This is a genomic window from Mesorhizobium sp. WSM4983, from assembly GCF_029625765.1.
GTDB lineage: Bacteria > Pseudomonadota > Alphaproteobacteria > Rhizobiales > Rhizobiaceae > Mesorhizobium.
The window spans coordinates 115,343-173,013 of the sequence record NZ_JARTVM010000011.1 but is presented as its reverse complement, the minus strand read 5'-3'; the positions used below and the strand labels follow the sequence as shown (position 1 = coordinate 173,013).

The 57,671-nt window shown below is 58.7% G+C and carries 39 protein-coding genes and 14 pseudogenes (2 of these 53 running past the window's edge); 26 read left to right on the top strand and 27 right to left on the bottom strand.

Annotation, left to right across the window (positions count from 1 at the left end):
* From P9254_RS24615 to P9254_RS24600, 4 genes are all read left to right on the top strand, one after another.
* Positions 1-758, top strand: partial view of a SctD/MshK family protein gene (locus P9254_RS24615; protein ID WP_024505382.1) — the 3' portion only. The gene continues 133 nt to the left of window position 1, outside the view; the window shows 758 of its 891 coding nt (coding positions 134-891); the start codon falls outside the window, past its left edge; its stop codon occupies positions 756-758.
* Positions 759-990: 232 nt separating this feature from the next.
* On the top strand, positions 991-3,054 hold the full coding sequence (gene sctV / locus P9254_RS24610; protein ID WP_063169272.1) for a type III secretion system export apparatus subunit SctV: 2,064 nt from the start codon (positions 991-993) through the stop codon (positions 3,052-3,054).
* Between the two features lie 53 nt (positions 3,055-3,107).
* Positions 3,108-3,650: a tetratricopeptide repeat protein gene (locus tag P9254_RS24605; RefSeq protein WP_082826568.1), complete on the top strand. Its 543-nt coding sequence runs from the start codon at positions 3,108-3,110 to the stop codon at positions 3,648-3,650.
* A gap of 894 nt (positions 3,651-4,544) precedes the next feature.
* Positions 4,545-5,015 (top strand): MucR family transcriptional regulator, encoded by a 471-nt coding sequence (locus tag P9254_RS24600; RefSeq protein ID WP_024505385.1) that lies wholly within the window; start codon positions 4,545-4,547, stop codon positions 5,013-5,015.
* Between the two features lie 228 nt (positions 5,016-5,243).
* On the opposite strand, the gene P9254_RS24595 is transcribed toward P9254_RS24600, so the two are convergent.
* Both P9254_RS24595 and P9254_RS24590 read right to left on the bottom strand, forming a co-directional pair.
* A complete protein-coding gene (locus tag P9254_RS24595) occupies positions 5,244-5,456 on the bottom strand; it encodes a cold-shock protein (RefSeq protein ID WP_008874821.1) in 213 nt (70 codons plus the stop codon).
* A gap of 1,543 nt (positions 5,457-6,999) precedes the next feature.
* Entirely contained in the window at positions 7,000-8,121 is a 1,122-nt protein-coding gene (locus P9254_RS24590; protein ID WP_063169274.1) for a DUF418 domain-containing protein, read from the bottom strand.
* Between the two features lie 751 nt (positions 8,122-8,872).
* Here P9254_RS24590 and P9254_RS24585 point away from each other — a divergent pair.
* The 7 genes and pseudogenes from P9254_RS24585 to P9254_RS24555 all read left to right on the top strand — a co-directional run bounded on the left by P9254_RS24585 (position 8,873) and on the right by P9254_RS24555 (position 19,025).
* Entirely contained in the window at positions 8,873-9,331 is a 459-nt protein-coding gene (locus P9254_RS24585) for a response regulator transcription factor (protein WP_224570033.1), read from the top strand.
* A 220-nt stretch (positions 9,332-9,551) separates the two neighbouring features.
* Positions 9,552-10,008: pseudogene (locus P9254_RS24580) on the top strand (helix-turn-helix domain-containing protein); the annotation flags it as partial.
* A gap of 619 nt (positions 10,009-10,627) precedes the next feature.
* Complete coding sequence (locus P9254_RS24575; RefSeq protein ID WP_024505389.1) at positions 10,628-11,287, top strand: response regulator transcription factor; 660 nt, start codon at positions 10,628-10,630, stop codon at positions 11,285-11,287.
* The gene (locus P9254_RS24570) at positions 11,284-12,612 is read left to right on the top strand and encodes a sensor histidine kinase (RefSeq protein WP_063169275.1); all 1,329 of its coding nucleotides are present in this window, start codon (positions 11,284-11,286) and stop codon (positions 12,610-12,612) included. The genes P9254_RS24575 and P9254_RS24570 overlap by 4 nt, the downstream gene beginning before the upstream one ends.
* Before the next feature lie 1,950 nt (positions 12,613-14,562).
* Positions 14,563-15,867 (top strand): annotated as a pseudogene (locus P9254_RS24565) (M16 family metallopeptidase); the annotation flags it as partial.
* A 9-nt stretch (positions 15,868-15,876) separates the two neighbouring features.
* The gene (locus P9254_RS24560; RefSeq protein WP_128311092.1) at positions 15,877-17,142 is read left to right on the top strand and encodes a M16 family metallopeptidase; all 1,266 of its coding nucleotides are present in this window, start codon (positions 15,877-15,879) and stop codon (positions 17,140-17,142) included.
* A gap of 433 nt (positions 17,143-17,575) precedes the next feature.
* Positions 17,576-19,025 (top strand): annotated as a pseudogene (locus P9254_RS24555) (NAD-dependent succinate-semialdehyde dehydrogenase).
* Positions 19,026-19,809: 784 nt separating this feature from the next.
* On the opposite strand, the gene P9254_RS24550 reads toward P9254_RS24555, so the two are convergent.
* Both P9254_RS24550 and P9254_RS29160 read right to left on the bottom strand, forming a co-directional pair.
* Positions 19,810-20,325: a DUF2285 domain-containing protein gene (locus P9254_RS24550; RefSeq protein WP_224570032.1), complete on the bottom strand. Its 516-nt coding sequence runs from the start codon at positions 20,323-20,325 to the stop codon at positions 19,810-19,812.
* A 115-nt stretch (positions 20,326-20,440) separates the two neighbouring features.
* A pseudogene (locus P9254_RS29160) lies at positions 20,441-20,611 on the bottom strand (transcriptional regulator domain-containing protein); the annotation flags it as partial.
* 591 nt (positions 20,612-21,202) lie between these two features.
* On the opposite strand from P9254_RS29160, the pseudogene P9254_RS24545 reads away from it, so the two are divergent.
* The 3 genes and pseudogenes from P9254_RS24545 to P9254_RS24540 form a co-directional block, all read left to right on the top strand.
* Positions 21,203-21,574 (top strand): annotated as a pseudogene (locus P9254_RS24545) (transposase); the annotation flags it as partial.
* A 760-nt stretch (positions 21,575-22,334) separates the two neighbouring features.
* Positions 22,335-22,451: pseudogene (locus P9254_RS29155) on the top strand (hypothetical protein); the annotation flags it as partial.
* Positions 22,452-22,454: 3 nt separating this feature from the next.
* A complete protein-coding gene (locus P9254_RS24540; RefSeq protein ID WP_135907184.1) occupies positions 22,455-22,583 on the top strand; it encodes a hypothetical protein in 129 nt (42 codons plus the stop codon).
* Here the strand turns inward: P9254_RS24540 and P9254_RS24535 are convergent.
* From P9254_RS24535 to P9254_RS24525, 3 genes and pseudogenes are all read right to left on the bottom strand, one after another.
* Positions 22,549-23,178 carry a hypothetical protein gene (locus P9254_RS24535; RefSeq protein WP_127371024.1) on the bottom strand — a complete coding sequence of 210 codons (630 nt, stop codon included), beginning with the start codon at positions 23,176-23,178 and terminating at the stop codon, positions 22,549-22,551. The two genes, P9254_RS24540 and P9254_RS24535, sit on opposite strands and share 35 nt — an antisense overlap.
* Positions 23,179-23,370: 192 nt before the next feature.
* Positions 23,371-23,684, bottom strand: a pseudogene (locus P9254_RS24530) (ATP-binding protein); the annotation flags it as partial.
* Positions 23,617-24,228, bottom strand: a pseudogene (locus tag P9254_RS24525) (Mu transposase domain-containing protein); the annotation flags it as partial. The pseudogenes P9254_RS24530 and P9254_RS24525, both read right to left, overlap by 68 nt.
* A 516-nt stretch (positions 24,229-24,744) precedes the next feature.
* Here P9254_RS24525 and P9254_RS24520 point away from each other — a divergent pair.
* Positions 24,745-25,104 (top strand): hypothetical protein, encoded by a 360-nt coding sequence (locus P9254_RS24520; RefSeq protein ID WP_126066776.1) that lies wholly within the window; start codon positions 24,745-24,747, stop codon positions 25,102-25,104.
* A gap of 569 nt (positions 25,105-25,673) precedes the next feature.
* Here the strand turns inward: P9254_RS24520 and P9254_RS24515 are convergent.
* Entirely contained in the window at positions 25,674-26,990 is a 1,317-nt protein-coding gene (locus tag P9254_RS24515) for a type II toxin-antitoxin system HipA family toxin (RefSeq protein WP_063169281.1), read from the bottom strand.
* On the bottom strand, positions 26,980-27,279 hold the full coding sequence (locus P9254_RS24510; RefSeq protein ID WP_210326673.1) for a helix-turn-helix transcriptional regulator: 300 nt from the start codon (positions 27,277-27,279) through the stop codon (positions 26,980-26,982). The genes P9254_RS24515 and P9254_RS24510 overlap by 11 nt, the downstream gene beginning before the upstream one ends.
* Before the next feature lie 764 nt (positions 27,280-28,043).
* Between P9254_RS24510 and P9254_RS24505 the strand changes: the two are divergent.
* Positions 28,044-28,392 (top strand): annotated as a pseudogene (locus P9254_RS24505) (aldehyde dehydrogenase family protein); the annotation flags it as partial.
* A gap of 546 nt (positions 28,393-28,938) precedes the next feature.
* On the opposite strand, the gene P9254_RS29150 reads toward P9254_RS24505, so the two are convergent.
* Both P9254_RS29150 and P9254_RS24495 read right to left on the bottom strand, forming a co-directional pair.
* Positions 28,939-29,157 carry a hypothetical protein gene (locus P9254_RS29150; RefSeq protein ID WP_063169286.1) on the bottom strand — a complete coding sequence of 73 codons (219 nt, stop codon included), beginning with the start codon at positions 29,155-29,157 and terminating at the stop codon, positions 28,939-28,941.
* A gap of 549 nt (positions 29,158-29,706) precedes the next feature.
* A complete protein-coding gene (locus tag P9254_RS24495) occupies positions 29,707-31,638 on the bottom strand; it encodes a potassium transporter Kup (RefSeq protein ID WP_063169287.1) in 1,932 nt (643 codons plus the stop codon).
* Between the two features lie 975 nt (positions 31,639-32,613).
* On the opposite strand from P9254_RS24495, the gene P9254_RS24490 reads away from it, so the two are divergent.
* The 5 genes and pseudogenes from P9254_RS24490 to P9254_RS24470 all read left to right on the top strand — a co-directional run bounded on the left by P9254_RS24490 (position 32,614) and on the right by P9254_RS24470 (position 39,037).
* Positions 32,614-32,892: a helix-turn-helix transcriptional regulator gene (locus tag P9254_RS24490; protein ID WP_063169289.1), complete on the top strand. Its 279-nt coding sequence runs from the start codon at positions 32,614-32,616 to the stop codon at positions 32,890-32,892.
* A complete protein-coding gene (locus tag P9254_RS24485; RefSeq protein WP_063169290.1) occupies positions 32,889-33,521 on the top strand; it encodes a hypothetical protein in 633 nt (210 codons plus the stop codon). The genes P9254_RS24490 and P9254_RS24485 overlap by 4 nt, the downstream gene beginning before the upstream one ends.
* Positions 33,522-34,223: 702 nt before the next feature.
* Positions 34,224-37,757 (top strand): autotransporter outer membrane beta-barrel domain-containing protein, encoded by a 3,534-nt coding sequence (locus tag P9254_RS24480; protein ID WP_082826570.1) that lies wholly within the window; start codon positions 34,224-34,226, stop codon positions 37,755-37,757.
* 243 nt (positions 37,758-38,000) lie between these two features.
* Positions 38,001-38,684, top strand: a pseudogene (locus P9254_RS24475) (integrase); the annotation flags it as partial.
* 116 nt (positions 38,685-38,800) lie between these two features.
* On the top strand, positions 38,801-39,037 hold the full coding sequence (locus P9254_RS24470) for a hypothetical protein (protein ID WP_063169293.1): 237 nt from the start codon (positions 38,801-38,803) through the stop codon (positions 39,035-39,037).
* A gap of 161 nt (positions 39,038-39,198) precedes the next feature.
* Here the strand turns inward: P9254_RS24470 and P9254_RS24465 are convergent.
* Positions 39,199-39,399 (bottom strand): annotated as a pseudogene (locus P9254_RS24465) (SMC-Scp complex subunit ScpB); the annotation flags it as partial.
* Between the two features lie 93 nt (positions 39,400-39,492).
* Entirely contained in the window at positions 39,493-39,753 is a 261-nt protein-coding gene (locus P9254_RS24460; RefSeq protein ID WP_095769041.1) for a hypothetical protein, read from the bottom strand.
* A 217-nt stretch (positions 39,754-39,970) separates the two neighbouring features.
* Here P9254_RS24460 and P9254_RS24455 point away from each other — a divergent pair, with 217 nt between their 5' ends.
* Both P9254_RS24455 and P9254_RS24450 read left to right on the top strand, forming a co-directional pair.
* Positions 39,971-42,133 (top strand): prolyl oligopeptidase family serine peptidase, encoded by a 2,163-nt coding sequence (locus tag P9254_RS24455; protein ID WP_082826571.1) that lies wholly within the window; start codon positions 39,971-39,973, stop codon positions 42,131-42,133.
* A gap of 38 nt (positions 42,134-42,171) precedes the next feature.
* Positions 42,172-42,870, top strand: coding sequence for an OmpW/AlkL family protein (locus P9254_RS24450; RefSeq protein ID WP_063169295.1), 699 nt, complete (start codon positions 42,172-42,174; stop codon positions 42,868-42,870).
* Between the two features lie 307 nt (positions 42,871-43,177).
* On the opposite strand, the gene P9254_RS24445 is transcribed toward P9254_RS24450, so the two are convergent.
* The 8 genes and pseudogenes from P9254_RS24445 to P9254_RS24410 all read right to left on the bottom strand — a co-directional run bounded on the left by P9254_RS24445 (position 43,178) and on the right by P9254_RS24410 (position 50,008).
* Positions 43,178-43,378 (bottom strand): hypothetical protein, encoded by a 201-nt coding sequence (locus tag P9254_RS24445; protein ID WP_244514237.1) that lies wholly within the window; start codon positions 43,376-43,378, stop codon positions 43,178-43,180.
* A 905-nt stretch (positions 43,379-44,283) separates the two neighbouring features.
* Positions 44,284-44,939, bottom strand: a pseudogene (locus P9254_RS24440) (IS630 family transposase); the annotation flags it as partial.
* A 68-nt stretch (positions 44,940-45,007) separates the two neighbouring features.
* Positions 45,008-45,242, bottom strand: a pseudogene (locus P9254_RS24435) (aldehyde dehydrogenase family protein); the annotation flags it as partial.
* Between the two features lie 308 nt (positions 45,243-45,550).
* Positions 45,551-45,799, bottom strand: coding sequence for an aminotransferase class III-fold pyridoxal phosphate-dependent enzyme (locus P9254_RS24430; RefSeq protein WP_063169297.1), 249 nt, complete (start codon positions 45,797-45,799; stop codon positions 45,551-45,553).
* Complete coding sequence (locus tag P9254_RS24425) at positions 45,760-45,987, bottom strand: aminotransferase class III-fold pyridoxal phosphate-dependent enzyme (protein WP_263485461.1); 228 nt, start codon at positions 45,985-45,987, stop codon at positions 45,760-45,762. The genes P9254_RS24430 and P9254_RS24425 overlap by 40 nt, the downstream gene beginning before the upstream one ends.
* A gap of 221 nt (positions 45,988-46,208) precedes the next feature.
* Positions 46,209-48,191: an argininosuccinate synthase-related protein gene (locus P9254_RS24420; RefSeq protein ID WP_063169298.1), complete on the bottom strand. Its 1,983-nt coding sequence runs from the start codon at positions 48,189-48,191 to the stop codon at positions 46,209-46,211.
* Positions 48,188-49,132, bottom strand: coding sequence for a DMT family transporter (locus P9254_RS24415; protein WP_082826572.1), 945 nt, complete (start codon positions 49,130-49,132; stop codon positions 48,188-48,190). The genes P9254_RS24420 and P9254_RS24415 overlap by 4 nt, the downstream gene beginning before the upstream one ends.
* A 657-nt stretch (positions 49,133-49,789) precedes the next feature.
* The gene (locus P9254_RS24410; RefSeq protein WP_029354714.1) at positions 49,790-50,008 is read right to left on the bottom strand and encodes a helix-turn-helix transcriptional regulator; all 219 of its coding nucleotides are present in this window, start codon (positions 50,006-50,008) and stop codon (positions 49,790-49,792) included.
* A 109-nt stretch (positions 50,009-50,117) separates the two neighbouring features.
* On the opposite strand from P9254_RS24410, the gene P9254_RS24405 reads away from it, so the two are divergent.
* Complete coding sequence (locus tag P9254_RS24405) at positions 50,118-50,384, top strand: DNA -binding domain-containing protein (RefSeq protein WP_063169299.1); 267 nt, start codon at positions 50,118-50,120, stop codon at positions 50,382-50,384.
* Between the two features lie 438 nt (positions 50,385-50,822).
* Here the strand turns inward: P9254_RS24405 and P9254_RS24400 are convergent, their stop codons facing one another.
* Entirely contained in the window at positions 50,823-51,056 is a 234-nt protein-coding gene (locus P9254_RS24400; RefSeq protein WP_082826573.1) for a helix-turn-helix domain-containing protein, read from the bottom strand.
* A gap of 115 nt (positions 51,057-51,171) precedes the next feature.
* Between P9254_RS24400 and P9254_RS24395 the strand changes: the two genes are divergently transcribed.
* A complete protein-coding gene (locus P9254_RS24395) occupies positions 51,172-51,453 on the top strand; it encodes a DNA -binding domain-containing protein (RefSeq protein ID WP_063169301.1) in 282 nt (93 codons plus the stop codon).
* A gap of 438 nt (positions 51,454-51,891) precedes the next feature.
* Complete coding sequence (locus P9254_RS24390; protein WP_063169302.1) at positions 51,892-52,848, top strand: IS481 family transposase; 957 nt, start codon at positions 51,892-51,894, stop codon at positions 52,846-52,848.
* A gap of 175 nt (positions 52,849-53,023) precedes the next feature.
* Here the strand turns inward: P9254_RS24390 and P9254_RS24385 are convergent, their stop codons facing one another.
* The 5 genes and pseudogenes from P9254_RS24385 to P9254_RS24365 form a co-directional block, all read right to left on the bottom strand.
* Positions 53,024-53,749 carry a LuxR family transcriptional regulator gene (locus P9254_RS24385; protein WP_411908607.1) on the bottom strand — a complete coding sequence of 242 codons (726 nt, stop codon included), beginning with the start codon at positions 53,747-53,749 and terminating at the stop codon, positions 53,024-53,026.
* A gap of 882 nt (positions 53,750-54,631) precedes the next feature.
* Complete coding sequence (locus P9254_RS24380; RefSeq protein ID WP_063169303.1) at positions 54,632-56,038, bottom strand: aminotransferase; 1,407 nt, start codon at positions 56,036-56,038, stop codon at positions 54,632-54,634.
* Between the two features lie 190 nt (positions 56,039-56,228).
* Positions 56,229-56,649, bottom strand: a pseudogene (locus P9254_RS24375) (IS66 family transposase); the annotation flags it as partial.
* A 483-nt stretch (positions 56,650-57,132) separates the two neighbouring features.
* Positions 57,133-57,639, bottom strand: coding sequence for a TIR domain-containing protein (locus tag P9254_RS24370; RefSeq protein WP_063169304.1), 507 nt, complete (start codon positions 57,637-57,639; stop codon positions 57,133-57,135).
* A 9-nt stretch (positions 57,640-57,648) separates the two neighbouring features.
* Positions 57,649-57,671, bottom strand: the end of a protein-coding gene (locus P9254_RS24365) for a DUF4231 domain-containing protein (protein ID WP_063169305.1). 838 nt of this gene lie beyond the right edge of the window; 23 of the gene's 861 nt are visible here — the last part of the coding sequence; the start codon falls outside the window, past its right edge — the gene reads right to left on this strand; its stop codon occupies positions 57,649-57,651.

The following is a 57,671-nucleotide window of genomic DNA, read 5'->3' as shown; positions in this document are numbered from 1 at the left end:
TGGCACCGCATCACCTTCGTGTAACTCTTCTTGGCAAGTCGATCGAACTGGAGGCGCTTGCACCCGGACTCAGTATCGAGGGCAACCGGAATATCGCCGCAGGCCAGTCCGTTGTTGTGCCCCTTCCTGTCGTCCTGCTCGTAGGCGAGATGTCCATTGCTTTGTCCGTGCAGGATGCAGAGCCGCCTGGTTCGACCGGCATACCGCGCCTACCGATCGGTGTGCTCGCCATGGTCATAATCAGCTCACTCGGGATCGGCGCGCTTTCAGGCACGATCTCCTATCTTGGCAATGCAAGTGGATCGAGCCCCAATTCACTTCGGGCTGAAGTCGCGTCCAGAACGATCAGTCACCGCGCTGACAATGAACTTACGGAGGCAGCGGCCCAAGAGCTGCAGGAGGAAGTCGATCGAGCGGGTCTTCTCGACGTCAAGATTGGGTCGGCAAAGGGTGTTGTGACCGCCGAAGGCACCGTCACGTCTGAATCGGTCATCAGTTGGCAGAAGCTTCAGCAATCGTTCGATCGTCGCACCAAGGGTACTCTAACACTGGTGAACGGAGTGCTCATCAAAGAGGAGAAGGCGCCATCCGCAATCGCGGTCGAAGCTGTGTGGCATGGGGTCCAACCATATATTGTCATCGACAGCGAGAAGTATTTTGTCGGCGCCATTTTGGCTGATGGATGGGTGGTCGAACGTATTGAGGACAGCCGTGTGCTGCTGAGCAGGAATGGCCGCATTGCTGCTCTCCAATATTGAAAGCTCGCAGGCCCCATCAAGCAGCACTCTATGGCCAGCCAAACATCCTGTCGCGCTCGGTGCTGACAAGCTGGCTGCGTTGGAAACATTTGCTGCCCAGCCATTTCGCGCCTGCTTGTGGCTCTCATGCAGGGTCACGCGCTGGCCAAGGCTGAGGCGCCTTCGGAGTTCGAAAGCCACGTTTCATGGCGTAACAGCAGAGTAAGTCTCAACCGATTGCAAAGGTGTCTCGATGGCCAACGTCCTGCGTGACTTCATCAAGCGTGCGCCGGCCAGCCCGGATTTAATGGTTGCGTTGATGCTGCTTCTGGCTGTCGCGATGATGGTCATGCCTATCCCGGTCGTGGTGGTCGACGCCCTGATAGGATTCAATATGGGGTTGGCCATACTGCTGATGATGGTTGCCCTGTATGTCAGTACTCCACTTGATTTTTCCTCTTTGCCCGGCGTTATTTTGATTTCCACTGTATTCCGTCTCGCGCTCACGGTCGCAACGACGCGACTGATCCTGGCCGAGGGGGAGGCCGGCAGCATTATTCATACTTTTGGCGATTTCGTCATTTCAGGCAATATCGTGGTGGGTTTCGTCATATTTCTGGTCGTCACCATGGTGCAATTCATGGTCCTCGCGAAGGGTGCCGAACGGGTGGCAGAAGTGGCGGCGCGTTTCACGCTGGATGCTCTGCCGGGCAAGCAAATGGCGGTCGACGCAGAGCTACGCAACGGCCACATCGATGCCAACGAATCCCGCCGGCGGCGCGCCGAATTGGAGAAGGAAAGCCAACTCTATGGCGCGATGGACGGCGCGATGAAATTTGTGAAGGGCGATTCCATCGCCGGGCTGGTGGTTATCTGCATCAACATGCTGGGTGGAATTTCGATCGGCCTGCTCTCCAAGGGCATGTCCTTCGGCGAGGTACTGCATCACTACACTCTGCTGACGATAGGCGATGCATTGATATCGCAGATTCCGGCCCTTCTGCTCTCCATTACTGCGGCGACCATCGTCACCCGTGTGACTGGGACGGCGAGGATCAACCTCGGTACAGAAATGGTCAGTCAGCTCACGGCCAGCACTCGAGCCTTGCGACTGGCGGCCGGCGTCCTGGTTGTAATGGGGTTCGTTCCTGGGTTTCCCCTCCCCGTCTTTCTGATGCTGGCCGCAGTGTTCGCTGCGGTAAGCATTGTCAAGGCTGATGTGCTGGGCGCCGGCACTGCCGATGCGAAAGGTGGAACTGCAGCGGAGCCTAAGCAAGCCGCGCCTGCGAAGGAATTCCCGATCGCATTTTTTCTAGCGCCAGATCTTATGCAGGCGGTCGATCAAGCCGAATTGCAAAAACATATTGGGCGCGTTTCGCTCCTGGTCACAGCCGATCTGGGCATTATCGTTCCTCGCATCCCTGTCTTGGTTGACGAGCAGCTGCCTGAATCGCAATTCCGAATTGATGTCGAGGGCGTGCCAGTCGAACAGGACGCCTTAGATCCAAACCAGATGGCGCTCCGAGCCGATGTAGCGCACGTCGACTCGAGCGGTGTCCCCCTTAGACGTGAGCCGAAAACGGACAGACTCCCGGTTGAACATACCCCTGCAAAGGCCCTTACGGGCGCCGGCACGGAGCATAGGGCTCCCGGCGAACTCCTCGCCTTGCGCGTCCATGCAGCGTTGACCCGCTACGCACCGCGATTGGTGGGCATCCAAGAGACCCGACATTTCCTGGGCCGAATGGAGCAGGAATATTCTGAGCTTGTGAAAGAGGTGCTACGCACGACGCCGATTCCTCGGATTGCCGATGTTCTGCGCCGCCTCCTGGAGGAAGGTATCCCAATCCGCCACACCCGTCTCGTGTTGGAGGCATTGGCCGAATGGAGCGAGCGTGAGCAGAACGTTGCCCTGCTGACGGAATATGTCCGTTCTGGTTTGAAGCGACAGATCTGCCACCGCCATGCCAACACGGAGGGCATCGTGTCCGCCCTGGTCGTCGAGCGCGAGAGCGAGGATGTGATGCGTGGCGCGGTTCGAGATTCGGATGCAGGCCCCTATCTCGCACTGGAGGATCGGCAAAGCGAAGCGATGCTATCACAGATACGTCAGGTCCTTTCGAACGCAGAACCGGGTCAAACCCGCCCTATTCTGTTGACGTCGATGGATGTCCGACGTTTCGTCCGCGGCTTTCTGACGCGAAACGGGGTTGATCTCGCCGTGCTGTCTTATCAAGACCTCGCCTCCGACTTTACAATTCGCCCCGCAGGATCCGTCACACTCCCGCACGGATCGAACAGCGGATTGTTAGAGTAGTCCCACCTTTCCTAACTGAACGCCACGCGCCTCCCCGATAACTGAGAGATAACATGAATAGTAATACAGTTTCTCCATCGCCTATGTTTCTGCGCCGGAACTCACTTCTTTTTGCCGTACTCGCCATTCTGCCTTTGGGCGGTTGCGCCAGCTGGCAAAAGCCGGCTCTTTCCGTGCAGGAGACATCTTCCCCCGAGTTGCTCAGCGCCGATCAAATCGATCCGGCTATGCGCGAACGCATTTTGCGCGAAGTTGGTCAGGATGTTCAAGAGCGGGCTTTGCGGGATGAGGTGAAGCAGCACCCGGACAATGTTGATGCGGCGATACGACTTACAAATGCCTTGGTGGGCCAGAAGCGCCCGCACGAAGCGGTTGAGGTGCTCGACAGCGTCTTGGTTGCAGCCCCAGGAAACGTACGTGCATTGAATGCGAAGGGCGTGATTTTGGACATTGAGGGGCGGCATGACGCGGCACAGGCCCTGTATCGGCGAGCTCTCGAAAACGAGCCAGGCAATCAGATGGTGCAGCATAACTTCAATCTGTCGCTTGCCTTTAACGGCAAGTCCGAACAACCAAGGTTAGCACGATCGCAATAGGTGGGCACAGTGCATGCGCAGCCTGTTCCCCGGCTCGAACACGCGCTCGGCTCCCATCATAGATGGCCCCCTGAAGAGAGCCATATCTATGCAAAACAGTTGCTCCAGATCTGGCCGGCAGAGATCGGCAGGAGAGCCGGATGACATCACGCGGCCACCCGCAAGGCCACCCGCCTCGCTTCGTTGCCAGAGCGCCCTCTCCCTCGCCGGTCACCGTCTCGCAATGCGGCGACCTGGCTTAAGGCGGTCGACCGAGCGCCCGATGCAGTAGCCATGAATACGTAACGCAGCGATGGACCCGCCGGATCGTGTCGCGCTTGTGCTGGCCGTCCCTGCCATTACAGCACGGTGATTGTAGCTGGATCATATTCTAGAGGCATCGATGGTGTGGATGCCTTCGATCCAAACAATCGATTTGTTGAATTCGTCCGCCTGAGGAAATTAGCTGCGGCGATCCGACTTCCGACGCCTGCAGGCGCAAAACCAACAGCGTGAGCGCTGCGGGTCCGGAGGCAGGCTGCAAAGTGCAATCACCAGCGCTGATAAGCGGCAAGTGAAGAATGTATCGCTCGGGCAACTCCTGTGTTGTGCACGGTTGCCCCGCGAGGTGAACTGTAGCAGCTTGGCAGCTCAGCGTTCACGAAAGGAGAAAAGATTTGGGGCCAAGCAAAGACCGGCTTTTTTGATTGTCTTGCTGTATCGCTATGGTGGGGCGGGCGCGACCGCTCCCATAATTCAATACGCTGCCTTTAGCGATGGACGATGACGGGATGCGTCGCCGAGACTTCAATGGTGGAGGAGCAGCGCACCCGTCGATCCATTTGCTTTCAGCGGCAACCGCCACTATGAAGCGACACTTCGCCCAACTGTGTTTCAAGCTGCCCGGAGAAGTTTATGACAGAAGAACCCCACAAGACCGACATCCTCATCGAGCTCACTGCCGATGTTGTATCAGCCTACGTCTCCAACAACCCCGTCCCGGCGGGGGAGCTTCCTGCCCTGATCGCCCAAGTGCACGGGGCTCTAAACGGCACGGCTGGACTCATACCGGCAGAAGAGCCTGTGCCTGTAAAAAAACCTGCTGTCCCGATCAAAAAGTCGATCGAACCGGACTACATCATTAGCCTTGAAGACGGCAAGAAATTCAAATCGCTAAAGCGCCATCTGGCGACGCACTATGGTCTGACCCCAGACGAATATCGCGCCAAATGGGGTCTGCCGTCGGATTATCCCATGGTGGCGCCGAATTACGCCGCTGCGCGCTCCGCCTTGGCCAAGACCATGGGACTCGGCCGCAAACCGAAAGAGCCGGAAGCCCCAGCCACGGCGCCGGCGAAACGGACCCGCAAGAAGGTCGCAGCCTAAATCCGTATCAACAGTCGTTCGGACGCGCAGCAGCCGTTGGCCCAATCTGCGCGGAATCAAAGGGCGGGGATGAGCCCCGCCTTTCCCGTCCAAGAGCCTCATTTCCAGAGTAATTCATGATGGCTCCAGCAATCCCTGCCGCGGCATTAACTTGCATGCTCCGGCCCGGGTTTCGAGCCGTCAATGCGTTCCGGCGATGACGAACCTTGCCAAGGCTTTCCCGGACCGTTAGCCAGCCTTGCTGAGGCTGCCTGCAGAGGACTTTCCCGTGCGGCGATCCTGTTCCACCTCGTAGTTGATCTTCTGGCCCTCATTAAGGGTCGACAGGCCCGCTCGTTCAACAGCGGAAATGTGGACAAAGACATCCTGACCGCCGTTGTCAGGCTGAATAAAACCAAAACCCTTCGTGCTGTTGAACCACTTCACCGTTCCAGTCGCCATATCCATTCCTTTGTAATAAGTCGCAACTTAGGCAGGCCATTCACGCCAGCCTGATTTGTACACGAGACTTTAGGCGCATCAAAATCGGAAAATTGCAAGGCCCACTCGATCGCCTGATCTCCAGCAGCAACTGCAACATATGCGAGGCGCGTGCCAGACGAGGCGTATGCCAGACGTTTCGTCGTGCGCTGTCGCTCGAACGTTGACAGAAACAATGACACACCTTGCAAACTCGGCACATCTTGTGGACGTGCTCGGGTCGCTTCTCGACTGCGATACCCGCTCCTGACCGGGTATCGTCGGCCAAAATGAGAGTTTTTGTCATGTGCCGCCAGACCGAAAGATCAGGCGCGCAGCGACCTGCACATTCAAACCGGAACCCGCGAACCTCGATTAGCTTCTGCCTGCTCCGAAGGGCGGTAGCCTGCTCTGAGGCGGGCCACTGTCGGGTTGAAAACCAACTGTCGGGTTCGGAACCCCAGATTGTCGGCAAGGTACGCGCCGCCCACTGGTTGGCCAAAGGGGCACTGGCTCCTGATCCTGCCGCCATGCTCGCCCGATCTCAACCCGATCAAGACAGGTCTGCTCAAAACTCAAGGCGCGGCTGCGGAAGAAGGCGGCCAAAACTTTCGACGCTCTCTGCGGAACTCTCGGCGATATCTGCCAGCTGTAGGAGCCAAATCAAAAACCATTAATTGCGACAGGTGATTTTATGACATTCATTGCGAAGAGGCCAGAATGAACAGCGGAAGAGAGTAGCAGCTCTCTGGTCGCGGCGAGGTGGATCGTCGACACGATCGGCACCTGGCCCGTGCGGGGATCGCACCGCAGCCAGCACCAGAGCCAGACCTTGACCGCTTGCCTTGCTCAGGCGCCACAACAACGAGTGGCTGGAAGCAGATCCACGTGAACTCAGCGATATCGATCAGACGATGCTTACCCTCATGAAAGCCGATCCCGACGCTGTCCAGCGCCGCGAAATCCTGACCAGCATATGGCGCATCGGATGCCACCGCCTGCACACTCACCATCGACATGCCGGAACTCGGAACCAAAGGCCGCAAGCCTCGCCGGCCTCGGCAAAATGGAGCGGCCGCGCCTTCATCCGGGGCGGCCGGGCCAATGTTCGCCAGGCCCTCTACATGCCCGGCCCTTCGCCCTGCGCTTCAACCCCGACCTCAAGGCAAAATACCAGGCGCTAAAGGCGGCAGGCAAACCCGCAAAGGTCATCATCTTGTTGCGAAAGCTCCTCATCCTAGCAAACGCTCTCCTCAAGGCGCAGCGAAAATGGCCCCTAAAACCCTTGACCGAAACGGATACCTTAGCCTTTCAGGTGAGGCGGGCCGAGATAGACCAACCGCGGGTTTAACTTCGCGAGTTTAAGCTGATTATGCCGATGCAACTCTAGCGCCTGCGCGACCGTTTTAGCTTCCATCAACAAGGCGGCAGGCTGGGAGGAAGTACCCTCCCCTGCCGCGAACAAGCTTTGGACAAAGCCCCACCTTGTCCGTAATGTGATCGGGAGGCCGGGGCGCGGCGGTGCTCAGCGGATGTGACGCGCGAGATCTGCGACCCTACCCATCAGCACTTCCATCGGTCCTCGCTGGAAGATGCGCAGCCAAAGCACCGCAAAAGTGCTGATAACCACAACGAAGCCAAAGAGCGTGGACAGGCTCTCGTCTTTGAAAATGTTTATCTTCATAAGATAGGCTATTCCCGCAATGTGCAGCACATAGGCCGTCAAAGACATCGAGCCGACTGCGATTATTGGCCAGACCAGCTTTCGCAGACGCGGGAGCGCATCCACAGCGAGCATGCAAGCCGCCAAGATGATCATTGCGCAACCGGTGCTGCCCACGATCGAAAGCGTCGTTTCGCTATGAGGTGCGGCTATCCATGACGACTTGACTATAAATGACGACTTGGAAGGCTCAAAAGCGCCGTCAACGTCAGACCACCACAAGGAGGTTTCAGTCAAAGCGCGGGAACTCAGCGCGAGCAAGGATCCCCCATGGCCCAACACGGCCAGCGCGACCCCCGCCAGACCAAGGCGCCAATGCGCTGCTAGCGTATTAAGATTAAGGCGCGCGATGGCCATGCCAGCGATGAGGAAAGGAACCCAGGTCACCGCGGGATAGTAGCCGTTGACCATGAGGTTGAAGACCGGGTCGAGGAGGTTGGGGGCAACCGACAGAAGGGAGGAACGGACTTGCGGGAGAACTAATGCCGTAGCGGCAGCGATCAAGCCCAGCTGATATGCGCTGAGCCGATGGAGCGGCAATACCAACAAGAAGCAAATTCCGTAGTATTCTAGGATGACTTCGACCTGGGTACCGAGGCAGCCCAGGATTGAGCCAAGCGCGAGCAAAACAAGGGCACGAATTGCGACTCTGGCGATGGCCTGTCTACCGGCTATCCCCGACTTCGGCGCCTTGCGACCTGTAATCAGGAGGATTGAAAAACCGGCCAATACGGCAAACAGGGCCGACGGCCGCCCATGGGTTAGTTCCATCAGAAACCCGACTAGTCCTCCTTCGCCGGGGTCGGGACCGAGATGGGCGGCATACATCCCGAAGACAGCCAGGCCCCGAGCGAGGTCGATGCCGACCAGCCGATCTACTACCGACCCATTCCTAGCGTCGGCAACCGGTGCCTTCATTACCATGGTAGATTCCCTTGTTGGGTGTGTGGATCGCGGGAGCCGCGATAGGAGAGCCGGTCGGCTGCTGCCGTCGCCTCGTGAAAGGGTTCAAAACATCGCGCCATCTGGCGCATCGAGCCGGCGACAGAGCTGTTCAGCCATTAGCCTGGGGTAAGAACAACAGATCGGCTCACAAAGCCTGTGTCACGGACCTGAAAAGTGGTGTCGCGGAACCGTCGTTTTTTGCATGATGGCTAAGCCGAGAGATCCACTGCACCGACGAGAGACTCAGCGACGTTAGATATCCGATCAGTACGCCGCGGCTCCGCCGGTGACGATCACCCCGGGTGTCAAGGCCAGGGCGTAAACCTGCCATAATCTGTGGTAGTGCGCCCGCGACCAATCCGTTCGACAAAGCTCGGCGCATGGTCGAGCCAATCATATTCTTCCATGTGGCTGTTGCCTGAAAAACCGAAGACGCCGTTCGCTGGTCCAGCTCCAGACCTCGGCCTGCGTCGGTCATTAGAACCGGCGCGCCTGTTTCCCAAATCAATTTGCTGATGCAGCCGCCGGGGGTCACATTGAGCAAAAGTGCCGAGTTCAGGACGGGTTTCATAGGGGCTCTTCGTTTGGCTTTGTTAACGACCCCTTTCTTGCAAGTTGTAGCTGACAGCAGCCTGAAAGCTCCCCAAATAATTCGCTGCCGCCGGTTCAGCCTATTGTCAGCTTCGACCAATAAGATGGGAGCCTTGCCCTCATACCGGAGCTCGGCAGCATGATGCGAATACTGCTCACTGAAGACGATAAGGACCTTGGAAGTGCTATGCACGATCATTTGGTGGCTGGTGGCCACGCGGTCGACTGGGCCAAGAACCTGTCCGAAGCGCGCGATTATGCAGCTGTGGTCGGCTACGACCTTATTTTGCTCGACGTTCACCTGCCGGACGGCAATGGGATCGACTATCTGCGGGAGCTGATCAAGGAACTTGAATCGGCACCGGTCATCATTCTGACAGCCTGCGATCGGATTTCGCATCGCATCGAGGGCTTCAACGCTGGAGCCGACGACTATTTGGTCAAGCCGTTCGATCTGGGGGAACTCTCAGCGCGTATCCATGCAGTGGCACGTCGCCATGGGCATTTTCCGGAGCCGCAATTTTCGGTTGGGACGCTTTCCATACAGGCAGCCGAGCGACGCCTCTTCCGCGACGGGCAGGAGGTCTACCTGACTTGACGCGGATGGGCGGTGCTCGACTACCGTCTGCCCCAGCCCTGCACGGTCGTTTCAAAAGGGAAGATCGTGGACGCGCTTTTCGGCAGACGGCGCTGATTCATACTCTAAAAGAAAATTCGGCTTCCAGTTGCCTTGGCCATGACTTTCCTTCCCGAGAGATGGGTGACAGTTCATTCCGGATAGATGGGTTACACTTTCGGCCCTTTGCAAGGAGAGCAAGGTGCCTTGGAAGGAGTGTAACGTCATGGAAGAGCGGCTGAAGTTCGTCGCCCGGCTGCTGGACGCGAGAAGATGGCGGTGCTTTGCCGGGAGTTCGATATCTCGCGCAAGACCGGCTACAAGATCCTCACGCGCTACAACGACAGCGGCCTGGAGGGCTGACGGACCGATCGCGGCGGCCCTATCGCCACGCCAATCAGCTTCCGTTTCAAATCGAGAAGCTGATTGTGCGCCTCAAGCAAGACAAGCCGACATGGGGTGCGCCGAAGATACGCGAGCGGCTGGCCCGGCTGTATCCGGATGTGCACCGGCCCGCGATCTCGGCCGTGCATGCCGTGCTCGACCGCCACGGCATGGTCGAGCGCCGCAAGCGCAGGCGCAACAGGGCGACGGGGACACCACTTTCAAACGGCTGTCGCCCTAACGATCTTTGGTGTGCCGACTACAAGGGCGAGTTCGGCAGAGAACACGGCCGGGACAGGGGATCACAAACACTTGACCGTTCCAGACCCTGGCAGTGGCGCATCGATTGACCGTTGGCTCTGTTCGTGGGCACCGAAAATAGGGCCTTCTTGGTCCTCGGCAGAGAATATGGCCCGGACGGGGGATAACAAACACTTGACCGTTCCAGACTCTGGCAGTGGCGCATCGATTGACCGTCGACTCTGTTCGCGAGCGCCGAAAATACGGACGACCCCTATGGTCAAAGTGCACTTCTGACCTGCTAGGCACTGTTCGATAACTGGAGGCACCCGCTACGGTGCCCTCGTATTTAAGACACCTGTCAGTTTCAAGCCTGGACATTGACGCGTGGCGCGGCTGCCATTCGTTGACCGCCACGTCGAATTGCCCGCCAACCAGTGTACAGCCGCCGGTGGTCACATTGAGCAAAAGTGCCGAGATCAGGAGGGGTTTCATAAGGCCTCTTCGTTTGGCTTTGTTAACGACCCCTTTCTTGCAATTGTAGCTGACAGCAGCCTGAAAGCCCCCAGATATTCGCTGGCGCCGGTTCAGCCTACTGTCAGCTTCGATCAATAAGGCAGGAGCCTTGCCCTCATACCGGAGCTCGGCAGCCTGATGCGAATACTGCTCATTGAAGACGACGACGACCTTAGAAGTGCTGTGCACGATCATTTGGTGGCTGGTGGCCACGCGGTCGACTGGGCCGAGGGCCTGTCCGGAGCGCGCGGTCATGCAGCTGTGGCCGGCTACGACGTTATTTTGCTCGACGTTCACCTGCCGGACGGCAATGGCATCGACTATCTGCGGGAGCTGATCAAGGGGCTTGATACAACGCCGGTCATCATTCTGACAGCCCGCGATCGGATTTCGCATCGCATCGAGGGGCTCAACGCTGGCGCCGACGACTATTTGGTCAAGCCGTTCGATCTGGGGGAACTCTCGGCACGCATCCGTGCAGTGGCACGTCGCCAAGGGCATTTTCCGGAGCCGCAATTTTCGGTTGGGACGCTTTCCATACAGGCAGCCGAGCGACGCCTCTTCCGCGACGGGCAGGAGGTCCACCTGTCTGGACGCGAATGGGCGGTGCTCGACTGCCTTCTACGCCGGCCCGGTTCGGTCGTTTCAAAGGGGAGGATCGAGCACGCGCTTTATTCATTCAATTCGGAGTTCGAGAGCAACACAGTGGAGGTTTATGTCAGCCGGCTCCGCAAGAAGATCGGCGGGGATAGAATAGCAACCGTGCGTGGCTCCGGATACAGGCTCGTGGTCACATGACGAACTCGAACAGCATGACGAGAAAGCTGATATCGTGGTTAGGCGGGGCAACGCTCCTGGTTTGGATCGCCGCCCCAACCATTGCTGCGTTCATTTTTTGCAATAATGTAAACGAAAGTTCGGATGACTTGCTCCAGGGGAGCGCAGAGTACAGAGAACCAGAGCTGATCAAGGTCTTGAATGGAAAACACGTTGATCAATACAATAACCACTTGCCAACTTATGAAAAGTACTGGACCTATCGTGAGCAGGTTATTAATAAGTACGGGGTAGTGCTTATTTCTGAACCGGAAGAGGGTCAGCAGCCCTTCCCTGATGCTCCCCTGAGTAACGGCTTTTGGCGAAACGCTGATTACCGCGTCTACACAGAGGAGATCCAAGACGGCGTGTATCATCAGTTGGCCGAACCGCTTGATGGCCGCCGTACCACAATCGCGAAGGGCGCACTTTTTGTCTTCCTTCCGACACTCGTGCTCCTGCCCTTTAGCTTAGCTGTTTGGTGGATCGTGATCCGGCGCTCGCTGCGGCCAATCGAGGTACTGCGACAGCAGATCGGATCGCGCGACGGCGGCAATCTGTCACCAATGGACTTGGGCGATTTCCCGGCAGAGTTGGCTCCAATCGCGGCATCCGTCAATCGGCTTCTCGATCGTCTGCGGGCGGCTCTCGAGGCCGAACGCGAGTTCGCCGCAAACAGTGCGCATGAACTGCGCACGCCGATCGCAGGTTCAATCGCTCAGATGCAGAGATTAGTGGCCGAGCTTCCCAATGGGTCGGCCAAAATGCGTGCGCGCGGCATCGAGCAAGCGCTGTCGAGCCTTGGCCGCCTTGTCGAAAAAGTGCTTCAGCTCGCTCAAGCCGAATCGGGGGTTGGCATGGCGGATCACGCGATCGATCTTGTCCGATCGGTTCGGCTGGAAATCGATGACCTGAGGAAAAAGCCGCAATATGCCGGACGCCTGCATCTTAACGTCGACGGCTGCCCCACTTTGATGCGCAAAGTGGATGTCGATGCGTTTGGGATCCTCCTTCGTAACCTGATCGAGAATGCGCTGATACATGGACTGCCCACTGTTCCGACAACAGTTTCCGTCCAAACTGATGGAACCATCGCTATTGCAAACGCCGGACCGGTGGTGCCCCTCCCCGACCTCGAAGGGCTTACAAAGCGATTTAGTCGTGGTGCTACTCCTGCTGCGGGCTCAGGCCTTGGTCTACATATCGCTAACATGGTTATCCAGCGGATCGGTGGCAGTCTAGAGCTTGCGTCGCCCGCCCGCGGTCGCAATGATGGTTTCGAGGCGATCATACGAATTCCTCAATGACACCGGTGAATTCGACGACAGTTGGACACAGGGCGGATTGCTGGCAAGGCTGCTGACAGGGCGAACTGTACGGCAGTATGTATACGGCGTAGAAATCGTACTTCACACAACGCATTTCGGCCGCGGCAATCAATGCCGCTATCATCGTCTGAGCAGTTCGATCGAAGCGACACGACATGATCGGCAAAATCGAAGGCTCCGCCTCACCGCTCGCTCGATTTCGCCCGGGGAGAAAAAAGGCCATCCGAGAAAGTGCAAGCCGCCGCGCAAAGGCGACGTGTCCAATTGTCTGGGTGCCCCTGTGCGCCGGCCCGATCGGGTTGGCGCAGGTCCAGTAAGGACCCGGACCAACCATTCCATTTAGACGACCGGCAGGTTTTAATCGGCGTCCGGATCGCCGTCCCAAAATGCCCCAAGTATACGGCTAGAAAGGCTGCCAACGATCGAGCTTTGGTCGGAGGCGTGCTTGTCAGCGTCTTGGGTGCTTGACCGGCCTTTGCAATGGCCATCGCCATCGCAAGTATCGTGCGTGGCCAGTGAGACCGCAATTTCATCAGCCTGGAGCCGACCGTATCGGTGCTTTTTTATGATTTAGGGATTTTTCGTTTTCCTCTTGGATCATCACGGGTTTGGAGAGGATCTGGTGTTAAGTGCCATTCGGAGCGCCGGCGAACGGCCCGAAATTAATGTGGTCGAGTGATGAAGCCTCCCGAATGCGTTAAACGAGACCCTTTATGGCGGCCCTGGCTGACAACAGTCTGAAAGCTGCAAGCGGCATGCGAAAATGGGGCGATCCTGAATGACGACAGATGCTATCAACATGAAAGAGGCTCGCCCTGAAAGCTGAGCACGCTTTATGCTCAGGCTGCTGACAAGGCCAAAGCAGCGTAAGTGCGTAGTGAAATCCAAGGTCCACATGGGTCGTCGCGCGTCCCATGCGCCTGGGAAGGCGCCGGCCCGGCCAAGCTTTCCCAGCTCGTCCGCATGATGCTTCGCTGAGCGTCAATGGACGTTGGCGCGAGACCAAGGCGTCGTGCGTTGCAATCCGGACGGTCCAGGGTATCAGGAGTTTCACGGCCTCGGCCCGCTTGGCTGGCCACAGTTGAAGCTCCAACGTACCGGCTGGCACCGGGAAATTGGGCTCTGCGCTGCCTCAACGCTGATGGCACGGTCAATGCTTGCCTACCGATGGGGCCGCCCATGCCGTGATGCTGTCGGTCGACGTTCGCAAACCAGACCCTCGCGAGACCCAGCGAAGGGGCTCGCCGGTACGACGAGGGACCTTACCTCTTTATGCGCGGCATCATTATCGAGGATGACATGTTGCCTTACACGTCGTCCCTCGCGCTCGGGTCTTTGTGGGGCGGATGAAGTCCTGATCGCGGTGGCACTGCTGCATGTTTGCGTAAGACCCATCCAGTCACGATCGCGCTGTCCTTCGATGTCGCGGTGCTGATAGGCGGGCAGATCGGTGTGCGCGGCGCCCGCCAAAGGATCGTCGTCACGCCGGAGGAGGCGAGCGTCATAGCCGGCGCGCCGGCGAAAGGCGCTTTCTGTCGGATGCCCGACAATGTCGGATATCGCAAGTATCAAGGTTGGATCAAACCTTGCGAATCGGGGCTTTCTTACTTGGCACGGGGCATGCTCAGGTATCCGCAAACACCCAATGGATAACGAGCAGACTTCCCATGGCCTCACCATGCCGAAAGTTTCCCGGACGCATCCAAAGATGAGGCTCGCGTCAGGCCCAGCAACACGCTGACGGCTCATGTGGCTCGGCGTCGCGTGCCGATCCACTTTCTCCCAATAGGCGTTCGGGAGACATAGATCCTTCAAAATGAGGAACAGATCACTTTGCCAGGAACGCAGCCCATAACCCCACTCTCCCTACCAGAACTACCAAGCAAGCCCCGCACTCATGGGCTTCGCAGGACGTCCGTTGCGTCCGAGTTGGTCGGCGCGGGGCCGGCTCCGATCCCCGTCGCATGGGAGGACGGCAAGGCGAGGGATTTCGTGCTCGACAACGGCATGGAGGTGGTCGTCATTCCCAACCACCGGGCGCCGATCGTCACCCACATGGTGTGGTACAAGATCGGCAGCGCCGACGAGCCGCCGGGCAAATCCGGCATCGCCCATTTCTTCGAGCATCTGATGTTCAAGGCGACGACCAACCATGCGGGCGGCGAATTCGACCGCGCAGTGTTCGAGATCGGCGGCTCCAACAACGCCTTCACCTCCTCCGACTACACCGCCTTCTATCAGACAGTGGCGCCGTCGGCGCTCGAGCTGATGATGAGCTTCGAGGCCGACCGAATGCGAAACCTCATCCTGACCGACGATGTCGTCAAGACCGAGCGCGATGTGGTCATCGAGGAGCGCCGCTCAAGCACCGACACCAACCCGCAGGACGTTCTCCATGAGGAGATCGACGCGACGCTGTGGCAGAACCACCCCTATCGCATCCCGATCATCGGCTGGATGCAGGAGATCGAGCAGCTGAACCGCGTCGACGCCACCGTCTTCTATGAAAAGTACTACTGGCCCAACAACTCCGTGCTGATCGTGGCCGGCGATGTCGAACCGGACACGGTGCGGGCGCTGGCCGAAAAGACCTATGGCAAGGTGGCGCGCGGACCTGACCTGCCGCCGCGCATCCGGCCGGTTGAGCCCGAGCAGAACACCAGGCGCACCGTCACGCTCTCAGACGCCCGCGTCAGCGTGCCCAGTTTTTCGACGCAGTGGGTGGTGCCGTCCTACCACACCGCCAAGCCGGGCGAGGCCGAAGCGCTCGACCTGCTGGCCGAAATTCTCGGCGGCGGTAACCGCGGCCGGCTCTACCAGGCGCTCGCTGTCCAGCAAGGTATCGCTTCCAGCGCCCGCGTCTATTTCCAGGGCACTATGCTCGACGACACCAAGTTCGCCATCTATGGCGCACCGCGCGGCGATGCCAAGCTGGCTGATCTCGAAGCGGCGGCCGCTGCCGAAGTTGCCCGCATTGCCGAGGATGGTGTCAGCAACGAGGAACTAGGCAAGGCCAAGGACCACTATTTGCTCAATATGATCTTTGCGGAAGACAACCTGGACTGGCTCGCCAGCATCTACGGCTCGACGCTGGCCACCGGCGGTACCGTGAAGGATGTCGAGGAACGGCCGAATCGCATCCGCAAGGTTACCCCCGAGCAAATCAAAGCAGTTGCCGCCCGCTATCTCGCGTTCGACCGTTCGACCACGGGCTATCTCTTGCCCAAGACGGAGAATCAAGAGATGACGCTCGGCGCTCGGCCCCATGCTGCGATGAACATCCAGGAGGTGAAGTCCGAAAAGGGCATCATCGCCTGGCTGGTGGAGGACCACACAGTGGAAATCGTCAACATCGGCTTTGCCTTCAAGGGCGGCACCAAGCAGGACCCGGTCGGGAAGGAGGGGATGGCCAAACTGATGGCCGGCCTGTTCATCGAAGGCGCTGGCCATTACGACAGCGGTGCCTTCCAGGTGAAGCTCGACCATGCCGGCGCCGAAATGAGTTTGGACGCGCAAAGCGACGACATCTACGGATCGATGTGCATGCTTTCCAAAAAGCAGGACGCGGCGTTCGGCCTGCTTCGGCTCGCGCTGAACGCGCCGCGCTTCGAGCAGGGGCCGATCGATCGCGTCCGCGCCGAGATTGTCTCCCGCATCGTCGGCAGCGAGCGAGACCCTAACGCCATCGCTCAGCGCAAATGGCTGCGCGCGATCTATGGCGCGCATCCTTGTTCAAGGCTGGGAGAAGGCACAAAAGAGAGCCTGCCCGGCATCACGCCGTCCGACCTCCGCGCCTTCCACCAGGCCATTTTCGCTCGCGACGGGCTCCATATTGCCGTGGTGGGTGACATTGACGCGAACACGTTGAGGGAAAGGCTTGACCAGCTGTTTGGTGATTTGCCTGAGCAACAAACCCTCGTCCCCGTCTACGATGTCGCGCCGAAACTCGGTCAACTGGTGGAGGAGAACTACGACCTGCCGCAGACTTCGCTGACGTTGGCCTGGCCTGGCGTGAAGCCTAGCGCGCCGGATTTCTACGCGGCCGTGCTGCTGAACGACATCCTTGGCGGCTCATACTTGACTTCCCGCCTTTACGAGGAGGTACGTCAAAAACGCGGCCTTGCCTATCACGTCAGCTCTGAACTAACCCTTGACTCGCTTCTGGTTACGACAGAGACACGCTCGGACTGCGCTGCCCAAACACTGAGCATCGTGCGAGATGTGGTAAAGCAGATGGCGCAGCAAGGACCGACCGGGGCCGAGCTCAAGGCGTCGAAGAAGCACCTGATCGGCGCCTATGCCATCGACCAACTGGGCTCGACCCGCTCGATTGCAGACCGGCTCCTGGATTTGCAGATTCACAAGGCCGACGTCGACTACAACCAGCGTCGCGCCCGCAGCATCGGTCGGGTGACGCTCAAACAGGTCAAGGCGGCGGCCAAAAAGCTGCTTTCGGCCGAGCCCGCCATTTTGGTGGTCGGCCCGCCGCTGGGCGGCAAGGATGAGTAAAGAAACTCATCTCACCTTCCTTCTTCATCGGGGCTTCTCGTGGGAAGAGCGAATGTGGAGGCCCGTGGGCCAAGCAGATCATGCAGACGCGCGGAGTCGTTTTCGCCGACCTTGCGCGGCATTGGCGGTCCGGCGGCCTCTCGCCGAAATGGCGCTCCTCAGCATGTATGCCGCCTTTTTGCAGAATTCAGTCGCATGCCACCAGCAGGCATGGTGGATGAAGCAAACATCCGACTGCTTAATCCATCAATTGATGAACCGCGGGCACTCAAACTAACGAAACTGCTGTCTTTTCATCGGGCTAGCGTGGTCTACCAGCTGCTTTGCCGAGGCCCTACGACGAACCCACTGGTGCAGAATACACACTGACGGCCTGTCGACCTGGATGTTCGCTGCGTTGAGGAGGAATCCGGTATTGCCCCTGTGCCTGCCGATGATCCGCCGTCTGAAATCCCCGCACCTGTTTGGAGCCATCGACCGCCTGCCGGCACTCGGCAGACCAGTTGGCAATAAGACGTTCGAGGTCGTCAATCCGTCGACCGGCGAAGTTTTGGCAGAGCTTCCCGATATGGGCGTGGAGGAGACACGTGCTGCGGTAGACAAGGCCTATGTTGCGCAGTCGGGATGGGCCGCGTTGACGGCCCGAGAACGTAGCGACGTTCTTTGGCGATGGCATCAGCTGATCATCGACCATGCAGGCGATCTCGCCGCGATTCTGACTGCGGAAATGGGCAAGCCGCTTGCCGAAGCCATTTCAGAGGTATCGCATGCGGCGGCGTATCTGCAATGGTATGCCGAGGAGGCCAATCGCGTCTATGGCGAGACGATCTCGGCACCCTCGACAGACCGCCGAATGCTAGTGATCAAGCAGCCCATCGGCGTTGTTGGCACGATCACGCCATGGAATTTCCCGGCCTCCATGGTGGCGCGCAAAATCTCGCCGGCCTTGGCTGCGGGCTGCACAATCGTGCTCAAGCCCGCTGAACAGACGCCGCTCGTGGCTGGCGCAATGTTCGCCCTCGCCCATCAGGCCGGCTTTCCCGATGGCGTGGTCAACCTGATCTATGCGTCCGAAGGTGATCGCGTGGGCCGTGAACTCTGCACCAATTCCAAAGATCAGCTTTACCGGTTCGAACGAGGTCGGACGGCTGCTGATGCGTCAGTGCTCTGACCAGATCAAGAAGGTCAGCCTTGAAACCGGCGGCAATGCACCTTTCATCATCTTCGATGATGCCGACATTGACGGTGCTGTTGACGGTGCGGTCCAGGCGAAGTTCCGCAATGCCGGCCAGACCTGCGTTTCCGCGAACCGCATTTACGTCCAATCGAGCGTTCACGATGAGTTCGTCAAGAAATTCGTGGAAAGAATCCGGCACTTGTCGGTTGGCGACGGATTCGATGCCGGAGTGGACATCGGACCGCTCATCGACAAGCATGCTCTGGCCAAGATCGAGTCTCACGTCGCAGATGCCATTGCGAAAGGCGGCACAATACGATGCGGGGGCCAGCGTATCGGCAAGAATGGCACGTTTTTCGAACCCACGGTCCTCACCGAGATTTCCAGCGTCATGGCAGTCGCGCAAGAGGAGACATTCGGGCCGCTCGCGCCGATCATTCGCTTCAACGATGCGGATCAGGTCGTGCGCGAGGCCAATGACACGATATACGGCCTCGCCGCATACTTCTATGCCTCAAACCTGAAGCGGGTCTGGCGTGTGGCAGAGGCTCTGGAATATGGCATGGTTGGCATCAACACGGGACGCATGTCCTCGGAGGCGGCACCGTTTGGCGGGATCAAACAATCCGGCATCGGGCGGGAGGGTTCCCGTCATGGCCTCGAGGACTATCTGGAAATGAAATATCTTTGCATGGGCGGGATTTGAAACCTGCTGCACTGTCTCTCCGCCCCACCGGGGGGCGGCCTGCGGTCAATGCCGCCACCTAATTGGAAGTTCCAAACGCCGTTGACCTGAAACACGGATGCCCGGCAGGAGACTGAGCTCGCTGTCGGGCCGGACATGCCTTGGGAGGGCATAAGTCAGCGCTCCTAGGGCCGATGGGCCACTCAGTTCGTGCGCCTTTTGCCGATTGCGTTGCATGTGCCGTGCCAAGCCAAAAAGCATTGATAAACCGCCGATGGATCAGCTTTTGCCCTGTTGCGCATTCTACATTGTGGGATATGCGACAATGCCCAAGCGGTTGAATCGTCGTGTTGCAGAACCCCAGACGGGTCATGACTGCTATTCTTAGGACAGTGCGCAGCAAGCCGCTACTCGCTGCACTCCAGGCACACCATTTCCATAATCAAGCGGTGGGTGCTATGTTGACCGAGCTGTCGACCAGGGAACGGTGTGAGGCCTCAGATCCCTCCATATTGTTGCACCCGCCGGTCCAACAGGACTGCAGGTCCGGCCTCAAAGGATCTTGGCTGCTATGGCGACATTGCGGTGCACGCCGCTTTCCGACCAATGATGTGCGTCCAGGTCGAGGCCGGCCCTAATGAACCACCGCCTTGGCACCCTCGCCCATCTCATTTCGGCATCGACAAGCTAGACCAGAGCGCACTTGCAAGGCGCCATGCAGTCCTGTCGGCGGGCGAACTGTTGGTGACGGGTACAGCTGCGAGCGAACGTTCATCCACCGACGCACAGCGCGGACTGTCGCTTTTCAAATTAGGAAATCTCTGTAGCCACCATTCATGAGCGCGCGGCCACGCGAGACGGCCCGACGGATGCGGTCGCGCAGATGATCGCGAGGATCCGCCCAGTCGGCATGGACGCGCCGTTGACCGATGAGAACTTCGGCGAGCTCGCGATGAGGTGCTCCGGCGAGCGAACCGTCGAGCGCACGAAGAACGAAGGACAAACGAACGCCGCGCTTTTCCGGCGCAAACAAGCGGGGGGGCAACTGTTGCCCTAGACTGAGAGCATTGAGGCACTCCAGTCCCCTCAGTCGATGCTTTAAAAGCACCGCGGGCCAGATGGCTTGCGTATGCAGGCAAACAGGGTGGAGGATATTCGCGCCCGAGACGGCGAGCTGCAGCGCGTGGTCCGCATTGCGAAGAAGAACATGCTGGCTCTTGTCGGGCGCCAGCAGGACGATTGCACGACAGGGCAATGCCGAGAGTTCGAACGGCGGTGTCGGCGACGAGGCAGGCAACCGTTCCGCAATGACCGGCAGCACATGGACGCACCAGAGCGGACACCAGAATACGACCGAAGCGCGGCCACAAGACTCCGCGAAACAGAACACCCCAGCGTGACAGGTCGCCGGCCGACGCGACCATATCGAGAAAGGATTGGAGAGACCAAGTCTTGCAATGCTGGCGCGCAGCGGTCAGATCGCGCTGGAACGCTGGATTGCGGCGTAAGAACTCCCAAGCCCACTCCCGCAGCGTCAGGCCAGCGGTGTAGTCGTATGATCTTTCATCCCGCCAATCGGCCTGATCCGCGCCAGTCAGGAGATTCATGACTGACATCCCCTGCCCGCGCCTGCGTGCGTCGAAACATTATGCCACTTCGCAAAGCATCGGCGAAGGCAGCAGACGTCGAAGACCCCGTTTCGTTGAAGCGTCAGCCATCGCCACTGTCGGCGACAGAAGATGTGCCCAAATTGCCACCAGACCGTCGAACTGGCACAGCGACGGCCAGCGCGACCTGGAATTGATCCCGTAACGGTCATCGGCTCCTGCGTCGCGATCCAGACGTCCCTTGAAGGCGCAGTAGCGCGGCAGTGGATCGCACGCTGCTTGTCGGCAAGTTGTCGTAGCGGCGGCGCCATAGGCACGGTCATCGGAGGGTCTCCTGCGGCAAGCTTTCGCCATTGGAGGCCAATCTCCCCGCTAGGGCAGCCTGTGCAGTTGCACAGGTGAAGCGGATCAATCAGGGGGAGCCATGGCGGAAACTGGATGATGGCGGCTTGAGGAGAGCGGCGTATCGAGGCGGGTGATGAAGCCTGCCAGTACCTCTCAAGGAGAGTGATACGCCATGAACGAGACTATCAACACATTGTTCGCCTTCGTCAGCCCGACGAAATCGATGATACCCTGACGGATGTACTTCGCAGCGGCGCGCGCAAATTGCTTGCGCATGCGATCGAGATGGAGGCCGAGGCGTATGCCAAGGCGGTCGACTGCCTGACGAAAGATCATATTGCGTCGCTGGCGCTCTACGATTTCCCCGCCCAACACTGGGATCATCTGCGAACGTCCAATCCCATCGAAAGCGTCTTTGCAACCGTTCGCTATCGCACGGTGCGTACCAAGGGCTCGCTATCCTCGAAAACCGCCCAGCTGATGGTCTTCAAGCTGTTGGCCGCGGCCAGGAAGTGGCGACGATTGAAAGGACAAAATCAGTTGCCGAAACTCATCGCAGGTGCCAGGTTCCTGGACGGAATCCAGGTCATCGAAACGAAGCCGCAGAGCGCCGCTTGATCAGCCTCGTCACCCAAATTCCAGCATAGCTCCATCGGAACTGCCAGCCTTCCTTGCCGATCAGGCGCATATCAGCGCTGACGATACCGAGGACGGCGATGGCGGTCACCTCCAGGCCGCCGAGTAACGACCCTCAAAACACCGCACTGGTCGAGGCCAGCCTGAACCGGTATCTTGTGCCTGCCCTCGGGAGTCGCTCTATCCACCATGTGATCGACACCGACATTGCTAACATCACCAAGAAGATCGTCGCCGGGGGTCACCCGCAAGCGGCTAACACGGCCTTCTGGTGTATGCGGGCATTTTTCAACTGGTGTCGCAAACCGCCGCAACGGCTCATCCGCGGTTTCCCCGCGAGGGATTGGAAAATCCGGATCCGGCCCCGATCGTCAAGCGCAAGCGAGTGGTGAACGATGCCGAACTGGCGGCTATATGAACGGGCTGTGAGCCCGAACCGGGCGATATCGGCTATTCGTTCGGCTCCATCGTCAAGCTGCTCATTCTGACCGGACAGAGGCGTACGGAAGTTGCCGCGATGCGTTGGTCCTCAACCTTGAAGCCGGAACATGGAACTATCGGGTGACCGCACGAAGAACGAAGAGCCTACGCTTATTCCGCTGTCCACACTGGCGGTGTCGGTCCCCCAGACGGTACCGAAGACCAATGACACGTTTTTTTCCCTGCGAGGGGCAACGAAAGAAGCCACTTCTCAGGCTACGCGAAGGGCAAGAAGGCTCTAGACGGCAAGGTCAATACTGACGGGGTGGCTTTGGAGAACTGGACCCTTCACGATCTGCGCAGGACGCTCGCGACAAATCTCGGCAGGCGGCAGGTATTGCCACACGTCATCGAGCACATACTGAATCACAAGGCGGCGTCCTTGACAGACATTGGCGAAATCTACAATCTCTATAGCAACGTCAAGGAGAAGCGCGAGGTGTTGCAGATGTGGTCAAATCACATCGAATGGCTGATCAAGCAGGCTGCGGATGACGCTCTGGCGGCGTAGCTGCTGGCATGGGCGGAAGATGCGGCGCAACAATCGTCAGAGCCTCATCGAATTGGAGATCATGCTTGACCAGCAAATGCGCGGCCAATGCTTCGATGGCTGACCAGTGATCGAGTACTAGCCGGGCCGTGCGATCTTCGATCCGCCTCCAACGGGGGCGGCGCGGCATCAGGAACCGCAACTCACCATAGATTCGCTTGGCATCCGCGTAGTCGCTGCTCCCCTCATTCCCATCGGACGCATTCATCGCCATATCGCGCGGGTCCAGATAGCCTTCGAATGCGGATTCTGCAAAAGGACCTGCCAGACACGCAACTATCTCCCGGATCGCATCATCGCGTTCCAAACATCGATCCATATCGTCCTCGAAAATCGGCTTTCGCTTCGAGGTGAATCCTTGCGCTGAATAAAAACCCGCGCCTTCGACAACACCACCGCACTCTCCGTCACCGACGTCGGGGTAAATACTAACACTTGAGAAAGCAGGGAGTTCACGGTCGTCGTCGAACGTCTGACGGTGCAAAACGATGGCGGCCACCGCGTGCCCGGCTTCGTGATGCGCCACAAGCGGCAGATATTGGGAGGCTACATTCATGCGGTGCGGCTCTCAGGTCTAGTTTGCTTTTGCGCATAGGACCGCAATTGTCGTGCCAACTGGGAAAATCGTTTCGGGCAATGCGATCGCTCCGATAGCGTTGCGTCTCCTGTCTGACATTGTTGGGAAGTCGACACGCGCCCGTCGCAATGCGGTCGACCTTCCGCGCGAGTTGGGTGACCCGTGAAGGCGGCCGACCAGGACGATGTTGCGCTGATCGGCGACGAAGGCGCGGCCGGGCGAGATCGCGCATCAGGGGGTGACCGGCGTGTCGGCGAAGTCGAAGTCGTCGATGTCCTTGGCCAGCGGCAACTTGGCGACAGCGAACTGGTATTTGATGGAGCGGGCCTGCTTCTCCGATATCTCGGCCTGCAAGAGATCACCGACAATCCTGGGCGGCTCGTGCCGTCGCTTGATGGCGACGCGCCCATGATCTCGTCATAGGCTCTGCGCATTCCGTAGAGCTTCAGCGCTCCCATCAGTTCCAGTACCTCGGTGCGTTCCATGGCTGTTTGTCCTCCTGAGACTGTCATAGCGGGTGCAGTCGGCGACCGCTCGTGAGCTAGCTTCAGCGCTTGGGGAATGGAAAGGATCGTGCCCGGCGCCGGATCGCGGCTGCGGGCCAGGATGTTGAGGATCACCGGCGCCGACGATGCACCGTGCTCGATGGCTTCCTGACAGGCGGCCTCGACCGCGCTCAATCCGTCGGTCAGCACCCAGGTGAGGATCAACACCATCTGCCGGTCGACGTCATCAACCGCCTTGAGCTGCGCCGCACCTTCTCCATTGCCGACCGCACGACCCAGCCAAGGAACGGCGCGCGCCGTGTGCCAGGGATCGTAGGCGACCTCGTTGCGGCCAAAGGAGCGAACGTGTTCTCCCACGACCACGCCATCCTCTGGCGGATGCGATCCGATCGACATAAGCATGGATCTCGATGGGCCGACCGACGGCACTCGACAGCACCGAGTATTTGTTGTTGTCGAAGCGCACCGTGCAGGTCTTCGACACCGACGGGGGAATGCAATGGAAGCCGTCGAAGCGACCGGCAGCCGCTCCCGCTGCGGCTTGGCCGCATTCGCCGACAGCAGCCGGTCCCGCGTCTCACGCCGAGCTCCCATGCGGGGATAGGGCTGGTGCTTGCGCTCGTAGCGGAACTGCGTCTCCTCAGAACGCAGGACCTTGCGCACCACCTTGCGCGAGATCTTCAGCTCACGGCAGATCGCTTTGATCGACTTCCCCTGGACCAGCGACAGCCGACGTATCTTTGCAATCGTCTCTAAAACCAACATCCAAAACACAAATGCCTCCGATCAAGCCGGAGGCATCTTGATGACCCCATCGTTAAGGGGTCCCGTTTGGACGAAAATCACCCTTTAAACAGGGTCCCCATTCCACGAAAAATCAATGCACTACCTTCCAAAGCTGCGAGAGATCGCCACCGACCGCTTTGAAGGGGCTTTCGGCGGTCTCGTCAGCGAGGTTGTGGCATGAAGAAACATCAATCCACAGCATTGGGCCGAAGCATGCCACGGGCTCATGCCGCGGGAGAGCGGGAAGATATTCTTGAAAGAAGAAGCGGTCTCCGACATCAATACCGACAGGATGGGCAGCTTTCTCACATCACTTGAGGTCGAGCGTGGCAGTTGCGACCCGCAATGCAAGGCTGGCGGCGATGCATGCCTTTGCGCGGTTCCTGATTTCGGAGCACCCCGAATATTAGGATACGCTGCAACTGGTGGTGACACTTCCCTTCAAGAGGGCGCGTGGGTGGCACCTGTCGAATATCTCGATGAGCCCGGAAATCAAGAGCGTCCTGGCGCGTATCGTCCGCCGCACGCCTTCTGGACAGCGGGATTACGCTCTGTTTTCGCTGATGTTCAATACGGATGCACGAGTTCAGGGATCCTGAATCTTCGATTGTGACCTTCGTCTGGTATCGCCCTGTCCCGCCGAGCAAAGCAACGACCGCCCCACACTGCTCACCCGGTTCGGTGTTCCATACTTGCTGCGCACACATGGCTGCGGGCGAAGGAACCACCATGGCGGAAAAAAGCATCCATCATCGCCCTTTGCGGGACACGACGGCCATCCACCTCGTCAAGGCGGGTGTTGACATCGCCACCATCAGTCGATGGCCAGGCCACTCGGGCTGAACTAACGATGCGCTACGCCCAGGCCGGTATCGATATGAAGCGGCAAGCGCTCGAACAAGGCTTCCCCGACGTGATGTCATCGGCAAAAGATCAGACGATCATCGCTTTGATGGCTGGATGTTTGGCTGGCTGCACCGCTTGTAGACGCTCAGTTATGTGGAGTTGTATCGCGGGAAGTCGCGCGTCTTGGGCTTTTGCGGTGTCAGCTCCACATCTCTCCGCAGTGCACGTTGTCACTGTTGAAGAGCCGTTTGTTCAATCTTCGTCCTGGCACGGCAAGGGTTGTCGATATTGTGGGCGTCTTGCGCTTGCCGAGCTTGTCCGAAATCCAGCGCCGGATCAGGCGTGAACACTGTTGCGTAGTTCGTCAGCCAGAGCGCGGAGAACGTCGGCGCTTCCTTCCAGCGCCGTAAAAGCGTAGGGATTGAGGAACTGTCGGCCCCAGAACAGATTGCGATCTGTGCCGGATAGCGTAGCTTCCTCGCTGACACGCGGCCAATTCTCCGCAATGCATCGGAGCTGGCCTTCAACAATCGCAAGAGCTTCCGGCGCGCTGAGCAGGAAGTGATGCGCCGCTTCAAGGCAGGACGCTATCCGGCTCATGCGGTTATTGCCGCTGATGAGCATGGCCTGGCTGGCCTCCTGGCCACTGCGGGCCTGCGGACAAATATCGTACGCAGGCGTGAGGGTGAGCTTAGCGCCGTCCCAGAATGCCGCATGGTTGCGGGCATGATCGTCGGTGTTGCCGCAAAGTATGTTGAAGACAATGCGGCTGAACAACTCGCGCAGAGTTTCCGACGGCGCGGTGAATCGGTGGCGAATGATCTCCGCCAAATCCTGGTAGCTGGCGTAACGCGCCATCATCTCATCGAGCGCGAGCATCGTCAGCGCTGAGACCATGGATTTGCGTTGCCAGCCGCCCGTGACCTTGATCCGGTCGAATCGCTCGACGAGCAACACGTCGTTGCCTGCGGCGCGAACGAGCGAGACGGATGCCGCTCTGATGCCGCACAAGGCGGCAAGCCGCATGGCTATGAATTCTCCTTTGACGACGCTGTAAAGGTCGGCAGACGAGGAAAATTTCGCGACATGCTTGACGGCGTCACCCTCGATCAGCGCCTTTGGCCTTGCGCCGCCGATCGAGCTGCCGTGATGCAGCGCCTGATCTAATTCGGGGGTGAGCGGAATACCTTTCTCTACCCGCTCCGCCGATTGGACAAGCTCTTCGAGAGTGGCATTGGCCAGTGCGCGCGGCTCGTAATGCATTGGCGAAAACTGAAAATCGAGCGCGCCGATGCGGTCCGAGCCTGATTCCAGCAAGAACGTCAGTTCTGAAATATCGAGCCGCGCGATTTCATCGCCCTTCACACCGAATTTGCGGTTTAGGATAACCCGTCGTCCCCAGGCATCAGGGGCAGCATCGCGGATGCATCCCGGCATGGTTAGGCCAGGAAGCAAAGGCAATTCGCCTGCCTTCAGGGGCAGTTCCGGGAGATAAAGCGGGATCGCGCTTCCCAGTTCACGAAAGCTCCTGCCATAGTTGAAGCTGACGAGTCCGTCATGGGCATATAGCCGCCCGGCGACAACCGGCGCGGTCTCGCCCGGCAGCCAGACCCAGACATAGGCTTCGTCGTACTTGGGGACCTTAGAACTCATCGACGATCTGCTTGCCGGCCTTGTAGACGTGCTTCGGCAGCAGCGCGATGCGATCGTCCATGCGGCCTGTGAGGGCTGTGATGCCATTGCCGTCGGCATCGAACAGCTTCACACCGACAATGGCAGCAGCTTCGAACATCAGTCCGATTTCGACTTTGGGATCGCCCTTCTCGATGCGCTGCAGGGTGCTGCGTGAAACACCGATTCTCTCGGCTAACTCCTGTGCGGTTAACCGGTGCTGCATCCGGCCAAGCCGGATGGTCTTACCGAAAAGGCCAAGCGCTTCCATCGCGTAGCGCGAATAGGTGCGTTTATACGTTGCCTTCATTCGGGTCTCTGTGACCTATGCATGATCCATATCGCCTTCTTTCGAACTTTATATAGGTAATGTCACAGAGCGACTGCCAAAGTCAAGACTCCGTATCGCAAGCGTTACCCATCCGAACGAGGAAGGCGGATATTGCCGACGGCTCCTGCACAACCGGCCAGCTCTGCGCGTCTCGGGCGAGGCGGAGATCTGGCGCTGGATCGCGGACAGCCTTGAGACGCCTCGCATGAGTCATTCATGGGCGGTCCCTGGTGCGGGGCCGCGGCGCTCGACTGCTGGCCGACATTCTCGGCGGCGGGACCCGCATCCGGCTACACCAGCACTTTTCGACCGCATACGCGCCCAGCTTCTCTCCGAAATCATTGCCAATGAGCGCGAACCTCATGCGATCGCCGAGCTGGCCTGGCGGCGCGGAATCTACGCACGCATCCGTATTCGAGACCGCCCAAGGGAGGCTGACTAGCGTAACGCCCTCCGATCTAAGCGCCTTCCACAAAGCCGCTTTCGCACGCGACGGGCTGCATGTGGCGGTCGTAGGCGACATAGATGCCAAGCCCTGAGAGTAAGGCTCTACCAGCTGTTCGGCGATTTGCCTCAGAAACTGGCGCTTGCCGGCGCGAACCAGTGGTATCGCGAGGGCGAGCACGCCGAGCGCTTTTCCTCCGCCCTCCACTGACCACAGACCCGCACGCAACGAAGCCGCGCTCGATCTTATCGTGGCGTGGCTAGGTGCAATGTTTGCTCTCGCCATCAGGCCGGCTTTCCCGATGGCGTGGTCAACCTGATCTATGCGTCCGAAGGTGATCGCGTGGGCCGTGAACTCTGCACCAATTCCAAAGATCAGCTTTACCGGTTCGAACGAGGTCGGACGGCTGCTGATGCGTCAGTGCTCTGACCAGATCAAGAAGGTCAGCCTTGAAACCGGCGGCAATGCACCTTTCATCATCTTCGATGATGCCGACATTGACGGTGCTGTTGACGGTGCGGTCCAGGCGAAGTTCCGCAATGCCGGCCAGACCTGCGTTTCCGCGAACCGCATTTACGTCCAATCGAGCGTTCACGATGAGTCCGCCGAGAAATTGTGGAGAAGGTCCGGCACTTATCAGTGGTCCGACGTCTACTCCCGGAGCGAAGCCGTCGCCAACCCAAGATCGAGTCCCACATCGCAGATGATAATTCGATGCGGGGCCGAACGATAAATATGCATGCTTTGGCCACCCCGAGGCAGGGCTCATTGAGATGATCCGACCGCCTTGGAACAAAGATGGGGTAGAGCAGATGAAGCGTTGGCAGCGTGTCTCCATTCGACGCGAGCGCTTAGGATGGGATCACGATCATTCGCATCACGCGCAGCCGCAAGGGCGATGCCATGGCTACTTTGGAATCGTTGAAGTGGTTTGAGCCGGACAGTCACAAATACACCCGTTACGCCGCGGCTCAGGAAACGGGGCGGCGTCCGGCGGTGGAGGTGCTCGCTGACTTAAAAAGGGTGCGGGCAGTCGTTGCGCTTGAGAGCGACGACATTTGGGATCCGGCACGGGGTGACCTGCTGCCAATCGGCAGTTAACAGGGTCCGACAAAAGTGTGCACAACATGCTGCTGAAGTGGCCTCCGGAAGCGCTACCGGAAGTTACGCGTCTTGAACTTGATAGGGTCGATATGGTCATACTGCATCGACGATGTCGCGCCCCTTCGGCATGCCGCGCGGATCGATGCCCGATCCGCCGTGATGAGCCTCGTCCCTCGGCCGTGCGGCAACGGAAACGGCGTCTTGCGGTTTCCCACGCTGGCCAGCCCGGCCGACAGATCGGTCAGCTCGTGGGCGACGAGGTGCACCACCTCCTCTTCCGTCGGATGCGTCCGCGGACGCCGAGCATGGCCGAAGCAAGAAGCACGCGCCGGAATTTCTCGAGAGATCTTGACCCAGACGACGACGTTTGCCGCACCCGTCTCATCCTCCAGAGGAACATGAAGCCTTTGGCCGAGCCCGGCCGCTGCCGGACCAGCACCAGGCCGGCGGCCTCGAGCCAGCTTCTGCCTCGCGCCTGCATAGCATCCTGACAGGTCACGGTGCGGCGCCGGTTAGGCGGCACGCCGATTTTGGCAACGCTAGCCTGTGAACTGAAGAATGAAGGTCGGACTTGCGGCACATCGATTAGGTTCAAATGATAAGTTGCTGCCCGGCGAGGTCGTTTCAGCGCATCTCGACTGGTGGGTCGGCAAGACAATGCGGAACGGAAATGATCGCAGGCGTAAAGGACGGCTTTCGGGGCCGGAAGCTTCAGGCCTGGAACCGGACCCCAGTTTGGCGCAAGCATCGTGGCCTCCGCCCGGTCAGGCATTCACCGGCTCGCGAAATGCCAATTGATTCTGCTTAACCGGGCATACCTAAACGGCCACTTGCGTTCCGATCTCGACCACACGTCCGGTCGGGATCTGGAAATACTCCGTCGCGTCGGCGGCCGTGCGCGCCAAGCCGATGAACAGCTTGTCCTGCCACACCGGCATGCCGGAGTTGGGTGACGCCTTGAGCGAGCGACGCGACAGGAAGAAGGACGTCGTCATGATGTCGAACTTCCAACCCTGCTTGCGGCAGATCGCCAGCGCACGCGGGATGTTAGGCTGTTCCATGTAGCCGAAGGTCAGTGTCACCCGCATGAACAGCTCATTGATCGTTTCCATCTTGATCCGCTCGCTGTCGGGCACCACGGGCTGCTGCGCCGTCACCACAGAGAGGATGACGTTCTGTTCGTGCAGCGCCTTGTAGTGCTTCAGGCTGTGCATCAACGCGGTCGGCGCACTGGCGGGATCGCTGGTCAGGAACACGGCCGTACCGGACACCAGCTGCGGTTTCTTCTTCAACAGATTGCCCGCAAGGAAATCGAGCGGAATCTGGTTCCTGCGCGTCTTGTCAAATAGATACCTGCTGCCTCTTATCCAAGTCCACATGGTCATCACGATCACTGCGGCAATGGCAAGCGAGGCCCAGCCGCCTTCGAATACCTTGACGATGTTAGCTGCAAAGAAGCCGGTATCGATGAAGACGAACACCGCCATTAAGGCTATCGCGACGCCGAGCGGCCATTTCCAGATGCGCGTCATCACAACAAAAAGCAGTATGTTCGTCACCAGCATATTGCCGGTCACCGAAATACCGTAGGCCGAGGCCAGCCGGCTGGATTCGCCGAAGCCGACCACCAGCAGCATCACCACCAGCGCCAGCATCAGGTTGATGCGCGGCAGATAGATCTGGCCCGACTGTTTTTCCGACGTGTGCTGGATGACGAAACGCGGCAGCATGTTGAGCTGTACCGCTTGCCTGGTCAGCGAAAAGGCGCCGGAGATCACCGCCTGGCAGGCGATCACGGTCGCCGCCGTGGCAAGCACGACCATCGGAATAAGCGTCCAGCCCTGGTTCATCTCGAAGAACGGATGACCGACAACGCCGCCATTTGCCAGCACGAAGGCGCCTTGCCCGACATAATTGAGCAACAGACAAGGGAACACGATCGCCAGCCAGGCGAGCACGATCGGCTTGCGGCCGAAATGGCCGAGGTCGGCGTAGAGCGCCTCGGCTCCGGTGACGGCGAGGAAGACTGCACCAACCGTAACGAAGGCGACGTCAGGCGAGTTGACCAGGAACGACACGATGTAATGCGGGCTGATTGCCAGCAGGATTTCCGGGTCGTCCATGATGTGGTTGAGCCCGGAAAGGCCGATGGCCAGGAACCACAGCGCGGTAACGGGTCCGAACACCAATCCTACGCCGCCGGTGCCAAACCGCTGTACCGCAAACACGATCGCCAGGATGGCCAGTGTCAGCGGCACCACATAGGGCTGGAACGTCGGCGTGACGACATTCATACCTTCGACCGCCGACAGTACCGAGATTGCCGGCGTAATGACGGCGTCGCCAAAAAAAAGCGCCGCGCCGACGATGCCGATGCCGATGCCGATGCCGAGGATCACCGCAGAGCAGGTCGGGAAACTGTTGCGCGCCAGCGCCATAAGCGACAGCACTCCGCCCTCGCCTCGATTGTCGGCGCGGAGCACGAACATGATGTATTTGATCGTCACGGTGATCGTCAGGGACCAGATGATCAGCGAGAGTACGCCGAGGATGTCGCCACGGCTGGCGACGTTGCCACCCGCTGATGCATGCAACGCCTCGCGAAATGCATAGATCGGGCTGGTGCCTATATCGCCATAAACGACACCTAGTGCGCCCAACATCAGCGCCTTGGTGCTGTGCTGCTCGACCTCAGAATGGCTCGATTGTTCGACAGGTTCTGCCTCGTTACCAGCATTGGTAAGGGCCATGGACGACACTCCGATAAGCGCGCGGTGCTCTACGCTTGCTGCACTGCAATATCAAGTTCCGTCACGTAATGTCTGCCGTCTCGCCTGTCGTTGCTCGCCTTGGTAGACTCGCCAGCCCGCAGCCCTACCGAGCAGCAATAGCGCCCCGGCAGAACCCTCAATCGCCCAGATCAATGAATGGTTATCGCCCACAGTGCCCCCCCGCGATGCGGCCGATGGCGACCAGGGTGTCGTGGGCGCACAAGGATGGCGCTTTCCTGATGACGCCGTGCTCCAGGTGTGATCGCACCGTTGCTGCGCAAGCCATTTACTTGCTCGTCCCAGCGAGGACCGTGGCCAACTGGAACGCAGGGCCACGCCGCTCACCGGCCGCACTTTGCGGCGCAGATAACGATTCGATCTCCGCGGCGAGATTCTGGTTGAAGAAGCCACCAAGCTTGTCGAAGGACACACGGTCGTAATATCGACATGCCAGTATCCGCAACCCAGAAAAGCTCCTTGGGCTCCGCTGCGCGCGCCACGAACAACCCGATCTTCTCTGCGAAGAGGACGCCGTAATCCTTCAGGTTGAAGCCAAACCGGGGGGCGGCCGTGACGTATGGGCGAAGGGCTAGGAGGCGGGTTCGGTGAGGAACGGCATTGATGTCCACGCCGTCTCCTGGAAAGACAGAGGAATGCGGTGTCACCGACTGGCGCCGGAGGTTGATCCGGTGATTAGGAGGAGCACTCGTTGTCGGATTCTCGACGATGTCGGACATCTGACACAACGCTGCCAGAGCGATCACGTTGTTCCGAAACGATTTTCCCAGTTGGCACGACAATTGCGGTCCTATGCGCAAAAGCACTGCGATGCCGCACCGACTGGAAGAACTCATCAATGATCACGCTTTTCGAACATGTGGGCGCCGCTACCAACACTAAGCGTTCCCGATCAAACGGAAGCCTCTATCCCTTCTTTCTGAAGGCTGTCCGGACATGAACGCATTTGATGTCCGTCCAACGCTGGATGCTCCCGACGACGATCTCTATCTTTGGCTTGAAGATGTGGAAGGCGAGCGGGCACTTGCCTGGGCCGCCGGCCAGTCGGCAAAGACCCTGAAGCACTTCAGTGGAACGCAGTTCGAGCGCGACCGCGCGACTCTGAAGGCAGGCCTGTTCCCTAAGCGGCGTCGCATCTCCCCCGGCCGAGTCGCATGGCTTGAATCCGATATCAGGGCTTGGATGGAAACTAGATCTGAGAGCCGCACCGCATGAATGTAGCCTCCCAATATCTTCTCCCGTCTGTGGCGCATCACGAAGCCGGGCACGCGGTGGCCGCCATCGTTTTGCACCGTCAGATGTTCGACGACGACCGTGAACTCCCTGCTTTCTCAAGTGTTAGTATTTACCCCGACGCCGGTGACGGAGAGTGCGGTGGTTTTGTCGAAGGCACGGTTTTCTATTCAGCGCAAGGATTCACCTCGGAGCTAAAGCCGATTTTCGAGAACGATATGGATCGACATTTCCAACGCGATGAAGCGATCCAAGAGATAGTTGCGTGTCTGGCAGGTCCTTTTGCAGAATCCGCATTCGAAGGCTATCTGGACCCGCGCGATATGGCGATGAATGCGTCCGATGGGAATGAGGGGAGCAGCGACTACGCGGATGCCAAGCGAATCTATGGTGAGTTGCGGTTCCTGATGCCGCGCCGCCCCCGTTGGAGGCGGATCGAAGATCGCACGGCCCGGCTAGTACTCGATCACTGGTCAGCCATCGAAGCATTGGCCGCGCATTTGCTGGTCAAGCATGATCTCCAATTCGATGAGGCTCTGACGATTGTTGCGCCGCATCTTCCGCCCATGCCAGCAGCTACGCCGCCAGAGCGTCATCCGCAGCCTGCTTGATCAGCCATTCGATGTGATTTGACCACATCTGCAACACCTCGCGCTTCTCCTTGACGTTGCTATAGAGATCGTAGATTTCGCCAATGTCTCCGGTGCGGGCTCACAGCCCGTCCATATAGCCGCCAGTCTGCTGCCTTCGAGTGGCCCATGTTGGCCGCGGCCAGGAAGTGGCGACGATTGAAAGGACAAAATCAGTTGCCGAAACTCATCGCAGGTGACGGTCTGGTGGCAATTTGGGCACATCTTGTGTCTCGTCGCCAGTAAACACGGATGCCCGGCAGGAGCTGAGCTCGCTGCCGGCGGAAATCGTAGAGCGCCAGCGACGCATTCTGATCTTTCGTCAGGCAGTCGACCGCCTTGGCATACGCCTCGGCCTCCATCTCGATCGACCTGAACCGGTATCTTGTGCGCCATCCGGACGATCTGGGAAAGCTTGGCCGGGCCGGCGCCTTCCCAGGCGCACGGGAAGCGCGACGACCCATGTGGACCTTGGATTTCACTCCGCACTTACGCTGCTTTGGCCTTGTCAGCAGCCTGAGCATAAAGCGTGCTCAGCTTTCAGGCCGAGCACTCATCCATTGTTGACAGCACCTGTCGTCATTCAGGATCGCCCCATTCTCGCAGGCCGCTTGCAGCTTTCAGGCTGTTGTCAGCCAGGGCCGCCATAAAGGGTCTCGTTAAACAATTCAGGAGGCCGTTCCAATGAACAATCAGTTTGCGAGACTTTTTCGAGGACCAGGTATGCAGGCTTGTTTCAGGACAAAGAACTTTCTGGCGGCAACCACCGCGATGACGACGGTATTCCTGCCGGCTGTGTCTCTCGGGGTGGGTCTGGTAGCATTTCCAACTGGAGAAGCGTTGGCCGACGACCCGATTTCGATCCCGCTGGAGTATGTCGGGGAAGGCCATGACCGCCTGGGCATCTGGGCCAAGATCAACAATGGCAACGCGCAGCGATACGTATTCGACACGGGCTCGGACCAGCTCAACACGCAGATCGGGTCAGAGGTGACCGGGGTCCGCCCGATTGCCGACACGCCTTACGTATATACGTACGGGGACGGAACGTATGGTAATAAGCTTCAGAACGTGGAAATTGATAAATTTACATATGTCGATCCAGATCAAAAGATAACAATCGACGGGCCGTCTGTAAGCGATAAGAAATACCGGGCTGCTCGCATTCTCGATTTTGTCTATACCCATGCGTATTGCAAGGACAACAATCTTAAGTGCACGCCGGGATCCGTGACGGATGGACTTAAAGATATGTATGGTCAGGATCTCCAAGAACCTTATCACGCCGATAAGGAGCAGCGGGCGAAAATGACCGCTGGCAAGATGGCAGACGAAGGCGGCGATTTCGCAGGTACATTCGGGGCCGGCGATTTTCTTGGCAAGACAAGTGTCTGGGGCATGATGGGCAGTGTCACCAGGTCTGGCTACGTGGTCTCCGCCAATGTGAATCCGGATTCCGAGAGCGACCAAACGCCTGGCTGTTCCCCCTGCACGATTGTCAACCTCAATCCAAGCCTCCGGGCCCAATATACTAATGCCATGCCATGGGGAGAACCCGAGGAAAAAGATCAGGATTCTTATCAGAATTTTCCTGGCTCTGGCGCCAATGCCTCGACCGAATACGAAGGCAGCTACAATCTGCAGTACACGGTTAAGGATGGAGCCCCACCAATCACCGACCCCAACAAGACCGCGGTATTGCTCGACACCGGCACACCGGGCGGTGGCAGTCTGGAGATCAGTGATGCGATGCTGAAGCAATTTCAGGATGCGGGCGTCAAACTTAAAAATGTTCGGAGAAATGAGCAACGCGAGATCGTAAGCGCATCGGGCAACATCCCGAGCGTTACAATCGCAGGAACGGATGGCGATCCGGTAAGGCTGGACAATATCGACTTCACCTACACCAGCGGCACGACGGAACAACCCAATGACCAGACCAGTTTTGTTGCCGGTCTTGACTTCTTCAAAAACAGATCGGTCATTTTCGATCTGGAGAAGAAGTATACCGCTTATACGTCACATTTCGTCACTGCCAGCAACTTCTCTACCGATTCATCCGCACCCGAAGGGACCGGTCTGAGCAGGATCACGACGAGCATGGGGAATGAGGGCGGGTTCGGCATAGCGGGTGTCGTCTCCGGCTCCGGATCGCTGACGCTTGATACAAAGACGGTGGTCCGGATGACGAATGTCAACACCTACACCGGCGAGACGAATATTGCTCAGGATGCCTATCTCTCGCTTGCGGGGCTCGGCAACATCCAACGGTCAGCGAAAGTCGTTGCAGACGGCACGTTCGATATCTCCGAACATGGAAATGGCAGCGACTATTGGGGAATCTCCGACGCCTACAACGATGCCCGTATTCGTAGCCTGAGTGGCAGCGGAACGGTCGAACTGGGCAAGCGTACCCTGGTGCTAACGGATTCGAACGACACGTTCGCCGGCAGCATCAACGACCTCGACGTTGATAACAATAATATGGGCGGCAAACTATTCGTTGCCGGTGGCGTGCAAACGCTGAGCGGAAAGAACAATTTTTCCGGCATGACGACGGTCGGTTCCGGCGCGGGATTGCTGCTTGCCGATACAGGTGTGCTTTCCCATGATGCGACCACGTCCGGCTTTCTCGGGAATGACGGGCAGATCGGGGGCACGGCTATCGCAAACAGCGGCGGTGTCGTCGCAGGCGGCGGCACCTACGGTGCGGTCACCATTTCCGAGGGCGGCACGGTCGCTCCTGGCAGTGCGACCGATCCGAGCAGGATCGTCACCACACTGACTGTCACGGGCGATTTCGCGCAGCAGTCCGGATCGATCTATCAGGTCGACCTCGCAAGGTCGTCCGATCTCATCGATGTTGGCGGAGCAGCGGCGATCGACAGCGGCGCGCAGATCGAGCTGCTGCGGCAGGGAACGCTATCGGTCGATGCCCGATATACTCTGCTCTCCGCAGCAGGCGGCGTAAGCGGCACCTATGGCGGGCTGACGGGGGCTCTGGCGACAGACGCGACGCCCTTCGTCGATTTCCAGCTCGTCTACGATGCCAACAATGTCTATCTCGATATCAGCCGCACATCGACGGCGTTTGCCGATGTAGCCAGCACCTTCAATCAACGCTCGGTCGCCGCAGCGGCTCAGGCGCTTGGAAGCGGTAATCCGATCCAGGACAACATCCTGTTCCTGACGGCGCCGGAAGCCCGCAACGCTTTCGATATGCTATCAGGCGAGGTTCATGCTTCCATTCATAGCGGCCTCATCGAGGACAGTCATTCTGTACGCGATGCCGCGAGCGAACGGATCCGTGCGGCGTTCGACGGCGTCGGTGCCTCCAGCGTTCCGGTGATGACTTATGGGCTGGGTGGTCTGGAACTGGCCCCGGCAACGAGTGAGAATTTCGCCGTATGGGGCCGTGGCTTCGGCGCCTGGGGTCATCTCGACAGCGACGGCAATGCCGCCGGTCTCGATCACTCGACAGGCGGCTTTCTGGCTGGCGGTGACGCGGCTGTCGGCGAAAGCTGGCGGCTCGGCCTCATCAGCGGCTACAGCCATACCTCCTTGGAGGCGGACGATCGCGCGTCGTCGGGCTCGAGCGAGAATTACCATCTCGGTCTTTTTGCCGGCACGCAGAACGGCAATCTCGGTTTTCGTTCCGGCCTTGCCTATACCTGGCACAGCATCGAGACCGGCAGGTCCGTGGTCTTTCCAGGCTTCGCCGACAGCCTTTCGGCCGATTACGACGCCGGCACGTTCCAGGCCTTTGGCGAGCTCGGCTACCGTATCAATACGGCTTCGGCTTCCTTCGAGCCCTACGCTAATCTCGCTTATGTGAATTTTGACGCCGATGGCTTCACCGAGAATGGCGGCGCAGCCGCCTTGTCGAGCGGGGATCGCTCGAGCGACACGGCGTTTACCACGCTAGGTCTGCGTGCGTCGACGGTACTGACCCTCGGCACCGTGACTGCTACCGCGCGCGGCGGTCTTGGCTGGCGCCACGCCTTCGGCGACGTCAGGCCGGATACCGCTCTTGCCTTTGCTGGCGGTTCCTCCTTCGCCATCAAGGGCGTGCCGATCGCAAAGAACGCAGCTCTGCTCGAAGCTGGGCTTGACGTAAACATCACCGAGAACGCGACGTTCGGCATCGCCTATCAGGGACAGATCGCCTCGGATGCCCAGACACACGGGTTCAGCGCCAAGCTCGGCGTCCGTTTCTAAATCACCCGCAAAAGAGATTGGTTATGAAGTCAGTGAGTGCATTTTCTTTTACCGTCGTTCTCGGCTCAGCGACGGTGATGTCTGTGTCCGCCGCGCGAACGGACGATGCCTGCTACAACAAGGCACAAAGCCTATGATGACGCAATGTTCAATCGACGACCTGAAGCCAGTCGATGGCGAGCTTGACAAGCTCTACAAGGAGATGGAGACCCGGCTCAAAGAGTCCCGGCGCATGTCCAGGAACTGGTCGAGACCGCGAGGGGCTACAACGCCACCTCGGAGAACACGCGCGACGCCTACCCCAAGGATTGGCGGCATTTTTCCTCCTGGTGCCGGCGCGCTGGCTTCGATCCCCTGCCTCCGGGCTCGAAGGTGATCAGGCTCAATATCAGCGCCTGTGCCTCGGGCACCGCCGCCGGCGATCCGAAGCGTGGCGCCCCTGCCCTTTAGTTTGCGACCATCGAGCGGCGGCTTTCCGGCCTCGCCTGGAACTTTACCCAGCGCGGCCGGCCGTTGGACCGCGCGGAGCGGCATATCTATAAGGTTCTTGCCGGCATTCGCCGCAAGCACGCAAAGCCACCGCGGCAGAAAGAGGCGGTCCTGGCGACGATCTGCTGGCGATGATCGCCACGCTCGGCCACGACCTCAGGGCCTGCGCGACCGCGCTATTTTGCTCCTGGGCTGTGGCGGCGGCCTGCGGCGCTCCGAGATCGTCGGTCTCGACGTCATGCGCGACGACAACAGCGATGGCGCCAGCTGGATCGAGATTTTTGACGGCAAGGGCTGCTGGTCACCCTGCGCGGCAAGACCGGCTGGCGCGAGGTCGAGGTCGGCCGCGGCTCCAGCGACCACACCTACCCCGTAGTCGCGCTCGAGAGCTGGATCCGCTTTGGCCGCATCGCACGTGGACCCCTGTTCCGCCGCATCTTGTCGATCAGGTCGATATAATACGAAAAAGCCGCCGCCATTCGGGACGGGCGTCGGCTATCATGTCCAGCCATTATGCGGCGAGCGGATAGCTTTCGCCGGACCAGGCAGAGAACTTGGCGGCAAAAGCCTTCATCTCGTCGACCGCGAATGTGGTGCGCGGTTGCGAACTCGACTTGCTGGGCGAGAGGGACCTCGCCGAGAAAGGCGCTGACATGAGCGGGATGCTGCTTGGCCAAATCGAGATCCGCAAAGCAATCGGCCAGCGCCGCGTCGTCCAGCTGTACGCTGCAGGGCGCGTTCACGTCGTCAAGACGGATGCCAAATGCTTGCTCATAATGGCCGCAAGGTAATCGTTTCGGGTCGGAGACACAAGTTGCCGCCTCCTTCGCCGTAGAGTGGCCCGATACAATCACGATCGATATTGCCACCTCTTATCGATAGTGATCGCATAGTTCCCTGATTCGACTCTCAACCGCTCATATCAAGCGATTACTTCCATGTATCTGCTGCGCTAGCCCGTCCTGGCCTTGGAGTGTCGCTCCTCACCTCCTCCACCACTCACCAGCCCGATGGGAGTATCGCCCGCCAGCAGCTTCTCCTTGCTGAGCAGCGCGGCAACCTCAATCGCCTCGAAATCGGGCAAATCCCGCAGTGTGTCGAGGCCGAAGTGCAACAGGAAGGTCTTGGTCGTGACGTAGGTGTAAGGCGTGCCAAATTCAGCGGGCAGGCAGACGTTGACCCACAACAATCAAGGGGACGGTGCAGGCCAAGATTGCGGCAGGGCTTGGGCCCCCCACCCTTCTCCTCAGAACTCCGCTGCTTCCAGCTGGCGGCTGAAACTCACAGGCGCAGCCAGCTTGGTCTCTAACAGCATCGATCGCATCATGGTGTCTGCCATGAATCCGTGTGCGTGAAGCGCTCCAGAGCGAAGATGTTGGGCGTCAACCAGGTTCACTCCAATGAGCTTCACTTCTCGAGTTCTGCACAGTGTCCACGACTGGCGCCGGAGGTTGATCCGGTGATTAGGAGGAGCACTCGTTGTCGGATTCTCGACGATGTCGGACATGTGACACAACGCTTCCAGAGCGATCGCATTGTTCCGAAACGATTTTCCCAGTTGGCACGAAGGTTGCGGCCCTATGCGCAAAAGCACTGCGATGCCGCACCGACTGGAAGAACTCATCAATGATCACGCTTTTCGAACATGTGGGCGCCGCTACCGACACTGAGCGTTCCCGAGCCGACGGAAGCCTCTATCCCTTCTTTCTGAAGGCTGTCCGGACATGAACGCATTTGATGTCCGTCCAACGCTTGATGCTCCCGACGACGATCCCTATGTCTGGCTTGAAGATGTAGAGGGCGAGCGGGCACTTGCCTGGGCCGCCGGCCAATCGGCAAGGACTCTGAAGCACTTCGGTGGAACGCAGTTCGAGCGCGACCGCGCGGCTCTGACAGCCATTTTCGACAATCGCGACAATCTTCCCCTGATCGCGCGCCGTAGTCAGTACCTCTACAATTACTGGCGAGATGACGGTAATCCACGCGGACTGTGGCGCCGGACCACCCTTGCCGCCTACATGAAGGCGGATCCCCAATGGGAGCTACTGCTCGATCTGGATGCTCTCGCGGCTAGCGACGGAGAGGACTGGATCTGGGACGGCGCGTCCATCGAGCCGGAGAGACGGGAAAGAGCCGTTCTGCGCCTGTCGCGCGGCGGCAGCGACGCGGTCGTGCATCGCGAATTCGACCTGATTTCTCTGAGCTTTGTCGCCGACGGCTTCAACCTCCCCGAGGCCAAAGGCTACGTTAATTGGCTGGACCCTGACACGCTTCTGCTTTCCAGTGCGCTTGGTAATGGCATGGCCACCCGCTCCGGCTATGCGCGCACAGTTCGACTGTGGAAGCGTGACGCGGATCCCCTCACCACGCCGGCAATCTTCGAGGCCGGGTTCGAAAGCTTCCAAGTGTCTGGTCATTCGGACCGCACCGGCCGCAGCGAGCGCCTTTGGTTCATCGAGCAGCCGGCCTTCTTCGAGAAGATCAGCTGGATCGGCGATAGGAGCGGGCCGAGGAGGCAGATCGATCTTCCTCGCGACGCGTCGTGGCGGGTCTTCGGCGACTGGCTGGCGGTAAGGCCGCGCAAGCCCTGGACGGTGGGAGGCACCACCCATCCCGCCGACGCGCTGATCGTCATCTCGCTTTCCACTTTCCTCGCCGGCGGACGCCGTTTTGAGACCCTGTTTCAACCAGGGGAAAGGCGCTCCATGCAGTCATTCTTCTGGAATGACGGGAAGCTCATTATCTCTTACCTCGTCAATCTCGCACCGCGTTTCGAGATGTTCACTCCCGGCCACCAGGAATGGACGCGCCGAGTCCTGAACACCCTGCCCGCCGAAGGTACTGTCGACGTCTGGTCATTCGATGCGGCAGTTCACGAGACCAATGGAGAGGTCCTGATCTGTGCTCAGGATCCGATCACGCCGCCGCAGCTCTTGCTGTTCGATCTGAATGCCGCGCCGTCTCTCAGCGCTTCAGCAATCCTGAAGCGCAGCCCGGAGAATTTCGATGCATCCGGACTGGTGGTCACGCGCCACGAGGCAGTCTCTATCGATCATGAGCTGATCCCCTATACGCAGGTTGGTCCGGCGAACGGGAACGGAGATGCTCCGATTCACCTTTCCGCTTATGGCGGGTTCGGCGTATCATTCCTGCCCTACTACAACTCCCCGCTGGGCAAGCTGTGGCTCGAGCGCGGTGGCACGTGTGTCGAGGCGAACATCCGCGGCGGCGGCGAGTTCGGCACCCGCTGGCACGAAGCCGGGCGCAGGGAGGGCAAGCGTCTCGCCCACGACGATTTCGCCGCCGTTGCCTCCGACCTCGTGCGAAGGGGCATCACCCTGCCGAGGCGGATTGCCGCCGAGGGTGGCTCAAATGGCGGCCTGCTGATCGCAAACATGCTGACCCGCTATCCTGAGCATTTCGGGGCTCTGTTCTGCACAGCACCGCTTATCGACATGCGTCGCTACACCAAGCTCTTGGCGGGCGCGAGCTGGATCGACGAATATGGCGATCCGGACAAGGTTCACGATTGGGCTTTCCTGAAGGAAATCTCCGCCTATCACGCCGCAGCGCCGGGACAGCCCTATCCGCCTATCCTGATCGCCACCACGAAACGCGACGACCGCGTCCATCCGGGCCATGCGCGCAAGATGGCCGCAAAACTGCAGGCTCTTGGCTATCCCGCTTACTTCTACGAGGCCAGCGCAGGCGGGCACGGCTGCGGCGAGGACAATCGGGAGCAAGCCGCATTCATCAGTCTAGGCACCAATTTTCTCCGCAGCGCAATCGGCTTCAACGATCACCCTCCGGAGACGGCGGAACGCGTTGCAACGCAAGAGGGGCATTTGAGGTCCATCAACAATTCATTCGAGCAGGAGACGAAATAGTGCAGTGCATCCTTTCTGAACATCAAGGAGTGAATCTCATGGCGAGAACGCGAATGGGCGTAGCGCGGGCAACAGCAGCGGCGGTGGCCCTGATCATGGTGGGACAGCAGGCCGTCGCCGCGGAGCCTGCGCAAGCAGAGACCGTCCTGGCGGAGACGGGAGCCTCGGTCACCGAAGCGCCAATCCCTTGGCAGGTCCGCCTGCGGGCGTTGGGCGTCGTTACGAAAGATCTGGGCTACGTTGATACGCTTCCCGGCTCCGGTCTTTCGTATTCGGACACGGTGACGCCGGAACTCGATATCTCGTATTTCTTCACCGACAACATCGCCGCCGAACTCATACTCGGTACCACTTATGCCAACATCGCGGGCCAAGGGACGATCGGAGGGTTGGGCAACATCGGCAAAGTTTGGCTGCTGCCGCCGACACTCACGTTGCAGTACCATTTTACCGATCTCGGCGCGTTCAAGCCTTATGTCGGCGCCGGCGTGAACTACACGATCTTCTACAACCAGGACACTGGCAGCGCTGATGCTCTCAAGGTGAAGAACACGTTCGGCACGGCGCTGCAGGTCGGATTCGACTACATGGTGGACCAGCACTGGGGCCTCAACTTCGACGTGAAGAAGCTTTTCCTGAAGCCGGACTTCGACGTCACGGTGACCGGCGCGAAGCTGACGGGGAAGGCGGAGCTCGATCCCTGGCTGATAGGCGCAGGTGTCACCTACCGCTTTTGAATATCAGAGTGAAGTCTGCTTCCCGACTGCCGGTTTAAATGAAGGGCGCCTCGCGCGCCCTTTTTTACGGTCGACACTGCAGCGCAAGACCTCATGAAGCTATTGTCGGGCGGGGTTCTCTTCCGGCGGACCAAGAAGATGCACTGGCCAACCGGCCTTGCGCCTGAGGTGGAGTGCTTAGAAGCGCTTTGGATCGGGACGGGCTTTGGTATTGTGGGTGGAATGCTTCAGCCAGACCATTTGCCAGCATCGTCTCCCGGACGTCATGTGTGAGCTTCTTTGTCAGCGCAAGGCGAACACGGATCTCCTAGCAGGCCGTTGAAGAAGTGTCCCGTTTGGCCTTGAGGATTGCCTCGTCGCCGTTGTGATAGAAGGTGATGTCGATGGAGCCGTCGTCGAGCAGTTCAGCATGGCCGTCGCCTGTGACCTCGTCCATTTCGTCGAATCCGACCCATGTGAAGAAGACCGTCGACGGGCCGTAGCCGAGTTCGAGGGTTAGATGAGCCAAACGCCAGTGGGGCGTCCTGGGGACGACGCGCGCGAGATTCTGGTCGTGGTGGCCAGCCCAATACGATGTGAGAAGTTGCTGCCGGTGCGGGTACCGGAGGTCGCCGATAGTGACAGCCGATGTTCGACAGCGGCAAGGACATGCTCAGCCGTCAACGCGCCGAGGGCTTGGCCGGGAATGGTGGTGATGGAACCAATCCAGAAAGCGGCGGCTGCCCAGGAGAACGCCTTCGCGGGACTTTGACTCCAGTCCGCACACCCTGCTCAGATAGTCCGAAAAAGAGGTCAGAAGCGGAGCATCCGGATTATTATCTACACTGGGAACAGAAGCATGGAAGCGTTCTGGAGCCACTCGCCGCGCGTTTACCAGTGCCGACACTGCTCCAAGCTGACTATCTGCCATGACCACCTGCCGAACGTAGTCCGTTGATGCCACCGGTACCCTTCGCGGTCTGCTCCAGCGGGAAGATCGGGTCTGATCGACCCTGCTGACCTGTGCGGCGGCCTCTCTCGCTAGGGCGTCCCCCTTCCTGTCGTCCTCCTCCGCCGCTTTCGGCTGCTTTCGGCCCGCCGCCCTCGCCAAGGCGTCGTAGTCGGTAAGCGCGTCCTCCGTCTCCTTTAGGGGCTTCATCGCGTGACTAGAGTTTAGCGCGTGTTTGTAGGCGGCGGACCGAATGGTCGTCGAAATGCCACTCAGCGCCACCGCAAGATGCCCTAGGGCTTCCGCCTCATGATCTGACAGCGGCACGTCACGATTAGAGCCGATTGCCCTGCCTTCTTCCAGTTTCACAATGTTTGTAGTCATTTCCTGCTCCATCGCGTTGACTGAGATACGATGGAGACGGAAGTGGAGAACAAATTTTTACAAGCAACTAAGATGATATTCTCGTCAACGGGACAATAGTGGACGTTGAGGGCGGCGAACAGGGTGGTGGTGCCGTTGCGCTTGTAGTCGTGCCTCATCGTACCGAGCCGCCCCTTCTTCATCGGCAGGCCGGGTGGGTGCGGTCGAGCGCCGGATCTGGCTCTTTTCATCGACCGACAGAACGATGGCATGGGCCGGCGCATCGAGATAGAGGCCGACGACGGCGCGCAACTTGTCGACGAACTTCGGATCATTGGAGAGCTTGAACCTGGCGCCAGCGGTGGGGTGCGAGACCATGCGCCTTCCAGATGCGCCTGACGGCGCTGGCGCTGATTGCGGCGGCTTGCGCCATCATGTCGGCGGTCCAGTGGGTCCTCTCGCCCGGCGGATCGGCAAGCGTCAGTGCCACGACGCGCTCGCCGACATCGGGACCGAGCGGCGGAATGCGCCACTGTCGCGTCTTGTCGCGCAGCAGCCCGTCACAGCCTTCCGCGGCAAAGCGCTCCTGCCAGCGCCAGACGTCGGTCTTCGACTTGCCGATGCGGCGCATGACCTCGCCGGTGCCGACGCCGTCGGCGGGCAAAAGCACTATCTCGGCGCGCCAGACATGCTTTTGCGGGGCGTTGCGATCCCTGATCAGCGCCGTCAGACGGACGCGATCGGCCGACGAAACGGTGAACGATCTTCCTGTGCGCATGCGCCAGACTCGCACGCGCAGGCCAGAAAGGGAATCTCTGATTGGACTCCTATGTCAGGCGGGAACCACTAGACGCCGAGACCGCCGATGCAGACATGTTTGGTGTCGAGATAATCCACGATGCCCTGGAGGCCGCCTTCCTTGCCGAGGCCCGATTCCTTGACGCCGCGGAACGGCACCTCCGGCGTGGTGATCAGGCCTTCATTGACGCCGGTACTTCAGTCCTTCCATCACGCGGAAGGCGCGACCGAGATCGCCGGTGTAGAAGTAGGCCGCGAGGCCGAACTCGGTGTCGTTGGCGAGCGGCGTGCCCGACCTGAGACATGGGTGACGTTTTGTACCGGACACGGATGAAGTGCACCCCTCGGGTGAGCGTTTGCTCGATAATATCCACTGAAGTGAAGCAGTCGGTCTTAATGCTGGAACTCATGCCACCCGACCGACCCGGGAATTCGCAGCAGCGGCGCCGTCGAGTGCAGAACGAATGCCGTCAACCAAGGGGTCGATCTCGCTTTCGGTGATTATATAGGGCGGACAGATTCCAAGCACTTCTCCCATATTGCGGATCATGACGCCGTGCTCGCGGCACCGCCGCTCGACATCGCCGATCCTCAGCTCGGGCGCGAAGACGCGACGGGCGCACGATCCTCGACGATCTGAACCCCCGCGATGAAGCCGCGGCCGCGGGCTTCACCGACAAGCGGATGGTCGCCGAGCGCGTCCGCGAGGGCTCCATGCAAGTGATCGCCGAGACGACGCGCCTGGGTCACGAAATCGATCTCGCTGTAGATCCTGATCGCCTCGGCGGCGACGGCCGCTATCACCGGATGACCGGAGTAGGTGAAACCGTGACCGAACACGCCGACCTTGTGGGCCTCGTCAGCGGCGCATTGATAAATCTTGTCGAGATAATGACGCCGCCAATGGGCAGGTGACCGGATGAAAGCCCCCCGGCGATCGAGAGCATGTCCGGTTCCATCCCAAATGTCTGGCTACCAAACCAGTTCCCGGTGCCTCCGAAGCCGCAGACCACCTCGTCGGACAGCATGAGGATAATTTCTCACTTTCTTGCGAAGATCGGGGGTGTCCACGGTCATTCGTATTACGCGAGATCCGCGAGGCCAAAAACCATCATACCAGAGAGGCGAAACTGCTATCTAGGTGTTTAGATGCAAGAAATTAATCCTGCATTGTTCCCGCACCAGGAACACCCGAGAGGATACCAAGCAGTATTGAACCTTGTTGAAAATGCTCTCGGCGCGCTGGGCGTTATAATTTCTCGAAGGCGATCACAAGGACGTCGCGATAAGCGTACGGCATTTTCAGGTTTTCGGCCACAATCGACGATACATCGTGAAAGGTTTCGCGGTCGTTGCAGATCACAAAATCATTCGGGGAGTTCATTTCGACCTCGCCGAGGAACTCCTTTGAGGCGTCGGTGATCATGCTCATGCCGCCGGTGACGTTGACCCGCCCAATCATATAGCAAGCAATGAAGTCCACCCCGTCCTGGTGAAGGCCCTCGGGTGCCGGTTTGCCATTTACACCATCGCGCGCGACAATCCGGTAGGGATGGATCTTGATATTCCAACGATCATGTCGGGCGGCTTCACATAGAATTCTGCAGAAACCTGTCAGAATCTTTTCTAAGACGGGATGGTCTATAAAGGAGTTTTCAAGGGGCTCGAAGTGGCGCTTGAAGCCGCCATTCAGATGATTGACACTTTTTGATTGTTCGTAGGGGGCGTGGGGTAGGAGCCTAAAGATTCCGTCAGTCGCGTCATATTCAAAAGCGCTATAGCGCCGGTAACGATATGTTCCGCCGTCACGCATGTATTCATCGAGAAGAAGTCGATTCCAATGGTCAGCAAAGTTCTTCCAGGCTGCATCAATTTCGATGCCAAAGCAGGCTTCGGCGCGCTCGCCTTTTGAAAACCACCATCCATTTGTCACCAGACCGTCAGTGCATTGTTGACTGAGGTTGGCCGGCGCCTGGGGTGCGTTGTTTTCCACGGGTGTCTCCCTTTTGGTGACTTGGCGAGGACGGAACGCTTTGGACAACGCTATGTGGGTTGCGGCTTGGTATTCCCAAAGGTCGCGGTCCCTAATGTATCTCGGCGTCCTGGCTCGGATCGACCGAGGTAAAAAGCGTGTGTGATCGACTATGTAGCTGACGCTCCCGCTAACGCCCTCGAGGGCGGATGCAATGGCCCGTTCGCACATCTGGTGAATAGTACTGCCCCATGCACCTGAAACCGCCTCTTGGGACCAGGCTTGCTCAAGCCCTTGCTTCAAAACGATTGATGCCACGTCAAGAGAAGCGGTTTCGAGGTGACGCAGCGCGTCGAAGATAATGGCCGCGGCAGGGGCCTCGCGGACTTCGAGAACCTTTTGGCCGGTTGTGATGTGTTCAAGCCCGACAAAGCGGCCGTGCCCGAATTTGCCGACCGTGTTATTCAGGAACGGGATTGCGTCGACCAATGCAACATCACGGTCATCAATTGACACGAGACTTCCGTCTGCAAACCCGAGTTTGATCTCTACCGGCTGCTCTGCGGGAATGTGGCGCGTCCAAGCAAATGCCTCCTCGGGGATGGAAAAGTTCTCGGGATCTTCCAAAGGCCCCGACTCGAATTCCCGACACCAGAGGTTTTCGTCCGCGCTCCACGTGCGGTCCGCCACAAAAGTCGCTCCACACTTGGACAGGTCGGAGGTCTTCTGTTGTCGGGATATCACAGAGCATTCATACGGACTGCCGAAGTTGCCGGAAAATCCTGAGCGCTTAATGCTATTGTTAAGGCGCGGAAGACTGTTTTGAGAAAGGTTTGCTGTATGAAGAACCAGCCGTGAGTTGATTGACCTAGCATGATTAACAACCAAAGATGCGATTATGGGACGGCTCAACGAACTGCTCAACGGATAGATGCCAAGGTACTTGGCGTGGGCTCGAATGGCTGATTTCACGCCTTGTTCGACAAAGGCATCCCGCCCTTCGAGGCAGACAAAGCGCGCGCCGAACATGGCTGCCGTCCGTTCCAACAAAGGCTGATCGATGCGCGTTCCGACATCCGCTGCGACAGCTTCAATGTTCGCAAAGCCAAGGCTTTGCAGCTTGTAGAGAAGATAGGTGCTGTCGAGACCGCCGCTGAACATGGTTGCAACTGGTGCGGTTCGGTCCGGAAAAGCCTCCAGATCTTCAAAACTCGAAATGCCGCCGATGGCGGGTTTGGTGGAAGCCAAGATGGGGTTCATTTGGATGTCCTGCTCTCAAACCAGATGCCAGCAAACGTCGCAGCGAGGACGAGGCCTGCGCCTATCAAGCTCGGTACTGTCAAAGGCTCATTCAGAAGAAGGTGCGCTAGAACGAAACCAAAAAAAGGTTCTGTTCCCATCAAGAAGCCAACCCGTGTCGGTGTGGATTTTCTCACTGCGGCATTTTGAATGTAGAATGCAGCGAGGGTGCAGAAGAGTGCAAGGAAGGCAACAGCGCCCCAAAACTGAAGGGTGGCCCTCACAACAAGGCCTGAAATTCCGAACTGAGCGACGGCCAAAACGAAAGTAAGTGTTGCCACCGTCGATCCTTGGATGGCCGTCAGGGCTGCAGATGAAATCTGCCGGCCGGCCAGAAGGCGTTTGGTGGAAACGACCATAACCGCTCGCAGAATCGCGGCCCCCAAGACAAGCGCGTCACCCGGGCTGAACCTGCTGATCCCGCCAGTGAGAATGCCGACACCGATGCACGCTATGGCAGCACTTGCCAAAATGCCCGTAGGTGGAAGTCGCCGTGATAGCCCATAGTCGATGCTCGGCGTGAAAATCACACAAAGCGATATGATCAAGGCCGTGTTCATTGCGCTTGTCGATGCAACGCCGTAAGTTTCAGCAATAAAGATGCAAAAAAGTATTGTTCCCAATGCGAAGCCGCGGATGAAATCGCCCCAGGAGACCAATGCGATCTCATGTCTTGCAGCCACTGCCGTAATGATCGTAGTAATCAGGAAGCGATAAAGAACAAGTATCGAAACCGGCGCGTAGAACAGTGCGCCTTTCCCGACCGGATAGCTCGCCCCCCAAACGAATGCGACTCCCAGCAAGGCTAGATCCACCGAGAAAGATGGCGTCCGTGTTTTCCTGACAGGTATTGGAGAACTTTCGAAAACGTCCACCTTCAAAGTTTCCTTTGTGTTAGCCATCCACCCCTGCTGCGAGGGTCAAACAGATCAGGTCGTTCAGCCTCTTGGGCGATCCGTGCCGCGGCGTACTTGTTTTTGGTAACGCAAGTGCCGTGCCGATTCGGAAAACCATTGCTAGACAACAACCTGGTCGCCTTGATAGTTCGGCGGTTCATGTCCATTGTTGTCAGAATGCCGACAATGACTTCAACTGCAGGGATCCTACCGGCAGGGCCTCAAGGCGAACACGCGGCTCCAAGATGCCGACACGATGGCTGGTTCAGCCATGCTTCGACAGTTGCCTGTTTTTTCAGTTCCTTTGCTGTTCGTGCGCTAACCGCAACGCTCCATACTAGTCTCGCGTGGCTGTCCCCGTGGGGTGGGCGGCAGAAAGCGATTAGGCCCGCTGAAAGAGGCGAACCGCATCCGAAGGATCGTAACCAAGAGAAGGACCTGAAGCGAGAGCGAAGGTTGCGGGAGGCCGCGGCGGGCCTAAAAGGCAATGCCGACCGCCCCAGGAAAGGCTGACAAAAACCGCAGCGGCCGACTGTCCAATAGGGTGCGCCGGGCCAGGGCGAGCCAAATGGCAGGGGCTGCCGGGGGACCCTAAGAAAAGCCTGGGTTCACGAGCACCCGGCGCGCGCCATCAGGCGGCCAGCTACTTGGAGGGCGGGTGTATCATGCCTGTTTGTCGGGCCGAACCAGATCCATGTGGCTGACGCCGAGGGCCAATGCCAGTTCATAGATCGTGATAATTGTCGGATTTCTTCGGCCTTTCTCCAAGCCGCTGATGTACTGCTGACTGAACCCGGAAATCTCCGCAAGCTGCTCCTGCGTCAGGCGCTTCCTTTGCCTGATCCTCTGCACATTCCGTCCGACCAACTTGCGCATATCCATGCACGCAAGCCAGCGGATCAGGCGGCTTGAGTTTATCAACTATAATATGTAATCCACATTTAGCAGGCACAGGGCTTCGCGGGTCCATTGGCCGGAGATAGAATTAGCGATGTTGCAGCCCAGATCGAACACGCCGTTCGCCGACGAGGTCCCCTGGTCGGACCGCATTACAGCCTACGACAAGGACCACTTTACAACCTATATGAGGCTCCTGGACGCCTCGGCCGACAACGCCACTGAAGAGGAAATGGCCAAAGTGATCCTCGGCATTGATCCGGCACGCGAACCTGAGCGCGCACGCAACGTTCTTCGCAGTCATCTCGACCGTGCAAACTGGGTGGTGACGAGCGGCTACAAGGATTTGTTCGCCAGTTGACGAAATGGGCGGTGCGGTCGCTTCGCTTCAAGCAACGAAGTCGCGCAACCGCCATGCATCGACGTATCACCACAGCGCGGATGGCCCAGCGCTTCGCTGTCTCATCATTTTGTCCTCCGCTCGCCAATGGCTGCTTCCCAGGAATGGGTGCGGCGGCGAATCATGACAGGAACGGGTCCGCCGTCTGAGCCGCACCGCATCCGAAGGGCCGGATGGACAACCTACTGAAAGCTCACAGCTGGCTAAGGGTTGCGGGACGCCGCGGCGGGCCTAGAAGGATGCGGCGCCACCTGCTGAGAAAGGCACAAAACAGAGCGAATTGCGAGAGTCTAACGACGCGCTAGGAGGCGCAGCGGAATGGTCGAGACGCCAGAGCCAAGAAAATCGGGGCTCGACCCACCGGCACACGGCACGCGCGGTGATGGGCGCGGGCGCCCACTACGTGCGCAGGCTCAACAGAATCTCACACGGATCAGCATCGAGGGCCGCAGTTACGTCGAGAAACTCAATGACATCGAGACGCCGTTCGCCACCCTCATATTTCGCCACGAAAGATTGCGGACGACCAAGCTTCTCAGCCACCTGCGCCTGCGTCAGCCCTTTGACATTGCGCAGTGAGATCAACTGGGCCAGAAACCGCTGGTGGCGGGGAGATCGAAGAGATTTGGGCATTTAGGTGAACCGGCAGGTAGAGACCGGCTCAGCGACTAATCCCCGTTTCGGATTATCCCATTTTGGGATATTCTGCCTTGGATCCAGCGATCAACATGCGAGGTTCGCGGCAGACATGAATCAATCAACGGGAACAGATAGGACTCAAAGCTCAACACTGCTCGACGAAGTCCCTTGGTCTGACCGTCTTACCGCCTACGACAGGGCGCACTTTACCATCTATATGAGGCTCCTGGACGCCTCAGCCGATGAGGCGCCCGAAGAGGAAATGGCCCAACTGATCCTCGGCATTGATCCGGCACTTGAACCGGAGCGCGCCAGGAAGGCGCTTCGTAGTCATCTCGACCGTGCGAACTGGATGGTGACGAGCGGCTACAAGGAATTGTTCGCCAGCTGACAAATTCGCAGTGCTCGGTCATAGAAGCGTTCCTGTGCCATTGGTCAGGCTGATCGGGGCCTGCACCACAGACGCGCCGGCAAAATGGACCCGGTGGCGAGCACAATTCAGTTCCCAGGAAATCGGGGTTTGGCAACTGTCCGAGCGTCTGACGTGATAGAAGGTTCCGCTCTGTCTGGATGGGTATTAGCCCGGAGCAGCACTCCATATCGTACCGGCGCTCGACGAAGGGTCCACCTCTTCGCTTTCAAGCCGCATAACCGATAGCCATCGCCCTAAGTCAAGGGTTAGAGATTACCGGCAGGCAGGTATGCAAGCGGGCCATCCTCGGAAACTATATAACCGCACGACTAGCTGTGAGCTTTCGGGAGGTTGTCCATTCGGACCGGACCGGGGAGACTGGAGTTACCAAGCTTCAGCACTCACCGGAGGGTCCGAATGAACATCCATAAGAATGCCCGTCTCACACCGCTGCGTCGAGAGGAGATGGCGCTGTCGGTGATAGAAGGCGCTTTCTCCAAAGCCCATGCGGCGCGTGTCTACGGCGTGTCGGCCAAGATCGTGGCGCGCTGGGTCGAGCGCTACAAGTCCGAAGGGCGGGCCGGCATGATCGACCGTTCCTCGCGGCCCGCCAATATGCCGCAGGCCACCGCTGCGTTGATCGCCGAGCGCATCATGGCGCTGCGGCGGCAACGTTGGACCGGCAAGCACATCGCCCATGAGGTCGGCGTCTCGCCCGCCACCGTTAGCCGGGTTCTCAAGCGTGCCGGACTGTCGCGGTTGCGGGATATCGAACCGGCCGAGCCGATCCGACGCTACGAGCGCGAGCATCCTGGCGAGATGATCCATATCGATATCAAGAAGCTCGGTCGTTTCGAGCGCATCGGTCATCGCATTACCGGCAAGCGCACCGGCAATGCCAGCTCGCGCGGCAGCAGTTGGGAGTTCGTCCATGTCTGCATCGACGACGCCTCCCGCATCGCCTTCTCGCAGATCCTGCCCGACGAGAAAAAAGAAAGCGCCATCGCCTTCCTCAAGGCGGCGGTGGCCTACTACGCCAGCCTCGGCGTCACGATAGCCCGCGTCATGACCGACAACGGCTCCTGCTACAGATCAAAGGCCTTCGCCAAGGCCTGCCGCGATCTCGGCCTCAAGCACGTCAGGACAAGACCCTATACACCCAAGACCAATGGCAAGGCCGAGCGCTTCATCCAGACAGCACTGCGCGAATGGGCTTATGCCATCGCTTATCCGACTTCAGATCACCGCGCCGCAGAGTTGCCGGTCTGGCTGCACAGATACAATTGGCACCGTCCCCACGGGAGCCTAAAGTCCAAAACACCTATCAGTCGCCTCGCTCTAACCGAGGACAACCTGTTGAGGCTCCACAACTAGCTCGTCAGCGACGACACACCCGCTCGAGCACCCATAGACTATGATCACCGGCGCGGACTGGAAGAATACGGCTGCATCGCCCGAGCCGGCGGAACAGAAGATCTCGGCATCCAGTCAACGCTCGATACAAAGCGCGCGATCGAATGGCCCGAGCACAAGGGGATCAAAAAGCTTCTCAGACAATTGAGGACCCTTCGGACCCCAAAAGGGCTATAGCCTGATTTTGGGTTCGCACGCCTAGCTTCTTCTTGGCATTGTCCAAATGAAAAGCGATCGTGCGTGGCTTGATACCCAAGATGCGGCCGGTCACCCAGGCTGAATTACCCCGCGCTGCCCACCTCAGGCACTCATATTCGCGGGATGTCAGCGAAACCCCATCCACTGTTCGATCGCTCGGCAATTTGCGGCGAACGCAACGATGAAAGCAGGCCGCCATCAGTTGAAGAGCTTGTTCGTACCGCTCAGCGACCCGAAGAAATACTGGACGAGGCTCATCGGCGGCAAAAGTAACCGCAGCGATGCGGCCGCGGAGATCGACAATTGGGATCGTCAAACCGCAGCAGATGCTGAATTGAGCCGCCTCATCGAATAGCTGCTGTTGAGCCGGCGACATTTTATCGCCTCCCAAATTCGATCCCCAGTGAAACGGGCAGCCGCCATTTCGAGCACGCAAGACCACAGGATCGAGTTTCTCATACTGATTTTCCAGATACTGTCTGGTCCAGCGGGGTGGATAGTTTGAAATTAACCTCGGTTTGCCGGAAGGCCGTGCTGGCAAGGAGAGGTAGGCAAAGAAGATTAGGTCAAGTCGTCCGGCCGCCTCAGCCATGGCATCCCGGAAATCTGCCTCATCGATACTCTGTGACAGTCTTTCAAGGAATGTCTCGAAAACAAGTGGCATGTGCCTCGTCATCGTCGCGCTCGATTCTTCCTCTTTCTGCACGCCTTCCGGCTGCGTCGTGTATGTCCCGACAAACGTGATTGAATTCGCGGGCGTCGCTGGGCTGACCGGGCTCCAGAATGCTGCCACACTTTCGATCTTCGTCGGTCATCCCAATCATGCTGGGCTCACCCGATGGGCGTCTGGCAGACGCCTCATGATCTCAACAGCTCAATCAGAGAATCTCCATGCATTAAATCATGACCGCCCCTGCACCGACCAAATCAGGAGAAATCATCCTGCGCTGACCAAAAGCCATCATTGACCCCAGCTTTTGCAGGAATTTGGGTCGGCATTAGCATAACAATTCGGATAGCCGCTCATCCCCCACCCGGGGCGCCGTGATCCGCAAAGAAGTGTTGCGATGCTTTCTTTTCTTTGATAGGCAAATCGTCTCAACAATATTAAAATGCCTTTCCTTGTGAACGGGGTGGCGTGTGAGTATCGTCCTTCTATATACCTGACGTGATAAAATTCACCGCAATGATTATGGCCCGCTGCAATGATGTAAAGGGCACGTCTAAGCTCAATCTGCATCGGAACGTGCAGATGACCTTTACCAGACCCTCGATCCCGCACGGGCCATAATGATACTGATTACGTGGGTCAAAAAGGGCGCCCTGCCGGCGGGGAGGTACACCCGCAGGGCGCGCCGCACAGAGGTCCTGGTCGTTGGGCAACAGGACAGCGGCGGCAGAACTGATTCGGTTACAAATCGTGACTGAAATAGCCCGGAGCATGCTCAAGATCAGATATCTGGAATTCAACAGTTTTGGGTCTGCTCGGCGCAGTAGCGCGCAGGGACATGCCTGCCTCCGGACTCGCTCCTTCGCGATCGCAAAATCATACGGCACCCTCGGCCTTCAGCGCGCGATAGGTGGTATCGACCGACTTTACCGTCGCGTCGACAATGATGTCGATCTCTTTTCGGGTAATGATCAGGGGGGGGGCATAACCGAGGATGTCGCCATGCGGCATGGCCCGTCCGATGACACCATTCTCAAACAGAGCAGCTGCAGTGCGCACCCCGACCTGAAGGTCGGGTTCGAATGGTATCCTTTGTTTTGGGTCCCGCATCATCTCTACGGCCGACAGGATACCCACTCCGCGAACTTCACCAACGATGGGATGTCCCGCCAGCTCGGCCTTCATCCGGTCTTGCCAATACGGTCCAACATCGCGGACATGCTCCAGAATATTTTTTTCTTTAAGCAGTCGAATATTGGCGAGCGCGGCTGCGGCACAAAGCGTGTGCCCCGAATATGTCCAGCCGTGGCCGAGTGCGCCGTGCTTCTCAGTTCCTTGTTCCAAAACCGACCAGACACGGTCGCCAATGATTGACCCGGAGATGGGGAGGTAGGCGGAACTCAAACCCTTTGCGATGGTCACGAAATCCGGACGCATGTTATACAGGTGGGAACCGAACTTCTCGCCGGTTCGCGCGAAGCCACAGACCACTTCATCCGCGATTAGAAGGATATCGTATTTGTCGAGCACCGCTTGAATGGACGTCCAGTACCCTTTGGGGGGCGGCACAATACCTCCTGTCCCAAGTACCGGCTCTCCGATAAAAGCTGCAACCGTTTCCGGTCCTTCGGCCAGGATCAAGGCTTCAAGCTCATCGGCACAGCGCCGGGAGAACGCTTCCTCGCTCTCCTCGACACGCGCCTGGCGGTAATAGTGCGGCGTGGTTGTATGGCGCACCAAATCCAGAGGCAGGTCGAAGAAATTGTGAAAGAAGGGAAGGCCAGTTAGGCTACCCGTGACCAATCCAGACCCGTGATAGCCGCGATTTCGCGAGATGATCTTTTTCTTTTCGGGCCGGCCAAGAATGTTATTATAGTACCAGACCAGCTTGATGTTGGTTTCGTTGGCATCGGAACCGGAGAGGCCGAAATAGACCCTTCGCATGTTCTGACCGAAATACTCGACCACGGCCTCTGCCAACAGGGCGACCGGCTCCGTACCTTGGCTGGCATAGACGTGCGCGAACGGCAATTCGTGTGCTTGCCTGGCAATGGCCTCGGCGATCTCCGTGCATCCATATCCCATGTTGACGCAGTAGAGTCCTCCGAAACCGTCGAGGCTCCTTCGGCCTTCGGTGTCCCAGATATAGACGCCTTCCGCACCGGCCATAATCCTATTTGGCGTTTCGCCTCGGCTGTGCTTGGCCAGATGCGTAGAAGGATGGAAGACGAAGCTTCTATCCTTCTCCCGGAGTTGCTCGGTTCCCAGATTGCTCAAGCGCATGTCCCTCTCCTCGCGATAAATTGGCGGAGGGCACTCGGCCAGCCACCTGTTTAGCAAATAGCATACCGGAAACGTCCCTTGAGTTTCTCGGGAATGCAGGTTATTCGCCGTGAAATTCGCGGGATCGGCCCGAATTGCCGTGAAAACTAAGGCGTCACCTTCGCCTTAGCCGAGGGTCGGGGGCGCGTCCTGCAAACACGAACAGCTTACGACGCGCATGCGCCCAGCATAGTGCCCGATTAGCGGGCGATATTGACGGATGAATAGCGCTCGGGACGCTGTTCCCGCCGGCCGCGCGAGGCACGATAGAGCGCCGGCGGCCATGTTCCGCCGAACTGCCGGTCATCCCTTACATTCTGACGGTCCGGATCGGTCTTGCCCTTCCCAAGGGTGGTAATGAGGTGATCAGGGGCAAAGCACATTCGCCTCGATCAGCAGGCAGCGGGTTCCGTGCCGCGGCACAGGCTCCAACCTGGTTGGCCAGCGCTGAGAGGCTGAGGTCGTGCCCTCGCGCATATTGATAGCTTTGGCGGTGCGGCGGCTGGTGCTCGGCAGACTTCTCGAAGGAGCATAGCCAGAAGGTTCGGCCCGGCAAAGACGCGCGGCGAGAGCTCCTTGCCATTGACATCTTGATTCGCAGCCGACCAGCGCCGCCAAGTTCTATCGTCAGCGTGTTGCCTTTCTTGCGATCGCAAATTCGTGGTTGCTGCGCAGGGCGAGCCGAGCTGCGGCTCGCAGGAGGGGGCGAGCCGACAGAATTGCGCGGCCTGAAAAGCTGCCTCCATCAATGCTGGCCGCTCGTGCAGTCTCGAAACGCTGGATCAAGCCTCAAACATCGAACAGCCGCTCCTTTTCCTCGCGAAACCAGCGCCCTCGCGCGACATGATCTTGTCTGACGATCCGACGCTTCGAGCGGGGCTCCTCTAATAGGTTGCACATGACCTGCAGCTTTCAGCCAAACTCAGCAAATCGGACGTCGTGCTCTTCTTATCATCGCTCGGCAAGCTCGGAACACGCTGGCGGACGTTGCTAAGGCTAGTCGCCGCCAGCGGATGGCGAGGATGTTTGGGCGGCTAAGTGCTTTTAGGTGGCGATTATAAGCCGAGATCGCGATAGGTGCTTTCGCCATAGCTCCTGGCGCCATCGCCACGCTGAGCGTTTGAAAGCCGATGAAATTCGCTCGGCCAATTGGCTAGCGCGTGCTTGATGGCCTTCATCTTGAACGGCACGTGCACAACACATTTGTCCCTGATGATAGGCGGACAGCTCACATCTTGTTGCCGCGAGCCGTTAAGGTTTGCTGCGATTATCGGCAGACCTAGATCAAGAGCCAATTCCATTTCCCAGCGCACGAAGCGAAAAAGGTTTTTCGTCTTCTCACCGATCAGGACAAGTACCTGGCTCGATCCATTCATTCTGTTGCGAAGATTGCGTTTAACATAATCTTCGTCCTGTGCTCGGCTCGTCATATTGTCCAGATCGTGAGCGTTCGCGAATTCAAAACTCACATTCTCGCTGGCGTTCCACCCTTTCATAAAGCGGTATGCCCAAGCGTCTTCATCGCCGTCAAATATTACATAGGTCGGATCGCTGTATGCCATTGTTGTCTCTTAGTTGTTTTGACGAGCAACCC

Bases quoted from the DNA above. Each gene is read 5' to 3' on its own strand.
- P9254_RS24425 (WP_263485461.1), bottom strand. From the start codon at position 45,987: ATGCTGTCCGACGAGGTGGTCTGCGGCTTCGGAGGCACCGGGAACTGG.
- P9254_RS24510 (WP_210326673.1), bottom strand. From the start codon at position 27,279: ATGGAAGCGCTTGGCCTTTTCGGTAAGACCATCCGGCTTGGCCGGATG.
- P9254_RS24515 (WP_063169281.1), bottom strand. From the start codon at position 26,990: ATGAGTTCTAAGGTCCCCAAGTACGACGAAGCCTATGTCTGGGTCTGG.
- P9254_RS24395 (WP_063169301.1), top strand. From the start codon at position 51,172: ATGAATCAATCAACGGGAACAGATAGGACTCAAAGCTCAACACTGCTC.
- P9254_RS24400 (WP_082826573.1), bottom strand. From the start codon at position 51,056: ATGCCCAAATCTCTTCGATCTCCCCGCCACCAGCGGTTTCTGGCCCAG.
- P9254_RS24585 (WP_224570033.1), top strand. From the start codon at position 8,873: ATGATGCGAATACTGCTCACTGAAGACGATAAGGACCTTGGAAGTGCT.
- P9254_RS24460 (WP_095769041.1), bottom strand. From the start codon at position 39,753: ATGTCCGACATCGTCGAGAATCCGACAACGAGTGCTCCTCCTAATCAC.
- P9254_RS24600 (WP_024505385.1), top strand. From the start codon at position 4,545: ATGACAGAAGAACCCCACAAGACCGACATCCTCATCGAGCTCACTGCC.
- P9254_RS24390 (WP_063169302.1), top strand. From the start codon at position 51,892: ATGAACATCCATAAGAATGCCCGTCTCACACCGCTGCGTCGAGAGGAG.
- P9254_RS24420 (WP_063169298.1), bottom strand. From the start codon at position 48,191: ATGAACCCCATCTTGGCTTCCACCAAACCCGCCATCGGCGGCATTTCG.
- P9254_RS24370 (WP_063169304.1), bottom strand. From the start codon at position 57,639: ATGGCATACAGCGATCCGACCTATGTAATATTTGACGGCGATGAAGAC.
- P9254_RS24485 (WP_063169290.1), top strand. From the start codon at position 32,889: ATGAATGTAGCCTCCCAATATCTTCTCCCGTCTGTGGCGCATCACGAA.
- P9254_RS24405 (WP_063169299.1), top strand. From the start codon at position 50,118: ATGTTGCAGCCCAGATCGAACACGCCGTTCGCCGACGAGGTCCCCTGG.
- P9254_RS24570 (WP_063169275.1), top strand. From the start codon at position 11,284: ATGACGAACTCGAACAGCATGACGAGAAAGCTGATATCGTGGTTAGGC.
- P9254_RS24590 (WP_063169274.1), bottom strand. From the start codon at position 8,121: ATGGTAATGAAGGCACCGGTTGCCGACGCTAGGAATGGGTCGGTAGTA.
- P9254_RS24595 (WP_008874821.1), bottom strand. From the start codon at position 5,456: ATGGCGACTGGAACGGTGAAGTGGTTCAACAGCACGAAGGGTTTTGGT.
- P9254_RS24560 (WP_128311092.1), top strand. From the start codon at position 15,877: ATGACGCTCGGCGCTCGGCCCCATGCTGCGATGAACATCCAGGAGGTG.
- P9254_RS24450 (WP_063169295.1), top strand. From the start codon at position 42,172: ATGGCGAGAACGCGAATGGGCGTAGCGCGGGCAACAGCAGCGGCGGTG.
- P9254_RS24380 (WP_063169303.1), bottom strand. From the start codon at position 56,038: ATGCGCTTGAGCAATCTGGGAACCGAGCAACTCCGGGAGAAGGATAGA.
- P9254_RS24535 (WP_127371024.1), bottom strand. From the start codon at position 23,178: ATGAATGTAGCCTCCCAATATCTGCCGCTTGTGGCGCATCACGAAGCC.
- P9254_RS24605 (WP_082826568.1), top strand. From the start codon at position 3,108: ATGAATAGTAATACAGTTTCTCCATCGCCTATGTTTCTGCGCCGGAAC.
- sctV (WP_063169272.1), top strand. From the start codon at position 991: ATGGCCAACGTCCTGCGTGACTTCATCAAGCGTGCGCCGGCCAGCCCG.
- P9254_RS24575 (WP_024505389.1), top strand. From the start codon at position 10,628: ATGCGAATACTGCTCATTGAAGACGACGACGACCTTAGAAGTGCTGTG.
- P9254_RS24490 (WP_063169289.1), top strand. From the start codon at position 32,614: ATGAACGCATTTGATGTCCGTCCAACGCTGGATGCTCCCGACGACGAT.
- P9254_RS24495 (WP_063169287.1), bottom strand. From the start codon at position 31,638: ATGGCCCTTACCAATGCTGGTAACGAGGCAGAACCTGTCGAACAATCG.
- P9254_RS24455 (WP_082826571.1), top strand. From the start codon at position 39,971: ATGAACGCATTTGATGTCCGTCCAACGCTTGATGCTCCCGACGACGAT.
- P9254_RS24410 (WP_029354714.1), bottom strand. From the start codon at position 50,008: ATGGATATGCGCAAGTTGGTCGGACGGAATGTGCAGAGGATCAGGCAA.
- P9254_RS24415 (WP_082826572.1), bottom strand. From the start codon at position 49,132: ATGGCTAACACAAAGGAAACTTTGAAGGTGGACGTTTTCGAAAGTTCT.
- P9254_RS24480 (WP_082826570.1), top strand. From the start codon at position 34,224: ATGAACAATCAGTTTGCGAGACTTTTTCGAGGACCAGGTATGCAGGCT.
- P9254_RS24385 (WP_411908607.1), bottom strand. From the start codon at position 53,749: ATGCCACTTGTTTTCGAGACATTCCTTGAAAGACTGTCACAGAGTATC.